General features: G+C 70.8%; 48 protein-coding genes. 30 read left to right on the top strand and 18 right to left on the bottom strand.

Annotated elements, in window-relative coordinates:
- Positions 1-312: 312 nt before the first annotated feature.
- From RNC47_RS24870 to amaP, 5 genes are read left to right on the top strand one after another with little or no spacing between them, the layout of a single operon-like run.
- Entirely contained in the window at positions 313-780 is a 468-nt protein-coding gene (locus RNC47_RS24870) for an Asp23/Gls24 family envelope stress response protein (protein ID WP_311601795.1), read from the top strand.
- Between the two features lie 9 nt (positions 781-789).
- A complete protein-coding gene (locus RNC47_RS24865) occupies positions 790-984 on the top strand; it encodes a hypothetical protein (protein ID WP_132819924.1) in 195 nt (64 codons plus the stop codon).
- A gap of 6 nt (positions 985-990) precedes the next feature.
- Positions 991-1,374, top strand: coding sequence for a hypothetical protein (locus RNC47_RS24860; protein ID WP_311601790.1), 384 nt, complete (start codon positions 991-993; stop codon positions 1,372-1,374).
- Positions 1,374-2,069: a DUF6286 domain-containing protein gene (locus tag RNC47_RS24855; RefSeq protein WP_311601789.1), complete on the top strand. Its 696-nt coding sequence runs from the start codon at positions 1,374-1,376 to the stop codon at positions 2,067-2,069. Before RNC47_RS24860 ends, RNC47_RS24855 begins: the two co-directional genes overlap by 1 nt.
- Positions 2,066-2,650 (top strand): alkaline shock response membrane anchor protein AmaP, encoded by a 585-nt coding sequence (gene amaP / locus RNC47_RS24850; RefSeq protein WP_311601788.1) that lies wholly within the window; start codon positions 2,066-2,068, stop codon positions 2,648-2,650. The genes RNC47_RS24855 and amaP overlap by 4 nt, the downstream gene beginning before the upstream one ends.
- A gap of 87 nt (positions 2,651-2,737) precedes the next feature.
- Here the strand turns inward: amaP and RNC47_RS24845 are convergent, their stop codons facing one another.
- Both RNC47_RS24845 and RNC47_RS24840 read right to left on the bottom strand, forming a co-directional pair.
- Positions 2,738-3,571: an SURF1 family cytochrome oxidase biogenesis protein gene (locus RNC47_RS24845; protein WP_311601787.1), complete on the bottom strand. Its 834-nt coding sequence runs from the start codon at positions 3,569-3,571 to the stop codon at positions 2,738-2,740.
- 25 nt (positions 3,572-3,596) lie between these two features.
- Positions 3,597-4,622, bottom strand: coding sequence for a DEDDh family exonuclease (locus tag RNC47_RS24840; protein ID WP_394814867.1), 1,026 nt, complete (start codon positions 4,620-4,622; stop codon positions 3,597-3,599).
- Between the two features lie 227 nt (positions 4,623-4,849).
- Between RNC47_RS24840 and moaA the strand changes: the two genes are divergently transcribed.
- Positions 4,850-5,842: a GTP 3',8-cyclase MoaA gene (gene moaA / locus RNC47_RS24835; protein WP_311601785.1), complete on the top strand. Its 993-nt coding sequence runs from the start codon at positions 4,850-4,852 to the stop codon at positions 5,840-5,842.
- Here moaA and RNC47_RS24830 read toward each other — a convergent pair.
- The 3 genes from RNC47_RS24830 to tyrS all read right to left on the bottom strand — a co-directional run bounded on the left by RNC47_RS24830 (position 5,825) and on the right by tyrS (position 8,102).
- Positions 5,825-6,064: a hypothetical protein gene (locus RNC47_RS24830; RefSeq protein ID WP_311601784.1), complete on the bottom strand. Its 240-nt coding sequence runs from the start codon at positions 6,062-6,064 to the stop codon at positions 5,825-5,827. The two genes, moaA and RNC47_RS24830, sit on opposite strands and share 18 nt — an antisense overlap.
- 244 nt (positions 6,065-6,308) lie before the next feature.
- Positions 6,309-6,644, bottom strand: coding sequence for a DUF3099 domain-containing protein (locus RNC47_RS24825; protein ID WP_311601783.1), 336 nt, complete (start codon positions 6,642-6,644; stop codon positions 6,309-6,311).
- Between the two features lie 45 nt (positions 6,645-6,689).
- A complete protein-coding gene (gene tyrS, locus RNC47_RS24820; protein WP_311601782.1) occupies positions 6,690-8,102 on the bottom strand; it encodes a tyrosine--tRNA ligase in 1,413 nt (470 codons plus the stop codon).
- A 200-nt stretch (positions 8,103-8,302) separates the two neighbouring features.
- Here tyrS and RNC47_RS24815 point away from each other — a divergent pair, with 200 nt between their 5' ends.
- From RNC47_RS24815 to RNC47_RS24805, 3 genes are read left to right on the top strand one after another with little or no spacing between them, the layout of a single operon-like run.
- Positions 8,303-13,627 carry a DEAD/DEAH box helicase gene (locus tag RNC47_RS24815; protein WP_311601781.1) on the top strand — a complete coding sequence of 1,775 codons (5,325 nt, stop codon included), beginning with the start codon at positions 8,303-8,305 and terminating at the stop codon, positions 13,625-13,627.
- Positions 13,624-16,701 (top strand): helicase-related protein, encoded by a 3,078-nt coding sequence (locus RNC47_RS24810; RefSeq protein WP_311601779.1) that lies wholly within the window; start codon positions 13,624-13,626, stop codon positions 16,699-16,701. The genes RNC47_RS24815 and RNC47_RS24810 overlap by 4 nt, the downstream gene beginning before the upstream one ends.
- Entirely contained in the window at positions 16,698-21,026 is a 4,329-nt protein-coding gene (locus tag RNC47_RS24805; protein ID WP_311601778.1) for an Eco57I restriction-modification methylase domain-containing protein, read from the top strand. The genes RNC47_RS24810 and RNC47_RS24805 overlap by 4 nt, the downstream gene beginning before the upstream one ends.
- A 42-nt stretch (positions 21,027-21,068) precedes the next feature.
- On the opposite strand, the gene RNC47_RS24800 is transcribed toward RNC47_RS24805, so the two are convergent.
- Positions 21,069-21,272, bottom strand: coding sequence for a DUF397 domain-containing protein (locus tag RNC47_RS24800; RefSeq protein WP_311601777.1), 204 nt, complete (start codon positions 21,270-21,272; stop codon positions 21,069-21,071).
- Positions 21,269-22,177: a helix-turn-helix domain-containing protein gene (locus RNC47_RS24795; protein ID WP_311601776.1), complete on the bottom strand. Its 909-nt coding sequence runs from the start codon at positions 22,175-22,177 to the stop codon at positions 21,269-21,271. Before RNC47_RS24795 ends, RNC47_RS24800 begins: the two co-directional genes overlap by 4 nt.
- 163 nt (positions 22,178-22,340) lie before the next feature.
- Here RNC47_RS24795 and RNC47_RS24790 point away from each other — a divergent pair, with 163 nt between their 5' ends.
- Positions 22,341-22,790, top strand: coding sequence for an ATP-binding protein (locus tag RNC47_RS24790; RefSeq protein WP_311601775.1), 450 nt, complete (start codon positions 22,341-22,343; stop codon positions 22,788-22,790).
- A gap of 35 nt (positions 22,791-22,825) precedes the next feature.
- Here the strand turns inward: RNC47_RS24790 and RNC47_RS24785 are convergent, their stop codons facing one another.
- On the bottom strand, positions 22,826-24,979 hold the full coding sequence (locus RNC47_RS24785) for a tetratricopeptide repeat protein (RefSeq protein WP_311601774.1): 2,154 nt from the start codon (positions 24,977-24,979) through the stop codon (positions 22,826-22,828).
- Between the two features lie 364 nt (positions 24,980-25,343).
- On the opposite strand from RNC47_RS24785, the gene RNC47_RS24780 reads away from it, so the two are divergent.
- The 5 genes from RNC47_RS24780 to RNC47_RS24760 all read left to right on the top strand — a co-directional run bounded on the left by RNC47_RS24780 (position 25,344) and on the right by RNC47_RS24760 (position 30,596).
- Positions 25,344-25,619, top strand: coding sequence for a hypothetical protein (locus RNC47_RS24780; protein ID WP_311601773.1), 276 nt, complete (start codon positions 25,344-25,346; stop codon positions 25,617-25,619).
- Complete coding sequence (locus RNC47_RS24775; RefSeq protein ID WP_311601772.1) at positions 25,612-26,247, top strand: DUF6879 family protein; 636 nt, start codon at positions 25,612-25,614, stop codon at positions 26,245-26,247. The genes RNC47_RS24780 and RNC47_RS24775 overlap by 8 nt, the downstream gene beginning before the upstream one ends.
- A gap of 66 nt (positions 26,248-26,313) precedes the next feature.
- Positions 26,314-28,485: an McrB family protein gene (locus RNC47_RS24770; protein ID WP_311601794.1), complete on the top strand. Its 2,172-nt coding sequence runs from the start codon at positions 26,314-26,316 to the stop codon at positions 28,483-28,485.
- Positions 28,482-29,717 (top strand): McrC family protein, encoded by a 1,236-nt coding sequence (locus RNC47_RS24765; protein ID WP_311601771.1) that lies wholly within the window; start codon positions 28,482-28,484, stop codon positions 29,715-29,717. Before RNC47_RS24770 ends, RNC47_RS24765 begins: the two co-directional genes overlap by 4 nt.
- A 105-nt stretch (positions 29,718-29,822) precedes the next feature.
- Positions 29,823-30,596, top strand: coding sequence for an MBL fold metallo-hydrolase (locus RNC47_RS24760; RefSeq protein WP_311601770.1), 774 nt, complete (start codon positions 29,823-29,825; stop codon positions 30,594-30,596).
- Between the two features lie 90 nt (positions 30,597-30,686).
- On the opposite strand, the gene RNC47_RS24755 is transcribed toward RNC47_RS24760, so the two are convergent.
- Genes RNC47_RS24755 through RNC47_RS24745 form a run of 3 tightly spaced genes read right to left on the bottom strand, consistent with a single transcriptional unit; the run spans position 30,687 to position 33,456 of the window.
- Positions 30,687-31,253: a hypothetical protein gene (locus RNC47_RS24755; RefSeq protein ID WP_311601769.1), complete on the bottom strand. Its 567-nt coding sequence runs from the start codon at positions 31,251-31,253 to the stop codon at positions 30,687-30,689.
- Positions 31,250-33,100 carry an alpha/beta hydrolase gene (locus tag RNC47_RS24750; RefSeq protein WP_311601768.1) on the bottom strand — a complete coding sequence of 617 codons (1,851 nt, stop codon included), beginning with the start codon at positions 33,098-33,100 and terminating at the stop codon, positions 31,250-31,252. Before RNC47_RS24750 ends, RNC47_RS24755 begins: the two co-directional genes overlap by 4 nt.
- Positions 33,097-33,456 carry a WXG100 family type VII secretion target gene (locus tag RNC47_RS24745; RefSeq protein ID WP_311601767.1) on the bottom strand — a complete coding sequence of 120 codons (360 nt, stop codon included), beginning with the start codon at positions 33,454-33,456 and terminating at the stop codon, positions 33,097-33,099. The genes RNC47_RS24750 and RNC47_RS24745 overlap by 4 nt, the downstream gene beginning before the upstream one ends.
- Positions 33,457-35,022: 1,566 nt before the next feature.
- Between RNC47_RS24745 and RNC47_RS24740 the strand changes: the two genes are divergently transcribed.
- On the top strand, positions 35,023-36,300 hold the full coding sequence (locus RNC47_RS24740) for a S8 family serine peptidase (RefSeq protein ID WP_311601766.1): 1,278 nt from the start codon (positions 35,023-35,025) through the stop codon (positions 36,298-36,300).
- A gap of 13 nt (positions 36,301-36,313) precedes the next feature.
- Here the strand turns inward: RNC47_RS24740 and RNC47_RS24735 are convergent, their stop codons facing one another.
- Both RNC47_RS24735 and RNC47_RS24730 read right to left on the bottom strand, forming a co-directional pair.
- Positions 36,314-37,714 (bottom strand): metallopeptidase TldD-related protein, encoded by a 1,401-nt coding sequence (locus RNC47_RS24735; protein ID WP_311601764.1) that lies wholly within the window; start codon positions 37,712-37,714, stop codon positions 36,314-36,316.
- Positions 37,711-39,234, bottom strand: a complete 1,524-nt coding sequence (locus RNC47_RS24730) for a TldD/PmbA family protein (RefSeq protein ID WP_311601763.1) — start codon at positions 39,232-39,234, stop codon at positions 37,711-37,713. The genes RNC47_RS24735 and RNC47_RS24730 overlap by 4 nt, the downstream gene beginning before the upstream one ends.
- Positions 39,235-39,503: 269 nt before the next feature.
- Here RNC47_RS24730 and fabG point away from each other — a divergent pair, with 269 nt between their 5' ends.
- Complete coding sequence (fabG, locus tag RNC47_RS24725) at positions 39,504-40,223, top strand: 3-oxoacyl-[acyl-carrier-protein] reductase (protein WP_311601762.1); 720 nt, start codon at positions 39,504-39,506, stop codon at positions 40,221-40,223.
- 1 nt (position 40,224) lies between these two features.
- On the top strand, positions 40,225-41,004 hold the full coding sequence (fabI, locus tag RNC47_RS24720; protein ID WP_311601761.1) for an enoyl-ACP reductase FabI: 780 nt from the start codon (positions 40,225-40,227) through the stop codon (positions 41,002-41,004).
- A 378-nt stretch (positions 41,005-41,382) separates the two neighbouring features.
- Here fabI and RNC47_RS24715 read toward each other — a convergent pair whose 3' ends face one another.
- Positions 41,383-42,057, bottom strand: coding sequence for a FadR/GntR family transcriptional regulator (locus RNC47_RS24715; protein WP_311601760.1), 675 nt, complete (start codon positions 42,055-42,057; stop codon positions 41,383-41,385).
- A gap of 64 nt (positions 42,058-42,121) precedes the next feature.
- Here RNC47_RS24715 and RNC47_RS24710 point away from each other — a divergent pair, with 64 nt between their 5' ends.
- From RNC47_RS24710 to RNC47_RS24695, 4 genes are all read left to right on the top strand, one after another.
- Positions 42,122-43,390: a CynX/NimT family MFS transporter gene (locus RNC47_RS24710; protein WP_394814866.1), complete on the top strand. Its 1,269-nt coding sequence runs from the start codon at positions 42,122-42,124 to the stop codon at positions 43,388-43,390.
- Positions 43,391-43,406: 16 nt separating this feature from the next.
- Complete coding sequence (locus RNC47_RS24705) at positions 43,407-43,523, top strand: SGM_5486 family transporter-associated protein (protein WP_279571455.1); 117 nt, start codon at positions 43,407-43,409, stop codon at positions 43,521-43,523.
- Positions 43,524-43,708: 185 nt separating this feature from the next.
- A complete protein-coding gene (locus tag RNC47_RS24700) occupies positions 43,709-43,891 on the top strand; it encodes a hypothetical protein (protein WP_311601759.1) in 183 nt (60 codons plus the stop codon).
- A 109-nt stretch (positions 43,892-44,000) separates the two neighbouring features.
- Positions 44,001-44,522, top strand: coding sequence for a SixA phosphatase family protein (locus RNC47_RS24695; protein WP_311601758.1), 522 nt, complete (start codon positions 44,001-44,003; stop codon positions 44,520-44,522).
- Positions 44,523-44,581: 59 nt separating this feature from the next.
- Here the strand turns inward: RNC47_RS24695 and serB are convergent, their stop codons facing one another.
- The gene (gene serB, locus RNC47_RS24690) at positions 44,582-45,814 is read right to left on the bottom strand and encodes a phosphoserine phosphatase SerB (RefSeq protein WP_311601792.1); all 1,233 of its coding nucleotides are present in this window, start codon (positions 45,812-45,814) and stop codon (positions 44,582-44,584) included.
- Between the two features lie 232 nt (positions 45,815-46,046).
- Between serB and RNC47_RS24685 the strand changes: the two genes are divergently transcribed.
- The 4 genes from RNC47_RS24685 to RNC47_RS24670 all read left to right on the top strand — a co-directional run bounded on the left by RNC47_RS24685 (position 46,047) and on the right by RNC47_RS24670 (position 50,914).
- Positions 46,047-48,536 (top strand): FHA domain-containing protein, encoded by a 2,490-nt coding sequence (locus tag RNC47_RS24685; protein ID WP_311601757.1) that lies wholly within the window; start codon positions 46,047-46,049, stop codon positions 48,534-48,536.
- Between the two features lie 185 nt (positions 48,537-48,721).
- Positions 48,722-49,870, top strand: coding sequence for a GAF domain-containing sensor histidine kinase (locus tag RNC47_RS24680; protein ID WP_394814865.1), 1,149 nt, complete (start codon positions 48,722-48,724; stop codon positions 49,868-49,870).
- Positions 49,863-50,516: a response regulator transcription factor gene (locus RNC47_RS24675; RefSeq protein ID WP_311601756.1), complete on the top strand. Its 654-nt coding sequence runs from the start codon at positions 49,863-49,865 to the stop codon at positions 50,514-50,516. The genes RNC47_RS24680 and RNC47_RS24675 overlap by 8 nt, the downstream gene beginning before the upstream one ends.
- A 155-nt stretch (positions 50,517-50,671) precedes the next feature.
- Complete coding sequence (locus RNC47_RS24670; RefSeq protein ID WP_311601754.1) at positions 50,672-50,914, top strand: chaplin; 243 nt, start codon at positions 50,672-50,674, stop codon at positions 50,912-50,914.
- 61 nt (positions 50,915-50,975) lie between these two features.
- On the opposite strand, the gene RNC47_RS24665 is transcribed toward RNC47_RS24670, so the two are convergent.
- On the bottom strand, positions 50,976-51,764 hold the full coding sequence (locus tag RNC47_RS24665) for a hypothetical protein (protein WP_311601753.1): 789 nt from the start codon (positions 51,762-51,764) through the stop codon (positions 50,976-50,978).
- A gap of 150 nt (positions 51,765-51,914) precedes the next feature.
- Here RNC47_RS24665 and RNC47_RS24660 point away from each other — a divergent pair, with 150 nt between their 5' ends.
- Genes RNC47_RS24660 through RNC47_RS24650 form a run of 3 tightly spaced genes read left to right on the top strand, consistent with a single transcriptional unit; the run spans position 51,915 to position 54,224 of the window.
- Positions 51,915-52,709 (top strand): ABC transporter ATP-binding protein, encoded by a 795-nt coding sequence (locus RNC47_RS24660; protein ID WP_311601752.1) that lies wholly within the window; start codon positions 51,915-51,917, stop codon positions 52,707-52,709.
- Positions 52,710-52,766: 57 nt separating this feature from the next.
- Entirely contained in the window at positions 52,767-53,189 is a 423-nt protein-coding gene (locus RNC47_RS24655) for an NfeD family protein (protein ID WP_311601751.1), read from the top strand.
- Between the two features lie 60 nt (positions 53,190-53,249).
- A complete protein-coding gene (locus tag RNC47_RS24650; protein WP_311601750.1) occupies positions 53,250-54,224 on the top strand; it encodes an SPFH domain-containing protein in 975 nt (324 codons plus the stop codon).
- 85 nt (positions 54,225-54,309) lie between these two features.
- Here RNC47_RS24650 and RNC47_RS24645 read toward each other — a convergent pair whose 3' ends face one another.
- The gene (locus RNC47_RS24645; protein WP_132935240.1) at positions 54,310-54,819 is read right to left on the bottom strand and encodes an HNH endonuclease; all 510 of its coding nucleotides are present in this window, start codon (positions 54,817-54,819) and stop codon (positions 54,310-54,312) included.
- Positions 54,820-54,960: 141 nt separating this feature from the next.
- On the bottom strand, positions 54,961-55,500 hold the full coding sequence (locus RNC47_RS24640; RefSeq protein WP_311601748.1) for a YbhB/YbcL family Raf kinase inhibitor-like protein: 540 nt from the start codon (positions 55,498-55,500) through the stop codon (positions 54,961-54,963).
- 52 nt (positions 55,501-55,552) lie between these two features.
- Between RNC47_RS24640 and RNC47_RS24635 the strand changes: the two genes are divergently transcribed.
- The gene (locus tag RNC47_RS24635; protein ID WP_311601747.1) at positions 55,553-56,269 is read left to right on the top strand and encodes a DNA-3-methyladenine glycosylase; all 717 of its coding nucleotides are present in this window, start codon (positions 55,553-55,555) and stop codon (positions 56,267-56,269) included.
- Positions 56,270-56,614 lie beyond the last annotated feature (345 nt).

The raw sequence follows: 56,614 nt of genomic DNA, 5'->3' as shown, positions 1-56,614 counted from the left end.
GGGGAAAACCCCGGCGCGGAGCGCCGGGCACCGGTGGCGCAGCCACCGCTAGCCAGCGCCCGAGCCACCACCCGCGCGAAGCGCGAGAAAGGGTGGGCGGGTGGGGGCAACACCGGCGCGGAGCGCCACCGCGCTCGGGCGCAGCGCGGTGCGACCAGCCCCCGCGAAGCGGGAAGAAACCCCGAGTGAGCGCCCAGCGTTGGGAAAGGCATCTCGTATGCTCACCCCCGCCAACCCCACCAGCACAGCGCAGCGTTACCGCACGGCCCCCGAAAGGAGCACAGCCAAGTGACCGACACCGGCCCGGAGGCGATGACCGAGGTCCCCACCAGGACGACGGCACCGACGGCGACGACGACGGCGACCGGGACCCGCCGCGGGACGGGCGATCCCGCCACCCGCGGGCGTACCACCATCTCCGACGGCGTGGTGGCGAAGATCGCCGGCATGGCGGCCCGTGACGTCGTCGGCGTCTACGCCCTGGGAAGTGGAGGCGCCCGCACCCTGGGCGCGGTCCGCGATCGTGTGCCGGGCGGCAGCAGGTCGGCGACGCGCGGCGTCAAGGCGGAGGTCGGCGAGGTGCAGACCGCTCTCGATCTCGAAATCGTTGTGGAATACGGAGTTTCCATCGCCGCGGTATCCCGTACCGTACGGGAGAACGTCATCTCTGCCGTCGAACGGATGACAGGGCTCGAGGTCGTCGAGGTCAACATCAACGTCGGCGACGTGAAGTTGCCCGACGAGGAAGAGGACGACGACGAACGCCCCCCGCTGCAGTAGGAGCGCGAGATGAGCATGGCTGTGATCGGCATGATCGCCGGCATGGCGCTGGGCTTCGCCGGGTACTTCGGCGGCTTCGGGGCCTTCCTGCTGGTGGCGTCCCTGGGCGCGATCGGCTTCGTGGCCGGCCGGTTCGCGGACGGCGACCTCGAACCCGGCGACTTCTTCCGTGTCAGGGACCGCGGCGAAGACCGGCGGCGGTGAGTGGCGATGAGCACGGTGGACACGGCGGCGGGGACGTCGGTCCCGGCCGCGGAGCGCGGCGCGACCCGGATCTCCGAGCGGGTGGTGGCCAAGCTCGCCGCCCAGGCCGCCCGGGAGGCCCTCGGCGACGGCGGCGAGCAGCACGCGACGGCCGTGGTGCGGCGCTCGCCCGACCCGTCGGGGACCGGTGGGCTCGCCAGCGTTCAACTCGCGGTCGAACTCGGGTATCCCTGTGATATCGGCGCCCGGTGCCGCCAGGTCCGCCGTCAGGTGGAGCGGCGCATCAGGGAGTTGGCCGGCATGGAGACGACCGACGTGGTCGTCGCGGTGGAACGGCTGCGTTCCGCGCACCTGACCGCCGACCGCAACGGCTCGGGGAGAGTGCGGTGATGAGCGACTCGGACGAGGACGTGGCCAAACCGGCCACCACCACACTGGAGAAGACGGAGAAGCCGGCCGAGGCCCCGGCGGACGCCGAGCACGGCGCGTTCGCCAAGACGACCTCCGCCGTCCGCTACGCGCCGGGCGCCGCGGAGTCGGAGCCCGCGCCGCGGTTCTGGTCCGTGCGTCGGCTGCCGGCCGGGCTGGCCGCGGCGCTGCTGATCGTGGCGGCCGGCGTGCCGCTGTACGACATCGTCTCGGTGCGCGCCGAGCGGCCGGCCGCCGCCTGGCGGCGCCGGCTCGCCGACGAGCTCGCCGCCACGAACCTGGACGACGCCTGGGTGGTGCTGGGCGCGCTGGCCGCGATGCTGCTCGGGGTCCTGCTCGTCGTCCTCGCCGTGACGCCCGGGCTGCGGGGGCTGCTGCCGATGCGGCGCGGGGACGACGAGTTCCTGCGCGCCGGCATCGAACGCGGGGCCGCCGCCGTGGTGCTGCGCGACCGGGCCCTCGAGGTGTCGGGGGTGCGCTCGGTGCGGGTGTCGGTCGGCCGGCGTCGGGTCAGGGCGTGGGCGCAGGCGCACTTCCGTGACCTGGACGTGGTGCGGGCCGATCTGGACGCGGTGCTCGGCGAGGGCATCAGGGAGCTCGGCCTGGCCCGCCAGCCCGCGCTCGCCGTCCAGGTCCGCCGGCCGGCGAGGAGGTGAGGGACGTGCTGAGCGTCGTCAATCGGGTGCTGCTCGGCCTGCTGGGTCTCGCGCTGTTCGCCGGCGGCCTCGCCGTCACGCTGGCCGCGCTCGACCTCGCGCCGGGCGCCTGGCCCTGGAGCGGGTCGGAGGACGTGCTGCTGAGCGACGCCGAGCGGACGCGGTGGCGGGACGAGAGCTGGTGGTGGACCGCCGTCATCGGCGGCCTCGCGCTCGTCGTGCTGCTGTCCGGGTGGTGGCTCGTCGCCCAGCTGCGGGAGCGGCGGCTCGACGAGGTGCTGGTGGACAGCGGCGACGGGGTGGGCGCGCTGCTGCGCGGCCGGGCGATGGAGGACGTGGTGGCCGCCGAGGCGGAGTCGCTGCCCGGCATCGACGAGGCCAGGGTCACGCTGGTCGGCCGCCGCACCCAGCCGAGGATCCGCGTCGGCCTGCTGCTCGCGCCACATGCCAGGCCGGACGAGGCGGTGCGCCGCCTGCACGGCGAAGCCGTGGAACACGCCCGGGTCTCCGCCGGCCTTGACGTCCTCCCCACCGAGGTCCGCCTCCGCTCGACCAAACACGCCCCGGAACGCCTGAGCTAGCGCCCCCTGGCGGGGGCAGGGCACACCGCGTGCCCCGGGCGGTCCTGACCGGCGGCCGGCCACCCCCGGGGCCGCGCGCCGCGAACGTCACGCCGTGGCGTGGTCCGGCTCAGGCTCCGGCTCTCGGTCCTTCGCCTTCGCTGCGGACGCCGCCTTCGCGGCGGCCCGGCGCCGGTCCTGGATCTCGCGGCGCACCAGGATGACCCAGCCGACCGGCACGCCGGCCGCGAAGATCCACCACTGGAAGGCGTAGGCGAGGTGCGCGCCGATGCCGGTGTGGTCGGGCGCGGGCAGCGGCTGCGGCTGGCCGTCCTGGGCGGCCGGCTCGGGCGTGGTCTCCGTCAGCTCCAGGTAGCCGCCCAGCATCGGCAGGCCGGTGGCGGCCGACCGCTCCTGGCTGCTGATCATCATGACCATGCCGTCCGGCAGCCCCGAGCGGTCCCTGATGCCGGTGGTGTCGGAGGTCTCGTCGGCCATCAGCCGCCCGGTGACCGTGACCTCGCCCGAGGGCGGGGCGGGGATCTCGGGCGTCGTGGTCAGGTCGGAGCCGGCGGAGATCCAGCCCCGGTTCACCAGCACCGCCGTGCCGTCGTCCCCGACCACGGGCGTCAGGACGTGGTAGCCGACGGTGCCGTCGGCGTTGCTGCGGTTGCGGACGACGACCTGGCCGTCCTCGTCGTAGACGCCGGTGGCGGTGACCGCGCGGTAGCGGTCGTCGGGGTCCGGCGCGCCGTCCACCGAGGACAGCTCGCGCATCGGCACCGGCGGCGCCTCCAGGCTGGACGCGATCAGGTCGTTGCGCGCCACCCGCTGCTCGTGTCTGTGCAGCTGCCAGAACCCGAGCCAGATCATCGTCGGGATCAGCAGCAGGGCGACCAGGGTGAGGATCACCCACTGCCGGGACAGCAGAAAGCGGTACACAGCTGACGACCGTACCCGAAGGGGCTCACTCCTCCTGCGCCGGGGCCACGTCGCGCAGCAACTGGGTGAAGGCCGCCTCGTCCAGGATGGGGGTGCCCACGGCGCGGGCCCGCGCCACCTTGCTGGTCGGCGAGTCCGGGTCGTTGGTGACCAGCAGGCTGGTGAACTTCGACACGCTGGACGCGATGTGCAGCCCGGCCTCGAAGGCCTGGTCCTCCAGCAGCTCCCGGTCCGTCGAGGTGTCCCCGGAGAACGCCACCCGCATCCCCTGCACGAGCCGCCCGCCCGCCTGGTACCGCCCGGGGTTGGGGTAGGGGCAGGGGGGCCGCCGCTTGGTCTGCCGCCAGCCGCCGCGCCAGCTCCCGGCGGACGGCCGCGCCGCGTCCCGCCCGGACGCGCCGCCGCCCCCCGCGTCCGACCACTCGGTGATCGGCCGGCAGGCGAGCAGCGGCAGCCGGAGCCCCTGCCGGGCGGCGTGGTGCAGGCTCGGCCGGAACGCCTCGGCCAGCACCCGCGCGTCGTCCAGCGCGTGGTGCGCGCGCCGCTGCTCCACCCCGAAGTACGCCACCAGCGTCTCCAGCTTGTGGTTGACGAGCGGCAGCGCCAGCGCCTTGGACAGCGCGATGGTGCACAGCCGCTGCTCGACGGGCGCGACGCGGCCGGCCCGCGCGTACTCCCTGGCGATCATCGTCCAGTCGAAGACCGCGTTGTGCGCCACCAGCACCCGGCCGGCCAGGCGCTCGGCGAACTCCCCGGCGATGTCCGGGAAGAGCGGCGCGTCCGCCAACACGTCGGCCGTCAACCCGTGGATCCAGGTGGGGCCCGGATCGCGCAGCGGGTTGACGGGCGTGTACCAGTGGTCCTCGACGTCACCCTGGGCGGTGAGCCGGTAGACGGCGGCCGACACTATGCGGTCGTCCCTGGCGAGCCCCGTGGTCTCCACGTCCACCACGGCGTATCCGGCCGGATAGCCCGTGGGCCACGGCCGGACGGCGGACTGCTGGAGGGGAACGCGGGCCGCGGGTGCGTGGTGGTCTTCGAGCATGGTCATTGAGGATACGGGCCGGCACCGACAGCGCCCCTGGCCCGGAGGGGAGTTGACCCACCGTCGAATGCCGCCCGCACGCGAATAGCACGCCCGGCGCACGCCCCTCGCACGGCCCTTCGCACGGCCCTTCGCGCGGCAGCCGGGACCGAGCCCGGGATCCTGTCAGAGGGGTGTCGTACGCTGCGAGACATCTGCTCCACAACGTGCTCCAACACGGCGGAGGCTCGCGCATGCTGCTTGACACCTATGGCCGGATCGCCACCGACCTACGGGTATCCCTCACCGACCGATGCAACCTGCGCTGCACGTACTGCATGCCGGAGGAGGGCCTTTCCTGGCTCGCCAAACCGGAGTTGCTCACCGACGACGAGGTCGTCCGGCTGGTCACGATCGCCGTGACCGAGCTCGGCGTCACCGAGGTCCGCTTCACCGGCGGCGAGCCGCTGCTGCGGCCCGGGCTCGTCTCCATCGTCGAGCGGTGCGCCGCGCTGCGGCCGCGCCCCTCCCTCGCCCTGACCACCAACGGCATAGGCCTGGAGCGCACGGCCGAGGCGCTGCGCGCCGCCGGCCTCGACCGGGTCAACGTCTCGCTCGACACCCTCGACCCCGAGGTGTTCCAGCGGCTCACCCGCCGCCGGCGCCACGAGGACGTGCTGCGCGGCCTCGCCGCGGCCAGGGCCGCCGGCCTCGACCCCATCAAGATCAACTCGGTGCTGATGCCCGGGCTCAACGACCAGGAGGCACCCGAGCTGCTGGCGTGGGCCATCGAGGAGGGCTACGAGATGCGGTTCATCGAGCAGATGCCGCTCGACGCCCAACACGGCTGGGATCGCGCCCGGATGGTCACGGCCGGGGAGATCCTCGAGTCGCTGCGCACCCGCTTCACGCTGACCCCGGAAGGCGGCGAGGAGCGTGGCTCGGCGCCCGCCGAGCGCTGGCTGGTGGACGGCGGCCCGGAGCGGGTCGGCGTCATCGCCTCGGTCACCCGCCCCTTCTGCCGGGCCTGTGACCGCACCCGGCTGACGGCCGACGGTCAGGTGCGCGACTGCCTGTTCGCGCGCCACGAGTCCGACCTGCGCGGGGCGCTGCGCGCGGGCGCCGACGACGCGGAGCTCGCCGAGCGCTGGCGGGCGGCCATGTGGGGCAAGAAGGCCGGCTCTGGCCTCGACGACCCGGGGGCCTTCGTGCAGCCGGCCCGCCCGATGTCAGCGATCGGCGGCTGAGGCCCGCCGGGCCTCCCACTCGGTCAGCTCCACCACGTCCTTGAGGAAACCCCGCACCGAGAGGAACGTGGACAGGTGCTCGCGGTGACCGTCACAGGCCACCCAGGTCTTGCGGCGCTCGGGCTGGTGCAGCTTGGGATTGTTCCAGGCCAGCACCCACACGGCGGCCTCACGGCAGCCCTTCGCCGAGCAGACGACGGTCTCGGGGGCCTGGTCGGACATCACGGGATCCATTCATCTCCCCCACAAACCTCACGGGAAACTCCAGCGGAGCGGACACAAAAGAAGGCGACGCCGGGCAGCCACGGGGGGAGCCGCCCGGCGTCGGTCCGTCGCTCCGACGGGGGATACGGAGCGCTCTTGAAGTATGACATGCAATGCCCCGTTCACCGCAGCCGAACAGCCCAATCATCTGAGGATTTCTTCGGCAGGTCCGGACGGGGCGGGGCCGGGCCGCGCGGAATGATCAGTTCCGATTGTGTGCGTCGCCGGGGCCGGGTGGCAGCGTCGGCGGAGCGTCCCTGGTGATGAAGGTGGAGGGCAGCGAAGTCACGTTCTCCCGCCCGGCGTTGGCCACCACGACCGCCACGTAGGGCAGCACGGCCCCCAGCACCAACGCCACCACCGCGAGCGGCCGGCTCACGTTCCACAGCGCCACCGTCAGCAGCACCGCCACCGTGCGCACCAACATCGAGATGACGTAGCGCCGCTGCCGCGCCAGCACGTCCTCGTGCAACCCGCGCCGGGCCCCTGTGATCCGGAACACCGCCGGATCCGCTTTCCTACCGCTTCGCAAACGCATGCAGATCACCGCCGCGTCCTACGCTACGCCCCGCCTCCGCGCGCGCTACCCCAGGACCCGGGCAAGCTTGCGGCCGGCCTTGAGGTAGACCCCCTCGGGCTTCTCCTCCAGACCCTCGAGACGCTCGCGCACCACCTCGCCCAGCGCCCGCAACGCGTCCGCCTCCGCCAGCACGCCCGCCTCCTGCCGCCCGCCGGCGAACTCCAGCACCAGCCGCAGCCCGTTCTGCTTGGCCAGCCGCCGGGCCGCCGAGGCGCTCGGCGTGAACCCCAGTACCCCGGTCAGCACCGCCGTCACCGCCTCGCCACCGTGCTCGGCGAGCACCAGCTCCGGCAGCGCCGCCACCTCGGTGAAGCTCTTCTTCGAGAACTGCGCCGCGAACCCGGCCCTGGCCGACATGGCCGCCTCGATCCCGTGCAGGGCCGCGACCACCTCGCCGGCCAGCACCCGCTTCAGGGCCATCGGGTGCAGCGTCCCGTCCGCCAGCCGCCCCTTGACCAGCGCGAGCTCCTGGTCCGTCCACTCGGTCCAGGCCAGCAGGTACGGCTCCATCAGCCGGTCGGGGATCGACATGATCTTGCCGAACACGTCGTCCGGGGTCGCGGTCAGCGGGATGTAGTTGCCCTTGGACTTGGACATCTTGGCCCCGGAGCCGTCCGTGCCCTCGATCAGCGGCATGGTGACGATCATCTGCGGGTCGAGACCGTAGATCTCCATCACCCGCCGGCCCATCTGCATGTTCAGCAGCTGGTCGACGCCACCCAGCTCGATCTCCGCGTCGATCTCGGCCGAGTCGATCGCCATCGCCACCGGGTAGATCAGCTCCGACATCGACAGCCCGTGCCCGCCCTCCAGACGGTTGCGGAAGTCGTCCCGCTGCAGCAGCGCGGAGGCCGAGACGTGCGACAGCACGCCGATCAGCTTGGGCAGCGTGATCCCCGCCAGCCACTCGCTGTTGTGCCGGAACCGCACCCGCTCGAAGTCGAAGAACGGCCGCACCTGGTCCCGGTAGCCCGACAGGTTCCGCGCGATGTCCTCGTCGGTCAATGGCGGCCGCTCGTCGGACCGCCCGGTCGGGTCGCCGATCTTGGCGGTGATGTCGCCGATGATCAACGTCGCCTCGTGCCCCATCCGCTGGAAGCGGCTGAGCACGATCATCGGCACCGTGTGCCCCAGGTGCACGTCGGTTGCCGTCGGGTCGATGCCGAACTTCACCCGCAGCCCGCGCCCCGCCTTCCGTACCTCGGCGATGCGCTCCGCGAGCTTCTCCACCCCCGGCAGCACGTCCACCGCGCGCGAGGCGATCAGCGCCGCCTGCTCCTCGGCCGACAGGTCCGACAGGTCCAGATACCGCCGTGACCGGGTCTCCTCCAGCAGCTGCCGCACGGTGGAGTCGGAGGAGAGATCCTGCGCGAACAGCGCGGAAGCGCGCTGCACGGAATCGCCGAGGCGTGTCACGTTTCGGGTCCTGACGGTCGTCGGAGTCGGATGGTCGGTCGGGGGCCATCCTACGAGCCGACCCTCTCCCGGACCGATCAGTTATCGAGCCCTGGGAGCGGGCAGGTCACGGGCCGCTGTCGGCGTGAGAGCAACGAGCAGTGGGCGATGCGAACTAAGCTGTTCCGTTCCGGACTGAGAACGTGCCCAAGGGGGGCGGAATGGACGTTTTCGAGACCCATCGACGACTGATCGAGGACTACACGGCCTTCACCTCGTCACTGGTCTGGGCCCGGGACCCTCATATCCGGCGTCATCTGGAGCGTGAGCGGGACCGAAAGACCCGCTGGCCCGATCCCTTTCTCGCGCTCAATCCCAATTTCCGCCGCGGGGGCACGGTGGAGCAGCTGGTCGCGGACGGTGTGCTCCACCCCGAATGTGATCGCTACTTCCGGATCAAGCGGTCAGCGGAGGACCCGGGCGACCGGTCGTTGCCGCTCCACCAGCACCAGCTGGACGCGGTGCACGCGGCGGACGTCGGCAGGTCCTACGTCCTGACCACGGGAACCGGTTCCGGCAAGAGCGTGGCGTACATGCTGCCCATCATCAACTCGGTGCTGCGCACCCCCAACCCCGACGGCATCTCCGCGATTGTCGTCTACCCGATGAACGCCCTGGCCAACAGCCAGCACGAGGAGCTGCGGCGCTACCTGGAGTGGGGCATTCCGGAGGGCGACCGACGGGTGACGTTCGCCCGGTACACCGGGCAGGAGGGCAAGGACGAGAAGGAGGCCGTCCGTCGCGGCAAACCGGACATCCTGCTCACCAACTACGTGATGCTGGAGTACCTGCTCACCCGCCCCGAGGAGCGGAGCGAGCTGATCGGCGCCGCCCAGGGGCTGCGCTTCCTGACCCTCGACGAGCTTCACACCTATCGCGGTCGGCAGGGCGCCGACGTCGCCCTGCTGGTCCGCCGGCTGCGCGACGCGTGTGGCAACCCCGAGCTCCAGTGCATCGGCACTTCGGCGACGATCGCGCACGCCCGGACCTTCAAAGACACCCAGAAGGAAGTCGCGAAGGTCGCGTCGGAGATCTTCGGCACCCCGATCGAGTGGGAACACGTCATCGGCGAGACGGTGGAGCGTGCCACCGACCCCGGGCGCGCCGGGACGGACGCGGACCCGTCGGCCCTGGCCGATGCCGTCCGCCGAGCCGCCAGCACTCCACCACTGCTTCCGACGATCTACCGCGAGCTGGCTGAGGACTCCTTGGCCGTCTGGATCGAGAGCAACGCGGGACTGGACCGCGACCCGGAAAGCGGCCAGCTGATCCGCCGCCCACCCACCACCATCCCGGAACTCACCGCGGTCTTGAAGGCCGCGTGCGGGGAGCCTGAGGAGACCTGCCACGCCGCCATCATGGCCGGCCTCGAAGCCGGCGCGCGGGTCCGGCACCCGCAGACCGGGCGCCCCCTGTTCGCTTTCCGCCTCCACCAGTTCCTGTCCAAGGGCGACACGGTGTACGCGGGGCTCAGGCCACCCGCCGAGCGCTACCTCACCAGCCACCGGCAGATCAGCGTGCCCGAGGCCCGAGACGAGCCGCTGATCCCACTGGCCTTCTGCCGTGAATGTGGACACGACTACCTCGTGGTGACTCGCGAATCCACCGAGACCGGAGTCCGCTTCACGGCCCGCGCCGACCCGGACGCTCCCGCCCAGGCAGGTGACGGCTTCCTCTACCTCTCCGACACCGAAGAGCTCAACTGGCCCGCCGACTTCACCGAGGCCCAGCGCCGCCTGCCGGACAGCTGGGTGGAGACCGGCGCCGACGGCAACCCACGCCTGGTGGCGGCACGGGCTGGTGACCTCCCCCGCGAGGTCTGGGTCGCTCCCGACGGGACCACCCGCGCTCCGGGCGAAGGTCTGCGGGCCTGGTGGATCGCCGCGCCCTTCCGCTTCTGCCCACGCTGCCGGGTCAGCTACGAGCAGTTGCGCGTCCGCGACTTCGCGAAGCTGGCGACCTTCTCTGCCGAAGGCCGTAGCTCCGCCGTCTCCCTCGTCAGCGCCAGCGTCGTCCGCTCCCTGCGTGAGGCACCCGACCTCAGCGACCGAGCCCGCAAGTTGCTCACCTTCGTCGACAACCGCCAGGACGCCAGCCTCCAGGCGGGGCACTTCAACGACTTCGCCCAGGTGACGCAGATCCGAGGGGCGCTCTACCGCGCGGTTCGCCAGGCCCGCGACAGTGGAGGGCTGCGACACGACACCATGCCGGGCGCCCTCGCCGACGCCCTCGCCCTCCCGACGCACGCCTACGCCCAGCACCCCGAGGCGAAGTACGGACAGCTGGAGGACACCCAGGCCGCCCTGCGAGCCGCCCTCAGCTACCGCGTCTACGCCGACCTGGAGCGCGGTTGGCGCCTCACCATGCCCAACCTGGCACAGACCGGCCTGCTGCGCATCGACTACCGCTCGCTGCGCGAGATTGCCGCCGATCCGGAGTGTTGGGCGGACACCCACGAGGCGCTCGCCCTGGACGCCCCGGAACACCGCGAAGAGGTGGCTCGCTGCCTCCTCGACGAGCTCCGTCGCTCGCTGGCCATCGACGAGCCGCTGCTGACCCAGCAGGGCTTCGAGCGACTGCTCAGCGCCAGCCGCCACTATCTCGACGGCATCTGGGCGATCCCGCCCTTCGAACCGCGCACCGTCGCCAGGGAGGCATACGCCGGCAGCTCCCCCAAGGAAGGGGCGCCGCAGCACGCCGTCTACTTCGGTGGCCGCGGCGGCTTCGGCCGCTACCTGCGCCGCCCCGGCGCCTTCGAGGCCCTCCCCGGCCTGAAGGGCCGACGGCTGCCCACCGACGACGCCGACCGCGTGATCCGTGACCTCTTCCGGGTCCTGGAGCGCACCGGGCTGCTCAAGGCCGTGCGCGAGGCCGACGACGGCCGCGTCGGCTACCAGCTGAAGGCGTCCACGCTGGTGTGGCTCCCCGGCGACGGCGAGAGCGCCGAGCCGGACCCGGTGCGCAAGGTCCTCCACCCCGGGCACACCGGCCGCGTCAACCCCTTCTTCCGCGACCTGTACCGCGAGACGGCCCAGGAGCTGAGCGGCCTCGAAGGGCGCGAGCACACCGCCCAGGTCAACCCCGAGCTGCGGCTGAAGCGCGAGCAGGACTTCCGCGACGGCACCCTGCCCCTGCTCTACTGCTCGCCGACGATGGAACTGGGCGTCGACATCGCCGAACTCAACGCCGTGGCGCTGCGCAACGTCCCACCCACGCCGGCCAACTACGCCCAGCGCTCCGGCCGGGCCGGCCGCTCAGGCCAGCCCGCCCTCGTCACCACCTACTGCTCCACGGGCAGCGCCCACGACCAGTACTACTTCCGCCGCCCCCGGCTGATGGTCTCCGGCAGCGTCGTCCCACCCCGCCTCGACCTCACCAACGAGGACCTGCTCCGCTCCCATGTCCAAGCGATCTGGCTGGCCGAGGCCGAGGCCCCCCTCGGTAACCGGATGACCGAGATCATCGACATGGAGGCCACCGCCGGCCCCGGCGAACCACTCCCGCTACCCCTTGCCGCGCACCTGCGCCGCCAACTCGACAGCAACACCATCCGCCAGCGCGCCACCGCCCGGGCCACCGAGGTGCTGGCCCCCCTCAACGACCGGCTCGCGGACACCACCTGGTGGTACCCCGGGTGGGTGGCTGACACCGTGCTTGGCGCCCTCACGGCTCTCGACGAGGCGTGCGACCGCTGGCGCCGCCTGTACCGCTCCGCCCTCGGCGAGCGTAACGAACAGCATCGCCTCGTCGACGACCGATCCCTGCGCCCGGCCGAGCGACGCCGTGCCCAGGAACGCCGCTTCCAGGCGGAAAACCAGATCCGGCTGCTGTGCAACGAGGGCACCGAGGACGGCCTCACCGACTTCTACACCTACCGCTATCTCGCCTCAGAAGGCTTCCTGCCCGGCTACTCCTTTCCCCGCCTGCCGTTGGCCGCCTACATCCCCGGCCGGCGCGGTGAACCCGACGACATCCACCCCGGCGAGCGGCGCCGCCGCCGCGACGGCGCCTACATCCAGCGACCGCGGTTCATCGCCATCGGCGAGTTCGGGCCCGGAGCTCTCATCTACCACGAGGGCAGCAGATACGCGGTGGAGCGTGTGCAGATGCCCGTCAGCGAGACTCCGGGACAGATCGCCACCACCGAGGCCAAGGTCTGCGAGCAGTGCGGCTACTGGCACGACCGCCGCGACGGCGCCGACCGCTGCAAGAACCCCGGCTGCGGGGCACCGCTGGTGCGGGTCCTCGGCTCACTCATGCAACTCACCACCGTCTACGCCAACCCCCGCCGCCGCATCTCCACCGACGAGGAGGAGCGGCTGCGCTCCGGGTTCGAGCTGCGTACCACCTACCGCTTCAAGGACGGCGGTCGCCGCCCCGGCAAGCTCACCGCCCGACTCCTCCGCACCCCGGAGGAGGGCGATCCCGCCACGCCCCACCAGGTCGCCGAGCTCTCCTACGGCGACTCCGCCGAGGTGCGGGTGCTCAACATGGGTCTTCGGAAACGCCGTTTCCCGACGGACGTCGGCTTCTGGCTCGACCCCACCAGCGGTCGTTGGATCAGCGAGAGCAAGAAGACCAAACAGGACGGCTCCCAGGGCGAGGCCGCGGCCGAGGACGAGAGTTTCGACTCGTTCGACGCGGCCCGCCGCACCCTGAAGGTCCTGCCCTACGTCCAGGACAGTAAGAACATCGCCGTCCTTCGCCTCGCCGACCCGGTGGACGACGTCACCGCCACCACCCTGCGCTATGCCCTGGAACGCGGCATGGAGGCCCACTTCCAGCTCGAGGACGCCGAGCTGAACAGCGAGCCGCTGCCCGACGCCGAAGGCCGCGCCCGCATGTTCTTCGTCGAAGGCGCGGAGGGAGGGGCCGGCGTCCTCCGCCTGCTGCACGACAACCCCGAGGCCATGGCCGACGTGGCCCGCACCGCCCTGGACATCCTCCACTTCGACGAGCGCGGCAAGGACCTCGACCGCGCCGAGGGCGCCGCTGAGCGCTGCGAACTCGGCTGCTACGACTGCCTGCTGTCCTACAACAACCAGCGCCACCACTCCTTCATCGACCGCCACACGGCACTGCCCCACCTCCTGGCCCTCCTCGAATCCCGGGCCCACCCCGAGCGGCCCGTCGCGACCGACCCGGCCAGCCGGGCCGAGGAACTGCTGGCGAGGGCGGACAGCGAGACCGGCGGCGCCTTCGTAGAGTGGCTGCGGGACCGTGGCCACCGGCTGCCCGACGCCAGCGGCGAGGACGTGCCGGCGGCCCGCGCCCGGCCCGACCTGATCTACCGGCTCTCCGACGCCGACGTCGCCGTGTTCCTCGACACCCAGGGGCATGTGCCCGCCGACCTCAACGACGAGGCCGCCGAGGACCGGCTGACCGACCTCGGTTGGCTGGTGATCAGGATGACGAACCAAGCGGAGTGGGAGGACACCGTGCGCGCGTACCCGAGCGTCTTCGGCCCGGGGGAGGCTCAGCGGTGAGCCCGCTGTTCACCCCCGGCGACCTGGTGTCGGCGCGCGGCCGTGACTGGGTCGTCCTGCCCGGTACCACAGAGCACGGCATCCTGGCCCGCCCGCTCGACGGCGACGCCGAGTACGACACCCTGATCCTGCCCGCCGAGCGGCCCCGCCCCTCCGGCTTCGCCGCCCCCCGCCTGCCCGAGCGCCACAGCACCACGACGCCCCAGGGAACCGACGCTATCGGCGACTTCGCCTCAGCCCAGCTGCTGCGCACCGCGCTCCGCGTCACCGCCACCTCCAGCGCCGGCCCGTTCCGCAGCCTCTCCGGCATCGCCGTCCAGCCCCGCCAGTACCAACTCGTGCCGCTGATGCTTGCCCTGCGCATGGAGACCGTCCGGCTCCTCATCGGCGACGACGTCGGCATCGGCAAGACCGTCGAGGCCGCCCTGATCGCCAAGGAACTGCTGGAACAGGGCACCGTGACCCGGCTCTCCGTGCTGTGCTCACCAGCCCTGGCCGAGCAGTGGCAGCGCGAGCTGCGCGACAAGTTCGGCCTGGACGCCCAGCTCGTGCTGCCCTCCACCGCCGAGCGCCTGCAACGCGGCATCGAGGACGACGTGTCCCTCTTCACCCGCTACCCCTACACCGTCGTCTCCACCGACTTCATCAAGCAGAGCACCCGCCGGGGCGTCTTCCTGCGCACCTGCCCGGAGCTCCTCATCGTCGACGAGGCCCACGGCTGTGTCGGCACCGGCCCGGGACACCAGCAGCGCTACGAGCTGCTCAAGGCCCTCGCCGAGGACCCCACCCGGCACCTCATCCTCGTCACCGCCACCCCGCACAGCGGCGAGCGCACCGCCTTCGCCAAGCTCACCGGCCTCCTCAACCCCGAGCTCGCCACCCTCGACCCCACCATCCCTGGGCACCGCGACCGCCTCGCCCGCCACCTGGTGCAACGACGCCGCCGCGATGTCCGGTCCTTCCTCGGCGAGGACACGCCCTTCCCCGAGGACCGCGAGCTGCGCGAGGTGGAGTACCGCCTCGACGAGCCCTACCGACGTTTCGTCGCCGACGTCATCACCTTCGCCCGCACCCAGGTCCGGCACTCCAACGGCGAGCTGAGACAACGGATGAGTTGGTGGTCCGCGCTCGCGCTGCTCCGCTGCGTCCTCTCCTCGCCCGAAGCGGGCCACGCCACCCTGACCACCCGCGCCGCCGTGGCCGACGCGCACACCACCGAGGAGGCCGACCGGCTCGGCCGCGAGGAGATCTACGAACTCGCCGACGACGAAAGCCTGGAAGGCGTCGACGCCATCCCCGGCACCGCCCTCGACGACGACACGGCGCCGGAGACCGCGACCCGCGCGGACGCGGCCCACCGCGCCGCCCTGCGCGCCTTCGCCCGCCGGGCCAAGGACCTCGCGGACCCGGCCCACGACGCCAAGCTGCGCCTCCTCATCGAGGAGGTCAGGGCCCTGCTCGTCGACGGCTACGACCCCATCGTGTTCTGCCGCTACATCCCCACCGCCACCTACGTCCAACGCCACCTGGCCAAGGCCCTGGAGCGCCGGGCCCAGGTGACAGCCGTCACCGGCCTGATGCCGCCCGAGGCCCGCGAGGACGTCATCGCGGAGCTCGCCACCAGGCCCGGCCGCCAGGTCCTCGTCGCCACCGACTGCCTCTCCGAGGGCGTCAACCTCCAGGAACGGTTCGGCGCCGTGCTCCACTACGACCTGTCCTGGAACCCCACCCGGCACGAACAGCGCGAAGGCCGTGTCGACCGCTTCGGCCAGCGCCGCCGCCGCGTGCGCGCCGTCACCCTCTACACCCCCGACACCGGCATCGACGGCACCGTGCTCAGCGTCCTCATCCGCAAGCACCGCGCGATCGCCGACCAGACCGGCGTCGCGCTCCCCGTCCCCAAGGAAACCGCCGAGGGCGTGGTGCGCGCGCTCACCGAGAGCCTGCTGCTCCACGGCCACCAGGCCCCCGACCAACTCTCCTTCGACTTCGGCTCCGACGCCGCGCTGGGCGCCGCGCGCGACCAGCTGCACCGCGAATGGGAGAGCGCCGCCGCCCGCGAGTCCAAGGTGCCCACCAAGTTCGCGCACTCCGCACTCGACCCCGAACAGGTGCGACGCGAACTGGACGCGGTCCGCCAGGCGCTCGGCGAGCCCGGCGACATCGCCCACTTCACCCAGGAGGCACTCACCGCCGTCGGCGCTGCCGTCCGCCCGGGCACCAGTGGCTTCACCATCCAGCCCCGCACCCTGCCGCCTGGGCTCCGGCACAGCCTCGGCTACTTCGAGACCGACGACCAGGCCGCCGCCGCTGCCACCACCGGCCGGCGCGCCCCCACCCAGGCCACGACCAGGGGCGGCAGGAGCAAGGGGGGCAAGACCAGGAGCAAGACGCCCGCCGGCACCCCCGACGAACTCGCCTTCCGCCCCGACCTCCCCGTCGCCCCCGGCGAGGCCGCCCTGGTCCGCACCGACCCGGCCGTCCGCGCCATCGCCCGCTACGTCCTCGACTCGGCCCTCGACCCCACCGTCCCCGACCGCGACCGCCCCGCCCGCCGCCTCGGCGTGCTGCGCACCAGCGCCGTCCCCCGCCGCACCGTGCTGCTCCTGGTCCGCTTCCGCTTCCGGCTCACCATCCCCGGCAAGTCAACGGCCAGCGCCAAGGAGATGGTCGCCGAGGACCCCAGGGTCCTGGCCTGGCGCCGCGAGGAAACCGGGGAACTCCACTGGCTCGACGACGAGGCCACCGCCCGCCTGCTGGCCGCCGTCCCCGACAGCAACACCAACCCGCACCTGCGCGAGAGCCAGATGCGACGCGCCCTCGACGAACTCGACCGCCCCGAGGTGCGCGACCACCTCACCGCGACCAGCGGGCAGTTGGCCGAGCAGCTGACCACCGCCCACCAGCGGGTCCGGCAGGCCGCCGGCGAACGAGGCCGTAACCTGGGCGCCGCGGCGGCCCGCAGGATCACCGTGACGCCCTCCGGCGACCCCGACCTGTTGGGCGTCTACGTCTACCTGCCGCACGCCGCCGCCTCGCTCGACCACACCGCCGACAGGGGAGCCACCCGGTGACCGTACTCGCCGCCGACCAACTCGCCGCCTCGACCGCCGTCCGCCTCGAAGGCAGGCTCCTCACCCCCGACGTGCTGGCCAAGCTCACCACAGGAGACCGTGAGCTCCCGGGCTGCGCCCCCACCGACTACGGCCTCGCCCGCACCGAACGCCTCGGAGACGCCGCCGGCCGCGCCTGGCAGGCCCTGCGCGCCGCCTACCGGGCATTCCGCGACGACCTGGCCAGCCTCCCCGACGACAAGCCGGCCACCAGCCTGACCCGCAACGCCTGGCTGCGCCGCCTCTTCACCGAACTCGGCTACGGCCCGCTGACCCACGTCGGCTCACTCACCGTCCGGGTAGGCGACCAGGACAAGAAGTACGCCGTCAGCCACCGCTGGCAGGACCACCTCCCCCTGCACCTGCTGGCCTGGGGAACCGACCTCGACCGGCGCGTCGGAGCCGCCCCCTCGCCCCAGTCGCTGATGCAGGAGCTGCTGAACACGTCGAGCAAGTACCTGTGGGGCATCCTCACCAACGGCAAGAAGCTGCGGCTGCTGCGCGACTCCACCACCCTGGTCCGCTCCTCGTACGTGGAGTTCGACCTGGAGACGATCTTCGAGACCAAGCAGTACTCGGACTTCGTCCTGCTCTACGCGCTCCTGCACGCCTCCCGCTTCGAACTCGTCGCCAAGCCGGCCAAGAAGCGGCGCCGCGTGGCGGCGGAGGACGCGGAGGCCGAGGGCGCTGAGGTCACTGAGGAAGCCGGCACCGAGTCCGAAGCTGAGGTCGAGGCCGCCGACCTCCCGGCCGCCCTCACCCCCGCCGACTGCCGTATCGAATGGCTGCGCGCCCACGCCCAGGAGACCGGCACCCGCGCCCGCGACCGGCTGCGCGACCAGGTCGAACAGGCCATCAACGTCCTCGGTACCGGCTTCCTGACCGGCAACCCCGAGCTGCGGGACGCCCTCGCCCGGGGCGGCCACCAGGCGCTTGAGGAGTACCACCACGAACTGCTGCGCCTCGCCTATCAGTTGATCTTCCTCTTCGTCGCCGAGGACCGAAACGTCCTCCTCGACCCGAGCGAGGATCCACGGACGGAGGCAGCCCGCGACGCCTACACCCGCTACTTCTCGACCCGCCGCCTCCGCCGCATCGCCGCTCGCCGGCACGGCGACGGCAACACTGACCTGTGGCAGTCCCTGGTGCTGGTGCTCGACGCCCTGGGGACGGATGGTGGCGCCCCCGAACTGGCCCTGCCCGAGCTCGGCGGTCTTTATCTGCGGGCGGAGGAGGGCCTGTCCACGGCGGCCACCCTGCTCGGCTCGGCGGAGCCACTCCGGCGGGCACAGCTGCGCAACGACCACCTGCTGGCGGCCGTCCGGTTGCTTTCGCGGGTCCCGGACGCGCGGGGGCGGATGCAGCGGGTCGACTACCGGCACCTGGGCGCGGACGAGTTGGGCAGCGTCTACGAGTCGCTGCTTGAGCTGGTCCCACGGCGGGACGCCGCCAACGGTGGCTTCTACCTGCACAACCTGCCGGGCAACAAGCGCAAGACGACCGGCGCGTACTACACGCCGACGGTGTTGATCGAGAAGCTGTTGGACAACGCCCTCGACCCGGTGATCGCCCGGTTCGAGAAGGCGGGCAACGGCAACCCGCGCGAGCTGCTGAAGATCAACCTGGTGGATCCGGCGTGCGGCTCGGGACACGTGCTGGTGGCGGCGGCCCGCCGCATCGCCCTGCGGTTCGCTCAACTGGAAACGGACGATGTCGAGCCACCGGCCGAGCGGGTCCGCGAGGCCATGAGCCTGGTCGTCCGGAACTGCGTACACGGCGTCGACATCAACCCGCTGGCGGTCGAGATCGCCAAGGTCTCGCTGTGGCTTGAGTCCCTGGACCCGGGACAGCCGCTGGCCTTCCTGGACGATCGACTGAAGGTCGGCAACGCGCTGCTGGGAGTGACGCCGAAGCTGCTGGCCAAGGGCCTGCCGAACGGCGCGTTCACCGCGCTCAAGGGAGACGACAAGGCACTGGTCAACGATCTGCGCAAGCAGAACCGCATCGAGAACTCGGGTGGGACAGGACACCAGCAGACGGCCGTGTTCGAGAAGCCGATGGTCCGCATCGGCACGGCGGAGTTGCGGGTCGCGGCCGAGCAGGTGGGGAAGATCAGGCCGCGGGGCTTGCAGGACATTCGCGAACAGGCGAGGCGGCACCGGGAGTTCGAGCGGTCGCTCGACGCGATCGCCGCGAAACGGGTCGCGGACGCCTGGTGCGCGGCCTTCCTCTGGCCGAAGAACGCGGAAGCCCCGCCGGCCATCACCAGCGCCACGCTGCAACATGTTGAGCGAATGGGCATGCTGCCGGGCGTGGAGGGAGACGCCAGCGCGGGCGAGCGAGTCTTCCGCGACATCGTGGACCGCAACCGGTTCTTCCACTGGCACTTGGAGTTTCCAAGGGTTTTCCGGGTGGAGGGGGAGGAGGCACCGGACCACAACCCGGACACGGGCTGGCAGGGCGGCTTTGATTGTGTTGTGGGTAATCCGCCTTGGGAACAAGTCAAGCTATGGGAGAAGGAGTGGTTCGCTACTCGAGATGAGCGGATCTCAGACGCATTGAATGCCTCCGTGCGCAAGAGGCTGATTGCCCAACTTGAGGCGAGCGAAAGTCCGGGAGACCAAGAAACGTATGCTAGCTTTCAAGCTGCAGTACGTGAATCTTCCGGCATGACAAAGGTTCTTCGGGGCTCGGGCATTTTTCCGCTCACTGGATTCGGAGATGTCAATACCTATGCAGTTTTCTCGGAAAAGAGCAGAATGCTGCTGGGGCCACAAGGGATGTCTGGGCTCGTGGTGCCTACAGGGATTGCGACAGACAAGACCACTTCCGCGTTCTTCGGTGATCTGATCGCTCGCCGGCAAGTCGTAGCAGTCCTGGACTTTGAAAATGAGGAGAGGCTGTTTGCGGATGTGCATAATCAATATCGCTTCTGTTTCTTCGTCACCTGTGGTCCTGGGTTGCGCTATGAGCGTGTTCGACTCGCATTCCGGGCCCGTCGCCCCGATCAGCTTGAGGAACTTACCTTCTTTTTGTCGGGTGAGGACTTTGAAAGGGTGAATCCGAACACCCGTACTGCACCCGTCTGTGATGGGAGTGATTATTTGGGTATTCTGCTGAAACTTCATCGGCATCCAGTGCTCTGGCGAAAGCTAGACGATGGGCGTGATGTCAACCCTTGGCAGCTTCGATTCGAGGCCATGTTTCACATGGCTGCGGACTCCGGTCTCTTTCAGACAGCGGCGCAACTTGCTGCTGATGGGTGGAGCCTGAATGGTGCGGTTTTCGAGCGCTCCGGTGAGAGAGCGCTTCCTCTCTTTGAGGGGAAAATGGTGCATCACTATGACTCGCGTTTTGCCACCTACGAAAATGCCACGGAAGCGCAGTTGAACAAGGGAACTCTGCCTCGTCTAGGTGTAAGCGATCACGCCAATCCCGGTCGTACATCGCTGCCGCGCTACTGGGTGCGTGAGGAGCATGTCGAGAAGCGGCTCGGTGGCGCACAGGGAAAAGGGCGAGCGGAGTGGGTTCACGGGTGGATGCTCGGGAGAAGAAATGTTTGTCGTGCCTCTGATGAGCGGACCCTGATTCTGTCGGTTCTCCCGCGTGCGGCTGCTGGGGATAAGCTGCCTTTGATCCTTCCGGGTAGGCGGCCAGACTTGCTCCTTGCCTGTCTGAGCTCGCGAATTCTCGATTTTGCTGTCAGACAGAAGCATGCGGGCATCTCGCTGTCTTATTTTGTTGTCGAACAACTTCCAGTACTCACGCCGGAATTTTATCGTCAACCTGTTTCGTGGCTTGCTTCTCTCGCTCCAGACCTATGGATCAGAGATCGAGTCCTGGAGCTCACCTATACTTCATACGACTTGAGCTCTTGGGCGCGTGATCTGGGGGATGATGGGGCGCCGTTCATCTGGGATGAAGAACGACGTTTCATTATGCAAGCCGAGTTGGACGCCGCTTACGCTCATTTCTATGAGCTATCTGAAGAAGAAGTTGCGCTTATCTTGGATAGCTTCCGCGCTTTTCGCAACACCAAGCCCGAGCTATTTGAGCGAACGAGGGAAGAGATCCTGCTCATTTATGGTGCCATGCGTCAAGCAGCCCGGGCAGGGGCAGCTTATGTGCACCCCAAATTGGATCCGGCGCCCGCTCATGGTGTGCGTCATCCGCCGGGCAGTAGCTCCCTCACCCTATCTCGCTCGGGGGGCGGCACCCCTGAAGATAACGGCTTGTTCAAAATGTCGGAAATAGGTGCCGACGAACAGCTTGGGCTATGGGCATGACCGCTGGGCCCGTCCGTGTGCGCCGGACGGGCCCGTGTTGAATCACTCGTGGAGTTGGCCGATGAAAGTCGCCCAGGAAGCAGGTGTGAGGGCGAGCTGTGGGCCGAACATGCTCTTGGAATCGCGAATGTGCACCCTGTCGGGGCCAGCGGCAACCTCGACGCAGTCGCCGCCCTGGCTGCTGCTGTAGCTGCTCTTGAACCAGGTGAGATCCGAAGTTTCGTCACGGGACCGTGCGTTGATCATTGTTCTCCCAGCAGCTTCTCGATGTAGCGCATCGACTCCCGGGGGTTGAGAGCCTGCGCCCGGATAGTCTCATACTGCTGGCTGATGTTGCGCACAACGTCAGGCTGGGTGCGCAATGCGCTGATGTCCTGCGCCTCGACATAGACGGCCATCGGTTCATTCTCGGCGCGCAGCAGGATCAGAGGGCCGGCGTCACCGGCGTGTTCCTCTCGGTCGGTCGGCATGATCTGGATGTCCATGTTGCGCTGCTGCCCCACCTGCAGCAGGCGTCGCCTCTGGCCGTCCAGAATGGCTCGTCCGCCATACGGCCGGTGCAGGACCACCTCCTCGATCACGAAGCTCATTGTCGGCGCCGGCTTCCGCGTCAGGATGTCCTGCCTGATCTTCCTCGCCGCTACGTGCTCCTCGATGCTCTCGTCGTCCAGCGCGGGCCGCCGCATCCGGTAGAGCGCCCGGGCGTAATCCTCCGTCTGAAGCAACCCAGGAACCACCTGGTTCTGGTACGAGTGATACTCGACCGCCGTCTCCTCCAGCTTGGCGACGCCCCGGAAGAACGCGGGGAGGCGGGCCTTCGCCACCTCCTTCTTGGCTCCCTTCAACAGGCCACCCGCGCGCAGCACGGTGTCCGCCTGGTCCAGGAAGTCCGGCCCGGGGGGCCGTCGTCGGCCCTGTTCGACGGAGGCGATGGTGTGTGCGCTGTAGCCCATGCGCGCGCCGAAGGTCTCGCGGTCCATCTCCGCGCTCTGCCGCAGGGACTTCAGCAGCGCACCAACCAGCTTGAAGACGTTGGGGCCTGGATCGCCTGTGTCCAACTGCTCCTCGGACTCCTCCTCCTGCTCTTCCTCCGGTTCCCGCTCTCGCTCCAACTCCGGGTCCAGACGCTGTCCGTCCTCGTCTGCCGTCATGGTCGGCCTGCCTTTCCTCGCCCGCGCATGGTGGGTCGTCATCTCACTGGCGCGGCGTCCTACCCACCCAACGAGTACGTCTCACCAAGCGTGCGCGTACAACAACGCGTTGTACGCGCGAAGTCGTGGAAATCGCAATTCGAACGTCGCGAAGCTGTCCTCCATGCACGCAACACGGCGGAACCCGAACAACTCCGAACAACCCCTCTGCTCGGCCGAGTTCGCCATACTCTTCTCCTCCACCCCGCGCGGCGCCCGGCTCGCCAGGCTGCTGACCGTTGAGCGCCTGAACGCCTGGGGCATCCCGTACGGCTGCACCCACTCCGACACCCTCGCCGTCCTGGTCGCCGAACTGGCCACCAACGCCGTCTGCCACGGAAAGGTTCACGGCCGTGACTTCCGGCTCCGGATGGTCCTGGGCGGCGGCCTGGTGCGCGTCGAGGTGTCCGATGCCAGAGGCGAGGCGCGTCCCGTCCCTCATGAGCCGGATCCCGAGAGCGGATCGGGCCGCGGGCTGCTCCTGGTGGAGGCGCTGGCCGCACGCTGGGGCGTGACGGATCGCCCGCCCGGCAAGACGGTCTGGTGCGAGTACGAGCTGACCAGCCGACGTTGAGCGTTCACGTCCCTCACGGGCCGACGCCGAACGCGTCAGCCAGGCGGCTCCGGCGGACGCCACCGGCCGCTCCGCAGCTCGTCCAACAGGTCGCGGCTCGCCCGCGTGAACGGGTGGTCGGTGCCCAACCCGACCTCCCGTCTGCGCACGACGTCGGCCATCAGGTCGACGCCGGCCTCAAGCCGGCCGAGCGCGGCCTGGGTGCGTGCCCGCAGCTGTTGGGCCGACAGCGCGACGGGGTAGTCGGGGCCGAAGCGGCGTCGGTACTCCTCGAGGACCGACGCGATGCCGGCGTCGGCCGTCTCGTAGCGGCCCAGCAGGTACGTGGCCCACGCGTGGTTGTGCCGGGCGCCCAGCGTCACGATGTGGTCGGGCCCCAGGTGCCGCGCGCAGTCCTGGGGCAACGTCAGCACCGCCGCGTTGGCTGGCGCGGCGAGTTCGGCGGCGGACAGGAGGACCAGCAGGCTGCTGCGGGACCGGAGGGTGAGGGCATGGCCGGGGCCGAGCGTCGCCTCCCGGCCGGCCACGGTGCGCCGCAGCAGCGCCAGGGCCTCCTCACGCCGGCCGAGGTTGCCGAGCACCAGTTGAAGGCCGTGCGCGCTGTCCAGGGTGTCCGGGTCGTCGGGGCCGAAGAGCCGCTTCTGGCTGGTGTGCACCCGGTCCAACAGCTCATGCGCCTCGGCGTAGCGGCCCAGTCGGAAGAGGGCCCGGCCAGCGCGGGAGCGCGCGGCCAGCACGAGACGATGGTCCGCGCCGAGCGTTAGCTCGGCCTGGTCGCCGGCGGTCTGGGCCGTCTCCCAGGCGGACAGGTAGTCGCCGGTGCGGTAGAGCGCCGTGGCGAGCCGCGTGGCGAGGGCCAACAGATCGGCGGCGATCGCCTCATCCCGGACGTGCCGGAGCATGCCGAGAACGTGCGGGGCGAGCAGCCGAAGCCGTGGATTGTATGGACCGGCGTCGGGGATGTCCGGCACGGCGGCGTCGAGCAGCGCGGCCGCTGTCGTGTCGAGCGCGGAGACGCGCTCGGGCGGCGTGGTCGCGGCGACGCTGTCGAGCAGGACGGCGTGACCCTGGACGCACCGCACGTCCGCCTCGGCGTCGACCAACTCGGCGAGGGAGTGGTCGAGCAGCACCCGCAGCGCCGTCTCAACCCGGGCGCGGGGCAGAGCCCCGTCGATCTCCCGGTGGTTGAGCAGAGAGAGCGGCAGCGGTTGGGGGGCCAGCCGGGCCAGCAGCCGCAACAGGGCCGTCGCCTCCGGGAGTCCGCGGCTCTCGAAGGAGTCGAGGGCGAACTGCCAGGTCTGACCGACCAGATGCCGGGGATCCTCATCGGCCAAAGGGTCGGCTCCCTGGTCTATCAGCTCGACGGGACTCTCCTCGTCGAGGCGGCGCCCGTAGACGTCCAACGTCCACGGGACGATGATCTGATGGGCCAGGAAGCCACCGGCCAGGGTGAGCGCGAGTGGCAGGCGCCCGAGGCGGTCCGCGACCTCCGCCGCCTGCTCCAACGTCCCACTCTCCGGAGCCAGGTCGCACAGCACACGCGCGGCGTCCTCACGGGGCAGCACACCGATGTGCTGCAACTCGGCCCCCGGCCACCAGCGGGCCGCCGACCTCCGGGTGGTGACCACGACGGTGCCGCGGGGGCTGGTACGCAGCCACTGGCCGTCACGGAAGATCGTCGGATCGTCGGCGTTGTCCAGCACGAGCAGCCACGGTTCGGCGGATCGGTCGAGGTGATCCCACACCAGGTCGGCGGCGGGGCGGAAACCGTTGCGAGCGGCGAGGAGTTCACCTTCGCCCGCCCCACGGTCAGCGGCCACGGCGAGCATGCCGGCTCGCAGACTGGCCCGGTTCGCGGCGTTGACCCACAGCCCCACCCGGCCGGCCTCCGCGGTGGCGTACTGGAAGAACGCCCAGGCGACGGCCGTCTTCCCGCAGCCGCCCATGCCGTGCAGGACGTGCACCTCACCACCGGGGCGCGACTCGACGCTCTCCCGCAGCCTGCCCAGCACCTCGGCTCGGTCCCGCAGGATCACGGGAGCCCTGCTGACCAGGGGGCGGCGCACGGAGTCGGGGCCGGCGGAGTCCTCGGCCGCGCCAGCGTGATGATGGTGGTGATGGTGTTCGCTGATGTGCTGATCGCCCTGGGACTGGTAAACGCGGCCCTCGTCCTCGGCTCGGCCGTCCATGGGGCCCTTCATCCCTGGCTGCTGGTGAATAACGGTGCTCCAGTGCCGCCTGCGAACTGAGTGAGCGTTGGATTCACTGTTTCCCCCGAATGGTATTGCCCAGCTTGTCAATGATAGATCAGATAAGTCATACGATGTCGCTCGTGGCTTTGGTCGCGGCTCACGGCGAGGCATTGATACCCGGTTGATCGCCGAGTGGCAAGGCAGTTCGCTCGCAGGGCCCGAAAATCGGCCACGATGGGAGTGTGTTGTGCGCCCTGACGTGCTTCCTCGCGCCGGGTCGCGGCGTCGACACATGGGGTGGCGAGTGCTATGGTCGCGCCGTTGTGACGCATTCGGAGAGGCGTCAGAGGAGGCGGGGATCGTGAACAAGCCCAGGCCATGGGAAGCCGACCCGGAGACGAGCTTCGCGAAGCGGCTCGGCAAGTCAGCGAAAGAATTAGGGCACACCACGGACACCCCGGACTGCCCTGATATCTGGGAACTCTCCAACGGAGACATCGCCGTGATTGGTCGGGATCTCACGGACTCCCTCGGCGGGCGGCTCCCCTCCGGCGTTTCTATCGGAGACGACGAGCGGCTCGTCGTGATTCCCCGGAGCATGCTGATCGCGGCAAGGCCGGATATCCCCCATGTTTGACTCGTTCCCGAGCGGCCCGGTCACCAGACTCGACCGCCAGAAGTACCATGCGGACTTCTACCGAATCCAGAGCAGCGGCATCCGCCAGCTTCGGAAGCTCGAGCGCGGCCAGCATTTCGCCGAACGCGGATTCGCCAGCTGGGAGGCGTTTCAGCGAGGAGAATGGGAAGAAGCGCTCTCGCTGATCGAGGAAAGGCGACACATCTACGCCCAGCAGATCAGAGAGAACGCCGAGCGCGGAATCAGACAGCGCCGCCTCCGCGTCGTCGAGTTCCCCGTCACCCCCTACGTGCAGTGGGAGCTGCACGTGCTGCGCGTGCGCGTTGAGGTGGGGGACGATATCAGGGCCATTGACGCCCGGGACATCGCGAGCGTCGAACGGGACCGCCCGGTTCCCGAAATGGTGATTCTCGGGGACACGGTCCTGTACGAGGTGATCTACGACGACCAGGGCAACGCCGACGGGGCCAACCGCTTCACCGACCGCGCGCTCATCGAGGAGGCCGCCGCCGGTTTCGACGCGCTCTTCGCGCGCGGCGAGGCGCTCCCCGACTTCGTCGACCGCAAGATCGCCCCTCTTCCCCCGCCCTCCGTGGACGTCACGGCGGGCCGCGCACCGGGCTCCTGACCTCCAGAGCGCGATCCCCGGGAGCCAACCGCACTGTCAGTCCCCGGGGATACGCTTCCGGCTGTGATGTCTGTGACAGTGCGCGATGTCCGAGCCCGGGCGGCATATCAGGCCCTCCGGGTCCTCGCCGAGCAGCCTGACGGCCAGGGCCTGCCCTTCCGTCAGCTCTGGCCGCGAGTGCGCGCCGCCGATCCAGAGCTGGAGCGGGACTGGGAGCTGGCCGCCCCCGCCGACGCCCAACCCCTCCCCGTGCGTCTCCGGTACGACAGCATCAACTTCGGCTCGGGCTGGCTCCGCAAGGAGGCCGGCAAATGGTGGATCACCGGCGCCGGACGCCTGGCCCTCAGGGCGTTTCCCGAGCCAGGCCCGTTCTTCTCGGAAGCGATGGCCCGCTACGGCTACTGGCGCGAGCACCAGCAGGCGTTCAGCGAGGCGGCCCTCCTGCTCAAAGAGCTCGATGGGCAGTGGGTCGCCCTGCCAGACCTGGCGACCCACTGCGGCCTCGACGAGGGAGCCCTCGCCGAGTGGCTCCAGGGACAGCGCCCCCAGGGGTGGCATCTCGCGCTCACAGCCAGGGGAGAGGTGCCGCGTGACGTCGGCCTGTGGCCGGCGGACAAGGACGCCTGGCGAAGGCGGCTGAGCGAGGCCGGGCTGTTTGACGAGTCGGCCTCCAGCGTGGACGTGATCCGGGTGCTCTCTGACCGACGCCTGCCACGGGAGGAGGTGGCGGCGGCCGTCGAGGGGATGGCGGATCTCGCGACCGAGGCCCGCCCGCGCCGCGCCTGGCTGATCAGGGGCGAGGAGGACGGCCGGCGGCTCATCCGCTCCCGCTGGGCCGAGGAGAGCATCTGCTCCCTGTCGGCCTCCCGGCTGCCGCACCTGTCCGCCGGAGCCAGCCTGGAGACCGTGCAGGAGGTCGTCAACGAGGCGTACTCGGCGCGCAGCGGCGCCGACCGGGCGGGAATCGCCGCCGAGTTCCACACCTTCCTCTCCCGGATGCGGGAGGGCGACATCGTGGTCGCCACCGACCGGACCAAGGTCTACGTGGGCACCGTCCGGGGGCCGGCGCGGCAGCGGCAGGACCCGCACGGCAGGCCAGAGCTCCAGCGGCCCATCACCTGGCGCAACCTGGAGGCCCCCCTGGACTTCTTCGAGGAGCTGCCCGCCGGCCTGACGACCCTCCTGTCCGACCCCGACGCCAACCTGGTCGACCTCTCCGACTACCTCGGCGACCTCGAGTCCCGGCTCGGTGAGGCGCCCGAGCAGCCGACCACCCCCACGGGCCCGCCCGAACTACCGGACGCCACACCGGAGCTCGCCCGCAGGCTGTGCATGCCGGAAGACTCCGACTGGCTCCAGCAGTGCGTGGAACTGCTGCGCGACAAGCCGCAGTTGATCTTCAGCGGCCCGCCAGGCACCGGCAAGACGTACACGGCCCTCGCGCTCGCCGAGCACCTGACCGGAGGAAACCCGGAGAACACCACGCTCGTGCAGTTCCACCCGGCCTACTCCTACGAGGACTTCTTCGAGGGATTCCGCCCCCGAACCGCCGCGGCCTCGCAGCGCTCGGGCGCCGCCGACAAGGCAGAAAGGGCGGGCCTCGCCTTCGACCTCGTGCCCGGGCCGTTCAAGCGGCTCGCCAAGGCGGCCCAGGATCACCCCGCTCAGACCTATGTGCTGGTCATCGACGAGATCAACAGGGGCAACCTGGCCAAGATCTTCGGCGAGCTGTACTTCCTCCTGGAATACCGAGACCGGTCCGTGCGGCTGCTCTACGGATCCGACGGCGACCGAGGCTTCTACCTCCCGCGCAACCTCTACATCCTCGCCACCATGAACAGCGCCGACCGCTCCATCGCCCTCATGGACCAGGCGATGCGCCGCCGCTTCTCGTTCCGGGAGCTGCACCCGAACCACCCACCGGTCGATACGGCGCTGCGGATCTGGCTGGAACAGCAAGGGCTTCCCCAGCACGCGTTCACGCTGCTCAACCAGCTGAACGAGCTGATCAGCCAAACACCAGCCGGCGACGAGGACTTCCGGATAGGGCCGTCGTACTTCATGCGGCGGGAGGCACACGCGTCATCGCGCGCCCTGCGCCGCGTGTGGGAGGCCCAGATCCTGCCCGCCCTCACCGAATACCACTGGGGAGACACCACCGATGTCGCCGAGCGATACGCGCTGGACGCGGTGGCGGCACAGGCCAAGGTCACCCTCGCCGAGCTGGACCAGACGTGACCAGGGCCCACGCCCGCGTCCTTCCGCTCCGCGAGGGAAAGAAGGCGACCGAACACACCCTCACCAACGGCCAGGCCAAACTCCTGGGCGACTCCCGGCTCGTTGACATCAGCCCGGCCGCCGGCGACAACCGGTGGCAGGTCCGGGCGCGAACCAACAGCCCCAAGGTGGGCGCCGTCCGCCTGGGACGGGGAGCCGACGCGATCGAGCTGCGCATCGCTCCCAAGATCGCCGTCGACCGAGTGATGTTCCTGCTCGGCTACGCCAGCGAACACGCCGACTGGCAGGCCGAGCCCGTCCAGGCAGCCGTCCGTGACGATCTCCTCCCGATCGTCGCCGACGCCTTCCTGCGCGGCGCGGAGCGCGCACTGCGGCCCGGAGTGCTCTTCGGCTACCGCCAGACCGAAGCGACCCTGCCCATGCTGCGCGGCCGGCTGCGCGCCGCCGACCAGCTGCGGCGCCACCCCGGGCTGCCACTCCCGCTCGAAGTGACCTATGACGAGCACACTCCCGACATCCCGGAGAACCAGCTGCTGCTCGGGGCGGCCAGAAGGCTGCTGCGGCTGCCCGGGCTCAGCGCCGCCACCCGCACCGGGCTGCGGAGGCTCGTGGCCGGCCTGCACGGCGTCACGCCGCCCGCGCCCGGCGTGCCACCCCCGGCCTGGACCGCCAGTCGGCTCAACGACCGCTATGGACCAGCACTCGGCCTCGCCGAACTCGTTCTGCGCGGCGGCTCCTACGAGCTGGACGACGGCCGCCGCGTTCAGGTCGACGGGCTCTTACTGGACATGGCCAAGATCTTCGAAACCTTTCTCTGCCGGACCCTGGCCGAAGCCCTGCGCGAACGCACCGGCGGCGTGACCAAGCTCGACCACCGCAAGAATCCCCGACACCACCTCGACACCGGCAAGCGCCACGCGCTGTGGCCGGACCTGGTGCACTATCTCCCCGGCGATGGTCCGGATTTGCGCCCGGTCCTGGTGGTCGACGCCAAGTACAAGGACAAGACGGCATCCGACGACCTATACCAGATGCTGGCCTACTGCCTCCGCCTCGGCGTTGACACCGGCCACCTCGTCCGGGTTGCCGGGGCGCCAGACACCATCACCATCCCGCTCGGCACCGACGAGATCCGCGTGCGGCAGCATGTCCTGGACCTGGACGCACCGCCCCACCGGCTGCGGCAGTTCGTCGCCGCCCTCGCGGACGAGTTGTCGCAGACGAAGACGTGACAGGACGGCGGCCCGGGCACGGCCCAATCCGGCGGTTGCCCGGCTGGCGACCTTCCCTCGGTCGCCTGGCGCGTCGGCCGCGTTACACGCCCTTAGACTCCGCGAATGACCAGCCAAACCTTCCAACTCACTGTCCTGGGTTCCGCGACGCCGTACGCGAGAGTGGACAACCCGTGCTCCGGCTATCTCGTCTCCAGCGGCGACACCCGGATCTGGGTGGACGCGGGCAGCGGCACACTGGCCCAGCTGCAATGGCACACCCGGCTGGAAGACCTGGACGCCATCTGGATCTCGCACCTGCACGCCGACCACAGCGCGGACCTGCTCACCGCCTACTACGCCTTCCTCTTCGCAGACGTGCGACTCACCGCACCCATACCCCTCTACGGCCCGCCGGGCATCGCCGACCGGCTGGCCCACTACCTGACCAACACGTCGACCCGCAGCCCGGTCGAATCCGCCTTCGACATCCACGAGCTGTACGACGGCCGTCAGGTCCAGGTCGGCGAACTGACCCTGACCAGCCGGGAGGTGGCGCACGGCATCCCCGCGTTTGCCCTGCGCGCCGAGGCCGGAGACCGGTCGCTGGTCTACTCAGGGGACACCGCCCCGTGCGTCGGCCTCACCGAACTGGCCGAAGGCTGCGACGTGCTGTTGTGCGAGGCCGAGAGCGCCGGGGCGCCGACCGGCGGAGAGCCTCAGGTCCACCACACCCCGGAAGACACCGGCGAAACCGCCCGCGCGGCACGCGCGGCCCGGCTGATCGTCACTCACGTCGGCCCCACCCTCACCACCCAACAGGCGGTGGCCCGCGCGTCGAGCCGCTACGACGGCCCTGTCGACTACGCCACCTCCGGAGCCGTCTTCACGATCGGTTAGCCACAGTGATGGCCGGCCGTCCGTGCCCCGACCGCGAGGCCGGCTACCTGGCAGGACAGCCTGCTGCGAGCACCGGCTGTAGCCAGGGTGTCAGAACTCCCCGCGTGGGCTTTCGCCTTCGGGGGTGCTGAAGCAGGCGGAGACGAGAGTGACGACCAGGAGAGGAGCGTCGCTGTGCTGGCCTTCGAGTTGGATGTTCGCGGCATATTCGACGTCCGCGTTCTCAAAAAGGACGCGGGGTGAACGCTCAGCGTTGTTGAGCTCGCCGTCCTCGATAATTGTCCAGCCTTCTTGGGGGAGTTCCATCCGAAGGCGGTCCATCCCTGCGGCGAGCGACTCACCGGACGTCTCAGAGATGGACCAGGAATGTCGGATCTTGTACAGGCGTTCCTTCTCTGGATCCTCCTCGCATGTGGTGACGCGAGGCCCGGGCTCGGACACCCTGCCTTGGACGCCCGAGAGGTCCAGAATGGTGCTGGAAAGGTCGCGTGCGCCAGCTCGGGCATCCTCGACCGACCGTACCGTGGGGGAAGGAGTTGCTCCTCCGCTCTGCGGGTCATCCACGCTGGCACACCCCACGGAGGCGGCGGACAACACGAGTGGAACGGCGATGAACGCCCTCGCCCTTGCGTGCCATGTTGACATGCCCTTCGTCATTCCAGTTCCACCCGGTCGTATTGCCCCAAAGCTACGCGCGCTTGATTCTGCAGGCTGACGGAAGATTCGCCGTTCTCGTCGACGTCCCAGTACGCGCCGTGGCCATCGGAGTCCGTGGTCATGATGTTTGCACCGAAGCTCTCCATCGAGGGCACCTGTGGGAGGACCTCCACGTCGAGGTAGGGCAGGCCGATTCTGCTCATCTCAACGTCCATGTCGATGGCGTCACCGCCCAGGAAAGACGCTCCAAATAAAGGTACGTAATCGTCCCTTGTGCTGGCCGCCATGGACCAAGTGTGTCCCTTTCCGACGCCGAGTTCTTGTGCACTGTTGACGAGCATGCCGGGGCTCCCCGCAACGATGATGTCGTCGGCGCGGAAGGCGTCGTGCTGGGAGGCAGCACCGATGACGGTACTTCCGTAGCTGTGCCCGATCACGGTGGTGTGCGCGATTTCCTGTCTCTGATGTGATGCGTGAATACCGTCCATGAAGTTCGCCAGAGCCGGAGCAGCTTCATAGGCGTAGGAGGGAGACGAGGCGTCCGGCAGGAGTCCGTCGCCCTCGCCGAAAGGGATCGCATTGTTGGGTGCGTCGTAACCGAGCCAGGTGATAGTGGATACGCTCTGCCCGCCTGCACGGAGTTCCATCTCCTGCCACAGGTCAGTCATCCGCGTGATGTCGCCCTCGATCCCAGGCAGGTCGGCGCTGGTTCCCGGCACGTAGACCGCTGTGTAGTCCGCAGTGTCAGGGTTGCCGTTGGCGATGATGGCGCGGCCGTCGGCTTCGGTGCTGAGGCCGAGGAGGTAGGCCTCGGGTAGGCCTTCGACCCCGGTTTGGTCGAGGCGGGCCTGGATACTGTTGAGGCCGCCCAACACGGCTTCGAGGCGTTCTCGCTCCGCGTTCCACGCGGGCCACTCGGGGGAGCGGATCTCGCCGTCCGTGAACACGCCTCTTCGGTGGACGCCTGCCTCGTCGACCGTCAGTGGTTCGTTTGCCAGGTGCTGGGCCAACTGGTCACTGATCCGTGCGTACTCCATTTCCAGCAGGCCGCGGTTCGCCATGTCGCGGACTTCGGCGGGGAGGCCGTCCAAGGCACCGATGCGCTCCGGGAAGAGGGCGAGGAGTGCGTCGCGTTCCCGTTGCTCCAGGCCGGCCCACCAGTCGCGGTTCTCGGTCGGCGTCTGGCCCTCGGGGATGCGGGAGGCGTCCAGTACGTCGTCCATCGCCCCGGTGACGGCCGCCGTGTCGGCGGCGGCGTCGGCCCACATGGCGCGGGTGACATCCAAGCGGTCAGTGGTCTCCAGTTCGGCCAGTGTGCGGGCGTACTCCGCGTCCACCGCGTTGGCTTCGGTCAGGATGTCGGCGATGCGGCTGGCGAGGCGTTGCGCCTCCGTCTGGTGTGGGTTGGCGTAGGCGTCGAGGGACGGGTGCGCGAGTGTGGTGGCGGTCGCTGTGCCGCCGGAGGCGGTGCCAGTGTCACGTTCGACCGCCGGATAGGTGACGCTACCGTCGTCGCCGACCTGGTAGCCGTATTCGGCGGCCTCGTCCAGGACGGCGCGGAGGCGGCGCTGTGCCTCGCCGAGCTCATGGGTGAGCCCGTTGAGCGCCGTTTCGACCAGGCCGCACTCGACGCGGGTGTATTCGAAGTTGTCGGCGAGCTGGGTGAGTTGCGTGACGACCTCGGTGGCTGCCTCGCCCTCTTGGGCATTGGCGCGGACGGCCGCCAGCATCTGGCGGTCGACCAGCTCCCAGGCGTCGCGGGCCGTGCGGCTGGCGAGACCCCAGTGGCTGGCCTGGACCGGTAGTCGTGCGAGGTGGAGGTCGCGTAGCAGCGGGAGGGTGATCACCGGGCCCCCTCCTGCTGGGGCTGGGTCCAGTCGGGGAGCTGGGTGGCGCGTTCCATGGACTGCCGGGCGTCCTCCTCCGTGGCGTCGAAGTCGGCGGCGGCGCTGGTGAGGCCGGCTGCCAGGCCGTCGCAACGTTGCTGTACCGTCGTTAGCCGTTCTGCCCAGCTGTCCCGCACCCGCCGCAGCGCGGTGGCGGAGGCGAGTCCGTCAAGCGCGCGCAGCGGGTCGTCGGCTTCGGCGCGGAGGGTGCGCTGGGTGGTGTCCAGCCGGTCGACGAGTGTGGTGGCTTGGACGGCGAGTTCTCGTAGCAGCGCTGGATCGACGCGGAGATCGGCGCCGGTCTCACTGGGTCCCAATGGATGTTCCTCCCCCTCCCAGAGCTGAACCGACGATGACGGTAGCAGCAGCGGTGGTGGTGTCGCCTGAGTACGAATACTCAGGTGTGAGACGCGGTTGCCTGGTGTAGTTGGGGATTAACTAGGCTGGGTGGGCTTGTGCCTGACGTTGTGGAGGGGGCGGTGGCGTGGCGGACTTCGAGGGCTACACGCACGAGCAGCTGGCACGGCTGTTGGCGGGGGCGGATCCTGAGCAGCTGACCACGCGGGCGGACGTGCTGCTCGCGATGGCGACGGCGCTGAACGGTGCCGACAAAGAGATCTTCGTCCGGATGAGCAAGGTCGAGTGGCAGGGCGAGGGTGCCGAGGCGTTTCGTGCCTGGGGTCGGCATCTGGTGCAGGAGTCGGTGGTGCTGGCCGACTACGCGCGGACGGTCGGCAACGCGATGCAGGACGCTGGCCAGGCGCTGATCGAGGCGCGGGCCGCGATGCCGCCGGTGCCGGAGCGGCTGGTGCCGCTGACCGACCAGGCGCTGCCGACCCTCGCCGAGGAGATGGAGCGGCAGGAAGCCCTCCGAGTGCTGGAGCGGCTGTCGGGCAGCTACCACGCGGCGGCCGACGACATGGCGGCGGCCGAGGAGCCGCGGTTCCGTCCGATAGACGGATACTCCGAAGTCGGGGGGAGCGGGGGGCAGTCCGGGGGTTCGGAAGCTTATGGGCTCGCACGACCGGAGGTGTCGGTAGGACAGCGCTCCAGCTACGAGACGGTGTCGGTGCCAGGGGAACGGAGCGGCATAGGTGGCCTCTCAACGGCGCCAGCACAGCGTGAGGGTCCAGCCATCGACGATTGGCCGGCGGGGGCGGGTTCGCCCTCACCAGTTGTGACCGAGAGCCAAATCGGCACCTCGCTGGACTCGATGGGACCCGTCGCGGAACGGCCGCTCCCCGCGGCTGAGCCCGCGCCGGCCCCCGGAGAAGGTCGGCTGGTGGGCGGTGGGGGTGTCGTCGCGCCCGACCGGGTGCCGCCGCCCTCGACGATGGGGCCGCTTCAGCGGCCCGGGCTTCCCCACACGCCACAGCCCGCCCCTTCGGGCCGAGCGCGCACCGGAGGCGGCGGACCGGGGCAAGGGGTAACGCCTCGCCCGCCTCTGACGCCCGCCCCGGATGGGTATACGGCAGGGCGTCCAGGCGGAAGCGGAGGTGAGCAGGGGCCGGTCGCTGGCCGTCCACCGCTGTCCGGTAACGCGGGCCCATGGGGGAACGCCGTTGTCCGTGAACCGCAGGTAGCGAACGGGATCATCGGGGGTACGCCTCGGCCACCGCAGAGCGCCGGGCGGGGCCTCCCCCCTAGCACGGCAGTGGGAGCAGGGACCTCGTTCGCCTATCGCGACCTGGCCACTGGGCTGGTCCGTGGCCCCGGTGGCGTTCCCGTCATGAAGCGCCCGGGGGAGCCGAGCAACCCGTCAACGGTGCCCCCAGGCAGTGAGGCGCGGTACTCAGGTGGCCGGTCGACCCGGTCGAGACGACGCCGCCGGAGGGAGCCGGACGATAGGCGTGGTGAAGCACAGGGTAAGGACGGCTGAACAGATGTCGCAGATCAACGGTTCCCCCATGCGACGGCGTCCGCGACTGTGCGTCGCGATGCTTGCTGCGAGCCTGTGCTGTCTGGGGGGCGTAGCCCCGCAGGCGAGGGCCGACGAGGAGATGAGTTCCTGGCACCTGGGTACCCTGCGGGCCGAGGAGATGTGGCAGCATGCTCAGGGTGAGGGCATCACCGTCGCGGTCATCGACGGTGGTGTGGATGACTCGGTTCCCGGGCTGCGCGGCCAAGTCCTGGAAGGCACTGACCTCAACCTCAACCCCCAAGGTGCTCACGTCGATGAGAGCGGTCACGGCACGGCCATGGCGTCGCTCATCGCCGGCACTGGTGCGGAGGGCAGCACTCGCGGTCTCGCCCCGGAGGCCACCATCCTCCCCGTCCGGTTCATGGAAGGGGGTATGGCTGGCGAGTTCGACTTCGGCGCTGAGGAACGGTTGGCGGAGGCCATCGAATACGCGGTCGAGGCTGGCGCACAGATCATCAACTTGTCAGTTAGCAAGCCGGAGTTGGGGTTCGAGTTCGACGCCCTGGACGAGGCCTTCGCGGAGGCTGCGCGGCAGGGTGTGCTGATTTTCGCTGGTACTGGTAACGATGGTGAGGAGGGAAAACCTGTCGGACATCCCGCCACCCGCGAGGGGGTGGTGGCGGTTGCGGCGGTCGATCCGGATGGAGATCGCGCCGCGTACTCGTCCGCCGGCCCGCAGGTGGCGCTCGCCGCGCCGGGCACCGATATCCCCCTGCCGTGTGAGATCGGCAGCACGGAGAGATGCCCGTGGAATGGCACCAGCAACGCCACCGCCATCGCCTCCGCCTCCGCCGCGCTTATCTGGTCGGCGAATCCGGACTGGACCAAGAACCAGGTCCTTCGCGCCATGATCGAGACCGCCGGCGGGAACGGGCAGCGGGACGAGTACGTGGGGTACGGGGTGATCGATCCGGCTCGCGTGATCGTGGATGGGGAGGGCGATCCGGGGGACCCGGACGTGAACCCGTTGTTCGAGGACTATGAGGCGTCGCTCAGCCCGCCCGTGTCGCCGGAGCCGCAGGTGGAGGAGCCGGAGGTTCCGCCGGACGCGGCTGAGGCCGAGGAACAGCCGGGCGTGGCCGCTGAAGAGGGCGACGGCGGCGGCTGGCTGGCCGTCGCCGGTGGCGGCCTGGCCGCGGTCGTGGCGGGTGTCGTCGCGTGGGTCGTATGGCGGAGCCGGCGGCGGCAGCGGTTGGGGACGGTGTATGCCGGGGCCGCGCCGCCGCCGGACCAGAGGTGATCAGAGGTGGGGGTCAGACGCCGGGGCTGACGGAGCTCATGTTGAAGTCCGGGATCCGCAGCGCCGGCATCGCCGTGCGGGGGAAGTACTCGCCCCACTCGCGTGAGCGGCACACCTCCGTCGCGCCGGCCGCCGTGGCGCGGGCCAGCACGTCCACGGGGGACTCGTTGAAGCGGAAGTTGGTGACCACGCCCGTCACCTCGCCGTTCTCGACGAGGTAGACGCCGTCCCGCGTGAGCCCGGTCAGCAGCAGCGTCTTGGGATCGACGGTGCGGATGTACCAGAGCGAGGTGATCAACAGGGCGCGCTCGGTCGACGCGACCAGGTCGTCGATCGAGCCGGTGCCGCCCGCGTCCAGCAGCAGGTTGTCGACCAGCGGGGCCACCGGCAGGTCGGTGAGTCCCGCGGTGAAGCGGCTGGTCGGGAGCTGGGTGAGGACGCCGTCCCGCATCCAGTCGGTGCGGGTGAGCGGCAGGCCGTTGTCGAAGACGGAGGTGGCGGGGGAGAAGCCGCCGCCCGAGGAGTGGGCGATGGCGAAGGGGGCGGTCTCCAGGCCGGGGGCCGTCGGGTCGCTGTAGAGGGTGACCGGCAGTTGGGCGAGTCGTTCGCCGACGCGCGTGCCGCCGCCCGCCTTGCTGAAGACGGTGCGGCCCTCGTGCGCGTCGCGGGCGTCCGACATCCAGTGCTGGTAGATCAGCAGGTCGGCGACCGAACTCGGCGGCAGCAGCGTCTCGTAGCGGCCGGCCGGCAGTTCCACGCGGCGCTCGGCCCAGGCCAGGCGGCGGGCGAGGCCGGCGTCGAGGGCCGCCGGGTCCACGTCGGTGAAGTCGTGGGTGGGGACCGTGACGAAGGACGAGCGGGAGCCGTCGGCCGACTTGGCGTTGAGTTCGGCGGAGCCGGCCGGCTGGTCGTGGCGCAGCCGGAGGCCGGTGGAGGTGCCCAGGTAGCTGGAGACGACCTCGTGCTGGGCGAAGCCGAAGAGCCGGCGGCCCTCCGCGGCGGCCCGCGCGAACGTCTCGCCGAGCGCGGGCGCGAACGCGGCGAACACCTCGGGCGAGGTCTCGGCCGGCGGCTCGGTGAAGCCGGACGACGCGGGCACGTCCGCGACCAGCGGCTGCGCGTCCTCCGCCGACGGCGACTGGCGGGCGGCCTCCTCGGCGGCCCGCACCAGCGGCTCCAACTCGTCGTCGGTCACGGCGGTGCGGGACACCACGCCGGACGAGGTGCCCTGCGCGCCGTCGACCGTCGCGATCACGGTCAGCCGGCGGCCGCGGGTCACGCCGTTGGTGGTCAGCGCGTTGCCCGCCCAGCGCAGGTTGGCGGACGACGCCTCGTCGGCGATCACCACGGTGCCGTCGGCCCGCGAGAGTTCCAGGGCGCGCTCGACGATCTCGTGCGGTCTGCTGGTGCTCATCGGCCGGACTCCTGGGTGGTGTTGAGGATGTTGATCTGTCGGAAGAGGGCGGAAGGGCAGCCGTGTGAGACGGCCGCGGCCTGGCCGGGCTGGGCCTTGCCGCACATGAACGTGCCGCCGAGCACGTACGTCTGCGGGCCGCCGACGGCCGTCATCGAACCCCAGAAGTCGGTGGTGGTGGCCTGGTAGGCGACGTCCCGCAGCTGGCCGGCCAGGCGACCGTTCTCGATCCGGTAGAAACGCTGGCCGGTGAACTGGAAGTTGTAGCGCTGCATGTCGATCGACCAGGAGCCGTCGCCGACGACGTAGATGCCGCGTTCGACGTCGGAGATGAGCCCGGCCGTGTCGGGCCCGTCAGGCGCCGGCTGGAGCGAGACGTTGGCCATCCGCTGCAGCGGCACGTGCGAGGGGGAGTCGGCGAACGCGCAGCCGTTGGAGCGCTCGAACCCCTGCAACCTGGCGATCCTGCGGTCCATCTGGTAGCCGACGAGCGTGCCGTCCTTCACGATGTCCCAGGACTGGGTCTGCACGCCGTCGTCGTCGTAGCCGGTGGTGGCCAGGCCGTGCTCGACGGTGCGGTCGCCCGTCACGTTCATGATCGGCGAGCCGTACTTCAACGTGCCGAGCTTGTCGAAGGTGGCGAAGGAGGTGCCCGCGTAGGCCGCCTCGTAGCCCAACGCCCGGTCGAGCTCGGTGGCGTGGCCGATCGACTCGTGGATGGTGAGGAACAGGTTCGACGGGTCGATGACGAGGTCGTACGCGCCGGGCTCGACCGAGGGCGCGGCCATCTTCTCGGCCAACAGGCTCGGGATCTCGGCGAGTTCGCTGTCCCAGTCCCAGCCGGTGCCGGTCAGGTACTCCCAGCCGCGGCCCGCCGGCGGGGCCAGCGTCCGCATGGTGTCGAACCGGCCGCTACCCGCGTCAACCGACGTCGCGGTCAGCTCGGGCAGCACCCGCACCCGCTGCTGGGTGGTGACGGTGCCGGCGGTGTCCGCGTAGAACTTGTTCTCCTGAACGGCCCACAGCCGGGCGTCCACGTGGGTCACGCCCTCGCCCGCCAGCAGCCGCTCGCTCCACTCGGCGAGCAGCCCGGTCTTCTCGGCGTCCGGGATGTCGAAGGGGTTGACCTCGTAGGACGAGACCCACGTCCGCTCGCCGTGCGAGGGCTCGGGCGCCAGCTCGACGCGCTCGTCCGAGCCGGCCGCCGCGATGATCTTGGCGGAGAGCCTGGCCATCTCCACCGCCTGCGCGGCGACCCGGGCGGCGCCGTCCATCGTCAGGTCGACGCCGGAGGCGAAGCCCCAACTCCCGCCGTGCACCACGCGCACCGCGTACCCGGTGTCGATGGTGTCCTCGGAGCCGGCCGGCCTGGCGTTCCGCAGCAGCCAGTTGGCGCTGCGCACGCGCTCGAAGCGGAAGTCGGCGTGCTCGGCCCCCAACGCCCGCGCCCTGGCCAGTGCCGCGTCGGCCAACTGGCGCAGGGGAAGCGCGAGGAAGGATTCGTCGATGGATCTTGGCACGATCTCTCCTGTTCGTCGGCTCACCGGCCGCCAGGTGCCGCCGCCGCGGCCGGTGTGGCGGGGGTGTCGCCCCCCGGGCACCGATCATGCCTGGTGGTGGGCCCGGTGCCCAGGGGGTGTCGGCCTGGTCGAGGGGCGTTTCCGGGCCGAAAACGGCTGTAGACATCCCACAGCGCGGCGGCGAGGTGCCTGTCGCGGCCCGCTCCTCGCGCCCGCCGGGTGGGGCACTAGGTTTGTACAGAGCACACGACTGAGAAAGAGGTGGTCCCTTGAGCCGCTCGGTACTGGTCACCGGAGGCAACCGCGGGATTGGCCTGGCCATCGCCCACGCGTTCGCCGAGGCCGGCGACAAGGTCGCCATCACGTACCGCTCCGGGGAGCCCCCGCAGGAGCTCGTCGAGCTCGGATGCCTGCCGGTCAGGTGTGACATCACCGAGTCCGAACAGGTGGAGCAGGCATACAAAGAGATCGAGGAGAAGCACGGCAAGGTCGAGGTGCTGGTCGCCAACGCCGGCATCACCCGTGACCAGTTGCTGCTGCGGATGTCCGACGAGGACTTCGCCGCCGTCCTCGACACCAACCTGACGGGCACCTTCCGGGTCGCCAAGCGCGCCGCCCGCGGCATGCTGCGCGCCAAGGCGGGGCGGATCGTGCTGATCTCCTCGGTGGTCGGCATGATGGGGGCGGCCGGCCAGGCCAACTACGCCGCCTCCAAGGCGGGGCTGGTCGGATTCGCCCGCTCCCTGGCGCGCGAGCTCGGCTCCCGTGGCATCACCTGCAACGTCGTCTCGCCCGGATGGGTGGACACCGACATGGCGAGGGCGGTGAGCGAGGAGCGGCGGGCCGAGGTGATGGCCAACGTGCCGCTCGGCCGCTACGCGCAGCCGGAGGAAGTGGCCGGCGTCGTCCGCTTCCTGACCTCGGACGCCGCCGCGTACATCACTGGAGCCGTCATCCCGGTTGACGGCGGATTGGGCATGGGTCACTGACATGAGCGGACTTCTCGCGGGCAAGCGGGTGCTGGTCACCGGTGTTCTCACCGAGTCGTCGATCGCCTTCCACGCCGCGAAGCTGGCGCAGGAGGAGGGCGCCGAGGTGGTGCTCACCGGCTTCGGACGGCTGAGCCTGGTGGAGCGGATCGCCAAGCGGCTGCCCAAGCCGGCGCCGGTGATCGAGCTCGACGTGCAGAACCGCGAGCACCTGGCCGGTCTGGCCGACGCGGTCGCCGAGCACCTGGGCGAGGGCATCGGCCTGGACGGCGTGGTGCACTCCATCGCGTTCGCGCCGCAGGACGCGCTGGGCGGCAACTTCCTCAACACCGAGTGGGAGTCGGTCGCCACGGCGGTCGAGGTGTCCGCGTACTCGCTGAAGTCCCTGACCATGGCGCTGCTTCCGCTGCTCGAGCAGCGGGGCGGCTCGGTGGTCGGCATGGACTTCGACGCGCAGGTGGCCTGGCCGAAGTACGACTGGATGGGCGTCTCGAAGGCGGCGCTGGAGGCGACGTCGCGGTACCTGGCGCGGGACCTGGGCGGGAAGAACGTCCGCGTCAACCTGGTCTCGGCGGGTCCGATCAAGTCGATGGCGGCGAAGTCGATCCCGGGCTTCGAGGAACTGGCCGACGTGTGGAACAACCGGGCGCCGATCGGGTGGGACCTGTCCGACCCGGAGCCGGCGGCGCGGGGCGTGGTGGCGCTGCTGTCCGACTGGTTCCCGAAGACGACGGGCGAGATCGTGCACGTGGACGGCGGCGTCCACATGATGGGTGCGTGATCGCTACGCGCTCGGCGTAGGCCACCGGCCCGCAGGGCCCGGCTCGGCGGCTTCGCCGCCACGAGCCGAGCCCTGCGGCCGTGCTGGCCTGCGGCCGTGCCGCGCCCACCCACCCGCCCTTGGCGGGTGGCCTCGCGCGGCACGGGCCGCGTGGCGCCCGGCGGCGCAGCCGCCGCGGGCCCGGCCCGCACACCGCGCGGAGCGCGGTGGCGGCGCAGCCACCCGCCACCCACTCCGCGCGAAGCGCGGAAAAGGGCGGGCGGGCGGGGAAAAACCCGGCGCGGAGCGCCGGGGTGTCGGGCTGGCCGTCAGGTCAGGGCGCGCCGGGGTGTCGGGCCGGCCGTCAGGCCAGGGCGCGCCGGGGTGTCGGGCCGGCCGTCAGGCCAGGGCGCGGCACGTCAGCGCGTAGGAGCCCGCCTCGGTCGCCGCCGTCGTCGCGTCCGCCGCGCGGATCGCGTCGACGACGGGGGAGTGGTCGGCCAGGGTGTCGGCCCGCATCTCCAGGCGTCCCACGTCATCCCGCAGGAACGCCCGCACCACGCCGCCCAGGTCCGCGTAGAGCGCGATCAGGACCTCGTTGTGCGAGGCGCCGACCACCGCCGTGTGGAAGGTGGCGTCCGCCTCCACGAAGCGTTCCAGGTCGCCGCTGGTCCACGCCTCCGCGCGGCGCACCAGCAGCGCGTCGAGCTGCCGCAGGTCGCGTTCGGTGCGGCGCCGCGCGGCGAGCGCGGCGGCCTGGGCCTCCAGCGCGCTCCGCACCTCGGCGACGTCCCGCCGCGGGGCGTCCGCGAAGCGACGCTGCATGACGCCGGCGAGTTCGCTGGTCGCGATCACATAGGTGCCGGAGCCCTGCCTGATGTCCAGCAGGCCGTTGTGGGCGAGGGCCCGGATCGCCTCGCGGACGGTGTTCCTGGCCACTCCGAGACGGGCGACCAGCTCGGGCTCGGTGGGGATGCGGGAGCCCACCGGCCACTCGCCCGAGGTGATCTGCTGGCGGAGTTGGCTGATGACCTGGTCCGCGAGGGCGGAACGGCGGGGCGCGCTCAGTGACATGGCTCTCCCGGGAATCCGCGAATCCCGTCATCGGGATTCATCCCATGATTCTATGATGCTATCCATGGAGTCGACGAAGGACGACCGTACCCTCCACACCCGCTCACCAGAACCGCCCCCCATAGCCCGCGCCGCCGCGCCGCTGCTGTTCGTCGTCGGCCTGGCGCTCGCGGCGTTCAACCTCCGGCCGGCCCTGGCCAGCATCGGGCCGCTGCTGCCCGAGATACGCGACGGGCTCGCCATGAACGGCGCCGTCGCCGGCCTGCTCACCTCCGTGCCCGCGCTCTGCTTCGCCGTCTTCGGCGTCGCCGCACCCCGGCTCGCCCGCCGCCACGGCCTGCCCACCGTGCTGGTCGCTGGCCTCGCCGCCCTCGCGGCCGGCCTCGCGCTCCGCGCCCTCGCCGGCTCGACCCCGGTCTTCCTCGTCACCAGCACCCTCGCGCTGGCCGGCGTCGCCATCGGCAACGTGCTCATGCCGGTGCTGGTCAAGGAGTACTTCCCGGACCGCATGGGCACCATGACCGGCCTCTACTCCATGTCGCTGTCCTTCGGCGCCGCCTGCGCCGCCGGACTCAGCGTCCCCCTGGCCAGCGCCCTGGGTGACGACTGGCGCCCCGGGCTGGGCTTCTGGGCGCTGCCCGCCGCGGTCGCCGTCCTGCCCTGGCTCGCCGCGCTGCCCCGCGCCCGCCGCTCGCGCCGCACCGGCCCGGCGGCGACCCGGGGCGGGCCGGCCGGCGGCCCCGCCGTCGCCGCGCCCCGGCTGGCCCGTTCCGGCACCGCCTGGGCCCTCGCCGTCTTCTTCGGCCTCCAGGCCACCGCCGCCTACGTCACCCTCGGCTGGAGCCCTCAGATCTACCAGGACGCCGGCGTGTCGGCCGGCACCGCGGGAGCGCTCGCCGCCGTGATCATCGGCCTCGGCGCCCCGATCGGCTTCGTCCTGCCGCCGATCGCCGCCCGCATGCGCCACCAGGGGCCGCTGGTCGCCGTACTCGGCGCGTGCGGCCTCGCCGGCTACGCCGGTCTCTGGCTGGCGCCGGCCGGCGGCGCCTGGCTGTGGGCGATCCTCCTCGGCCTCGCCAACTGCTCGTTCCCCGTCGTCCTCACCATGATCGGGATGCGCTCGCGGACCCCGGGGGGCGTCGCCAGGCTCTCCGCCTTCGCACAGAGCATCGGCTACCTCATCAGCGTCCCCGGACCGCTGCTCGTCGGCACCCTCAACGAGGCCACCGGAGCCTGGCACGCCCCGCTGGGACTCATGGTCACCCTGATGCTGGTCCAGATCCTCGTCGGCTTCCGGGCCGGCCGGGACCGGTGCGTCGAGGACGACGGCTGAGTGCGACACTTGAGCCATGCCAGCGCTCGATCCCAACCCCACCGGCGGCCAGCGAAAGCTGCTGCTCATCCTCGGCGCCATGCTGGGCATCAGCGTCGTCATCGCGGTGATCGCCACCATCGCCTCCCCCTGACCGGAGGCCGCCCGGCCGGGCCGCGGGGCCATGGTGGTGCCAGCACCACCATCCCCTAGGGGGCCAGGTTCAGGGGCGACTGGGTGGCTCACCGGATGGGCCGGGGCCGGCCGCTTCCCTAGGTTTGGTGACACGATCCGAGAGACATCGGATCCGACCTTCGACGCATGGAGGCGACGAGCGTCATGTCCGCCCGAGTAGACCGTTCCGGCATGGAGATCCGCCTGCGCTGGTGGGCCCTGGTGCTTCCGGCGGCCGCCTTCGGGGCACTGTTGCTGTTGCTGGTGGCCGGGCCCCAGGCGGACGCCGCCGAGCAGCCGATGCCGGTGACCCAGCTGATCGACCACGTGCAGGCGTGGCTCCCCTGACCCCGTCCGGGCGGATCGTGCGCGGGGGGAGCGATCCGCGGGTCGCCCGCCCGGGTGGGTATCCCAACCCCCCGCGACCCACTGCGCGTTTCATGCGAAGCTGGGGCACATGAGCGTCGATGTTCCGCGCAGGATCGTTCTCCTCCGACACGCCAAGGCCGACTGGCCGCAGGTGTCCGATCACGACCGTCCCCTCGCCGACCGCGGCCGGAAGGACGCGCCCGTCGCAGGGCGCTGGCTCGCCGGGGCCGGCATCAGCCCCGAACTGACCCTCTGCTCCACCGCCGTCCGCACCAGGGAGACCTGGAAGCTGGTCGCCCCCGAGCTGCCGCGGCGGCCCAGGACCGTCTACGAGGAGCGGCTCTACGAGGCCAGCCTCGGCGAGCTGATCGCCCTGGTCAACGAGGTCGACGACGAGATCAGGAACCTGATGCTCGTCGGCCACAACCCCGGCGTCCACGCCCTCGCGGACGCCCTGGCCGGTGACGCGGAGGGCGACAGCCTCGCCCGGATGAACCGCTCCGGCTACCCGACCTCGTCCATCGCCGTGCTGAGCCTCACCGGCGACTGGAAGTCCGTGGAACACGGCGTGGCCACCCTCGCCGCGTTCTGGTCACCCCACGAGGCGTAACACGAAGGCGGCCGGACCAGGCGGCTTCGCCGCCGTCCGGCCCGGCGCCGCCCGTCCGCTCAGCCCGAGCGGCCAGCGTCAGCGCTCTCCGCGTCCGCCGCCTCGACCTCTTCGCGGGTGATCCCCAGCAGATAGAGCACGGTGTCCAGGAACGGGACCGTCACCGCCGTGTCGGCGGCCTCCCGCACCAGCGGCTTGGCGTTGAAGGCGACCCCGAAGCCCGCCGCGTTGAGCATGTCCAGGTCGTTGGCGCCGTCGCCGATCGCGACGGTGCGCGACAGCGGCACCCCGGCCTCGGCGGCGAAGGTCCGCAGCAGCCGGGCCTTGCCCGCCCGGTCCACGATCTCGCCGGTCACCCGGCCGGTGAGCTTGCCGTCGACGATCTCCAGCGTGTTGGCCGCCGCGAAGTCCAGCCCGAGGTGGTCCTGGAGCGCGTCCGTGACCTGGGTGAAGCCGCCCGAGACCACGCCCACCTGGCAGCCGAGGCGCTTGAGGGTACGGATCAGGGTGCGCGCGCCAGGCGTCAGCCGCACCTCGGCCCGCACCTTGTCCACCACCGACTCGTCGAGGCCGGCCAGCAGCGCCACCCGGGCGTGCAGCGACTGCTCGAAGTCGAGCTCGCCCCGCATCGCCGCCGCCGTGACCGCCGCGACCTCCTCCTCGCAGCCGGCGTGCGCCGCGAACAGCTCGATGACCTCGTCCTGGATGAGCGTCGAGTCCACGTCCATCACGACCAGGCGCGGCGCCCGGCGGGCCAGCCCCGAGTCGACCACCGCCACGTCCACCGCCAGCGCCGCCGCCTCGGTGGCCAGCGCGGTGCGCAGCCGGGCCGTGTCCACCCCGGAGACGTCGAACTCGACGGCCGTGACCGGGTACTTGGCGAGCCGGAAGATCCGGTCGATGTTGCCGCCGGCGCCCGTTATCCGGGCCGCGATGGCCCCGGTGACCTCGGCCGTCAGCGGGTTGCCGAGCACCGTCACGTGCGACCGCCCGACGCCGCGCGCCGGGTTGTCGCCGGTGCCGGAGATGATCTCCGCCTGCAACCGCATCGACTCGGCCCAGCCGTGCACGGTGGCTCGCAGCCCGCCCTCGGTGCCCGAGCCCGCCGACGGCGCCGTCACCAGCGCGCACAGCGTGATCCGGCCGCGGGTGACGACCTGCTCGATGTCGACGACGTCCACCCCGAAGCCGGCCAGGGTCCGGAACAGGCCGGCGGTCAGCCCCGGACGGTCCTTGCCGAAGATCTTGACCAGGAGGGTGGGCACGTCCTGGGTGATCGGTTGCGCAGACATCATGGTGTCGACCACGGTAGTCGCCCCTGGTGACAGCCTCATGTCGGGTCCGCCACCTGGACGGGACGGAGAGATGAAGGTCACAGCCCCGCAGGCGCTCTGCACCAGCTTGGTGACAGCCGGGGGGCGACTGGCCCTTCCGGGCCCGAGCCTGGAATAGTTCCCCCACGATGTTCGACCATCCCTAGACCTCCGCTCGGAGGTTGCTCGGGGGACAACTTTTGGGGCTGGAGTGCCGGAACTCGTACTCGAACTGAACGGCCAGACATGGACCTTGGATCCGACCAGGTCATACACCCTGGGCAGAGACCCCCAAGGTGATGTGGTCCTGCAGGACTCCCGGGTCTCCTGGCGACACGCCGTGGTGCGCTGGGGGGGCCAGAGCTGGGTCCTGGAGGACCAGGGCAGCACGAACGGAAGCTACGTGCAGGGGCAGCGCGTGCAGCAGGTGCCGCTCGGCCCCGGCACCGTGATCCACCTGGGCAACGCGGCCGACGGCCCGCGCCTCACCTTCTCCGGCGCCGGGCAGCAGATACCCCAGCAGAGCTACGACGCGCAGTTCGCGGGGATGGGCGGCCAGCCGCCGGCGCACGCCCCGGCCGCACGGCCCGCCGGGATGCCGCCGCAGCAGCCGGCCGTGCCGCCCCAGCAGGCGTACGACCCGTCGGGGCGCGGGGGCCAGGGGGGCCACGGCGGCGGCGGTTTCGACGGCGGCGCGACCAGCCTGCACATGCTCACCGTCGGCAAGGTCACGCGCATCGGCCGTGCCCTGGAGAACGAGCTGGTCGTCAGCGACCTCCAGGTCTCCCGGCTGCACGCCGAGTTCCTCGCGCACCCCGACGGGCGCTTCGAGATCCGCGACATGGGCAGCCACAACGGCACCTATGTCAACGGCCAGCAGCTGCCCAAGAACGGCCGCCGCTACCTGGGCCAGAACGACACGGTCGGCATCGGCCACTCCACCTTCCGGCTGGTCGGCAACCAGCTCCAGGAGTTCGTCGACACCGGCGAGGTCTCCTTCTCCGCCCGCCACCTGACCGTCCAGGTCAACAACGGGCAGACCACGATCCTCAACGACGTCTCCTTCGGCGTCCCCGAGAAGTCGCTGGTCGGCGTCATCGGCCCCTCGGGCTCCGGCAAGTCCACGCTGCTGCGGGCCCTCACCGGCTACCGCCCGGCGACCTACGGCGAGGTCCTGTACGACCAGCGGAACCTCTACACCCACTTCGCCGAGCTGCGGAACCGCATCGGCCTCGTCCCGCAGGACGACATCCTGCACACCGCGCTGCCCATCAGGCAGGCGCTCCGGCTGGCCGCCAAGCTCCGCTTCCCCGGCGACGTCGGCGAGGCCGAGCGCAACGCCCGCGTCGAGGAGGTGCTGGCCGAGCTCAAGCTCAGCCCGCACGCCACCAAGCGGATCTCCTCGCTCTCCGGCGGTCAGCGCAAGCGCGTCTCGGTCGCCCTCGAGCTGCTGACCAAGCCGTCGCTGATCTTCCTGGACGAGCCCACCTCGGGTCTCGACCCGGGTATGGACCGCGACGTGATGCAGCTGCTGCGCAGCCTCGCCGACGACGGCCGCACCGTGCTGGTGGTCACCCACTCGGTGGCCGAGCTCGGGCTCTGCGACCGGGTGCTGGTGATGGCCCCCGGCGGCGGCGTCGCCTACTTCGGCCCGCCGGACGAGGCGCTGAACTTCTTCGGCTACGACAACTGGGCGGACGTGTTCTCGGCCTTCGAGAACTACCGCGACTTCGACTGGATGGGCCGCTGGCGCGGCTCGCAGCACTTCCAGATGTACGCCGCCGACGTGGACGCGGCGCAGCCGCAGGCCGCGCAGCACATCCAGCCGATGGCGGCCAGCCAGCAGAAGCGGCAGACCTGGGGCTCCCAGGTGTGGACGCTGATGCGCCGCTACGCCGCCGTCATCGTGGCCGACAAGGGCTTCCTCGGCCTCACGGTGGCACTGCCCATCGTGCTGGGCGCGGTCTCGGCGGTCATACCCGCGGACTTCGGTCTCGGCTACGGCTCGCCGGAACGCGGCCTCCGCAACGGCGACGCCAGCATCATCCTGCTGGTGCTGGTCGTCGGCATGTGCTTCTCCGGCGCCGCCAACGCCGTCCGCGAGCTGATCAAGGAACGGGTGATCTACGAGCGGGAACGCGCCGTCGGCCTCTCCCGCTCCGCGTACCTGATGTCGAAGGTGTTCGTGCTCGGCATCGTCACCGTGCTCCAGGCGCTGATCCTCAGCATCATCGGCTTCCTGCCCCGGGACATGCCCGCCGAGGGCGTCATCTTCGCCGACTCGCCCGCCGTCGAGATGACCCTGGTCCTGATGGCGCTGGGCTGCACCTCCATGATGATCGGCCTGGTGATCTCCGCGCTGGTGCGCACCTCCGAGATGACCATGCCGCTGCTGGTGATGATCTCCGTCGTCCAGCTGGTCTTCACCGGCGCCCTCTTCAAGGTGCACGGCACCCTGGGCGTGGAGCAGGTGGCCTGGCTGATGCCCTCCCGCTGGGCGCTGGCCGGCGTGGGCACCACGGCCGACCTCAACACCCTGACGGCCTCGGCGACCGAGGAGCCGGACCCCGACCCGCTGTGGAAGCACGAGGCCGGCTGGTGGCTGCTCGACGTGGCCATGCTCGGAGTCCTCGCCGTCATCTGCGGCTACCTGGTCATGAAGTTCCTGCGGCGCCACGAGCCCGAGGTCATGCGCAACTGACCGGCCCCCCGGCACCACACGCCAGGGCGGCGGGCGCCCCTCGCAAGGGGGCGCCCGCCGTCTTCGTGTGCGCTGAGGAGTGCGCGCCGGGGCGCCCATCAGACCCGGGACCTAGGCCACGCGCCCCAGCGATCACCGGCGGCGGCCCGATCCACCACCCCACCAGCAGGCGTTACGGTCTGACCATGGCCCCCAGAACCGGGCTTGCGGCGGTGAGCGCCGCGCTGCTCGCCATGAACCGCACCCTCGAGGTCCGCGACGTGCTGCAGACCATCGTGCGCAGCGCCCGCGAGCTCCTCGACGCCCGCTACGCCGCCCTCGGCCTCCCCGACGGCAACGGCGGCTTCGCCCAGTTCCTCGTGGACGGCGTCAGCGACCGCCAGTGGAAGGCCATCGGCCCCCTGCCCCGGCAGCACGGCATCCTCGCCGCCATGCTCAGCGGCGGCGCCCCCGTCCGCCTCGCCGACGTCCGCCAGGACCCGCGCTTCGAGGGCTGGCCCGCCGCCCACCCCGAGATGAGCGACTTCCTCGGCATGCCCATCGCGGACGGCGAGAGCGTCCTCGGCGCGCTCTTCCTCGCCAACAAGCGCTGCCCCCCGGGCCGCCGCCCACCCACCGGCTGCGCCTTCACCGCGGAGGACGAGGAACTCCTGCACCTCCTCGCCGAGCACGCCGCCATCGCCCTCACCAACGCCAGGCTGTACGAGCGCAGCCGCGAGCTCACCATCGCCGACGAGCGGGCCCGTCTCGCCCACGAGCTGCACGACGCCGTCGCCCAGAAGCTGTTCTCGCTCCGCCTCACCGCCCAGGCCGCGACCACCCTCATCGACCGCGACCCGGCCCGCGCCAGGAGCGAGCTGCGGCAGGTCACCGCCCTCGCCGCCGAGGCCGCCGACGAGCTGCGCGCCGCCGTCATCGAGCTGCGCCCCGCCGCCCTCGACGAGGACGGGCTCGTCGCCACCCTGCGCGCCCAGATCCAGGTCCTCGACCGCGCCCATCCCGCCGGCGTCACCTTCGACTGCCGGGACCAGCGCGCCCTCCCCGCCCAGCAGGAGGAGGCCGTGTTGCGCGTCGCCCAGGAGGCTCTGCACAACGCCCTGCGGCACGGCACGCCCACCCGGGTGCGGGTGACGCTCTTCCGCCGGGGCACCGCGACGGTGCTCCGGGTGACCGACGACGGCACCGGGTTCGACCCCGAGGCCGTGCGCACCGCCGGCCGCCACCTCGGCCTGGTCTCCATGCGGGACCGGGCGGCGGCGGTGGGCGGATCGCTGACCGTGCAGTCGGCGCCCGGCCAGGGCACCGCGATCGAGATGGAGGTTCCCGGTGGCTGACGTCATCCGCGTGCTGATCGTCGACGACCACCAGGTCGTCCGCCGCGGGCTGCGCACGTTCCTCGAGGTGCAGGACGACATCGAGGTGGTCGGCGAGGCCGCCGACGGCGCCGCCGGCGTCGACCGGGCCGAGGAGCTGCGCCCCGACGTCATCCTCATGGACGTCAAGATGCCGGGCACCGACGGCGTCGAGGCGCTCGGCCGGCTCAGCGAGCTCGGCAACCCCGCCCGGGTGCTCGTCGTCACCAGCTTCACCGAGCGCCGCACCGTCATCCCCGCGCTGCGCGCCGGCGCAGCCGGCTACGTCCACAAGGACATCGACCCCGAGGCGCTGGCCGGCGCCATCCGCGCCGTCCACGCCGGCCACGTGCTGCTCCAGCCGGAGGTGGCCGGCGCGCTGCTCGCCCAGGACTCGTCGGGCGGCGGCGCGGGCCGGGGCGGCTCGCTCACCGACCGGGAGCGCCAGGTGCTGGCCCTGATCGCCCGCGGCCGCTCCAACCGCGAGATCGCCCGCGCCCTGGTGCTCTCCGAGAAGACGGTGAAGACCCACGTGTCGAACATCCTGATGAAGCTGGACCTCGCCGACCGCACCCAGGCCGCGCTCTGGGCCGTCCGGCACGGCGTCTCGGACGAGAACCGCCCCTGAACCACGGGCCGCCGGCGTCAACTTCTCGCACTCCACTACGCCGAAAGTGCGTAACGCGGCGCCAGACCGTGCCGCCCGTCGCGACCGGCCGTTGTGCAGCGCGCGACCTCACGCCCAGGAAGTCGCGCAGAGCAACGTCCAGGAGGAACGAACCCATGATCACTGCCAGGAAGGCCGCCCTCGTGCTCGCCGCCACCGGGGTCACCCTCGGGGCCGCCGCCAGCTCCGCCTTCGCCGCCGACTCCGACGCGGCCGGCTTCGCGGCGGGGTCCCCCGGCGTCGTCTCGGGCAACAACATCCAGGTCCCGATCAACCTGCCGATCCAGCTGGACGGCAACACGATCAACATCGTCGGGCTCCTGAACCCCGCCTTCGGCAACGTCGGCATCATCCGCTGACCCATCGGGGTACGCACCGCGCCGGTCCCCGGAGCCACCAGGCCCCGGGGACCGGCCGCGTTCAGCCCCGCTGCCGCTCCAACTCCTCGGCGTACGCGTTGTACGCCGCCACCCGCGCCCGGCGCGCAGCTCGCTCCACCGGGCGCAACACCCCCTCGCGCAGCACCATCTGCCCCGCGCTCACCGCCGCCCCAGGCTCCGTCTCGGCCGCGATCTCCACCAGCGCCCCCACCCGCTGCGCCAGCTCCAACACCCGCACCGCGCGCGGCGGATAGCCGGGCGCCAGCACCTGCCGCCCCCGCTCCATCCGCGCCCGGTACGCCTCCAGCCTGGCCAGCGCCATCGGCCCGGCCCCCGCCACGTCGAGCCGCGTCAACTCCTCCGTGGCGTCCCGCAACACCTCGGCCAACTCCCGCTCCGCCTCCCCGAGCGTCGGCACGTCCGCCGGCGGCGCCTGCCGCACCGCCAGGCAACGCCACACCACCTCCGTCAACACGTCCCCGGCGGGACCCGCCTCGCGCACCTCGGGCACGAGCCCCACCCCCGCGCCCGAGGCCAGCACCGCCTCCTCGGCGTCCAGCGCCGCCGCGTTGAACTCCGGCGGCCCGCACAGGCCCAACGGGTGCCCGGGCCGCGGCAGCGCGATCCGCAGCCCCACGGCACCCAGCGCCCGCAGCCGGCCGAACGCCAACGTCAGCCCCACCGGGCCCGACTCGCCGGGCAGATCCACCACGCGGTGCACCGAGTCGGCGCCGACCGCACGCGTCGCGGCGTCGTCCGGCGCCACCAGACCGGCGAAGAGAGCGTTACCCCAGGCGGCGAGCCGCCCCGCACGTGGTTCATCGAGCATGCCCCTACCTTAGGGAAGGAAGGCCAACAAGCCTCCTGACGACAGACTCCGGGAAGCGGTGGCGTAGGTTTTGTCCGTGAGGACGTGCCCACCGGCACCGACGCCACCGAACACCGAGCAACGGCGACCGCAAGGGGAGAGACCGCGCGCATGAGCGATGTACTGGAGCTGGTGGACGTATCCGTGGTCCGCGATGGCCGGGCTCTGGTGGACAAGGTCTCCTGGTCGGTCGCCGAAGGCGAGCGCTGGGTGATCCTCGGCCCCAACGGCGCCGGCAAGACGACCCTGCTGAACGTCGCCTCCAGCTATCTCTTCCCGACCACCGGCACCGCCCAGATCCTCGGCGAGAAGCTCGGCTCCGTCGACGTGTTCGACCTCCGCCCCCGCATCGGCATGGCCAGCAGCGCGCTCGCCGCCAAGCTCTCCCCACGCCAGACCGTCCTCACCACCGTCCTCACCGCCGCCTACGGCATGACCGCCGGCTGGCAGGAGCGCTACGACGAGGTCGACGAGCAGCGCGCCCGCGCCTTCCTCGACCGCCTCGGCATGACCGAGTACCTGGATCGCAGATTCGGCACCCTCTCGGAGGGAGAGCGCAAGCGCACCCAGATCGCGCGCGCCCTGATGTCCGACCCCGAACTCCTGCTGCTCGACGAGCCGGCGGCCGGCCTCGACCTCGGCGGCCGCGAGGACCTGGTACGCCGCCTCGGCCGCCTCGCCCGCGACCCGTACGCACCCTCCATGCTGATGGTCACCCACCACGTCGAGGAGATCGCGCCCGGCTTCACCCACGTGCTGCTCATCCGCCAGGGCAGGGTCCAGGCCGCCGGCCCCATCGACACCACCCTCACCTCCTCCAACCTCTCCCACTGCTTCGGCCTCCCCCTCGTCGTCGAGCGTCGCGAGGACCGCTGGACCGCGCACGGCCTGCCGCTCACCGGCTGAGCCGGCAATCTCCACGAACCCTGTCCGCGGCACCGCGCCCCGACCTACCATGGGCGCGTGGACTTCTGGGTGTGGTGGCTCATCGCCGCCGGTGGATTCGCGATCGCTCTCGTCCTCACCACCATGCCGGAGCTCGGCATGCTCGCGGCCGGCGCCGTCGCGGCGGCCGTCGCCGGCGGCCTGACCGACAGTCTGGTCATCCAGGTCGTCGTGTTCGCCGTCGTGTCCACCGCCCTCATCGTCGCCGTCCAACCCATCGCGCGGCGCTCCCGCACGGGACCACCCGCGCTCAGTACCGGAGTTGACGCCCTGATGGGCAGAACGGCCATCGTGCTGGAGCGAGTTGACGGACACGGCGGGCGGATCAAGCTCGCCGGCGAGGAGTGGTCGGCCCGTTCCCTGAGCGAGGACGACACCTACGAACCCGGTAGTCAGGTCAGCGTCGTCGAGATCGACGGCGCGACCGCGGTCGTGATGTGATGGGCGAGTCACTTCATCGACAATCGTTCCAACTCTTCTAGCCGCAGGGGGAGATACACGATGGACGCCATCATCATCGTGCTGGTCATCCTGGTGGTGCTGGTCGTCATCGCGCTCGTCCAGACGATCCAGGTGATCCAACAGGCAAGCGCCGCCATCGTCGAGCGATTCGGCCGCTACACCCGGACGCTGAACGCGGGCCTCAACATCGTCGTCCCGTTCATCGACCGCATCCGCAACCGCATCGACCTGCGCGAGCAGGTCGTGCCCTTCCCGCCGCAGCCCGTGATCACCCAGGACAACCTGGTGGTGAACATCGACACGGTGATCTACTACCAGGTCACCGACGCCCGCGCGGCGACCTACGAGGTCTCCAACTACATCCAGGCCATCGAGCAGCTCACGGTCACCACGCTGCGGAACATCATCGGAGGCATGGACCTGGAGCGCACCCTCACCTCCCGCGAGGAGATCAACGCGGCCCTGCGCGGCGTCCTCGACGAGGCCACCGGCAAGTGGGGCATCCGCGTCAACCGCGTCGAGCTCAAGGCCATCGAGCCCCCCACCTCCATCCAGGACTCGATGGAGAAGCAGATGCGGGCCGACCGGGACAAGCGCGCCGCGATCCTCCAGGCCGAGGGCATCAGGCAGTCCGAGATCCTCCAGGCCGAGGGCGCCAAGCAGTCCGAGATCCTGCGCGCCGAGGGCGACGCCCGCGCCAAGGCCCTCCGCGCAGAGGGCGAGGCCCAGGCCATCCGCACCGTCTTCGAGGCCATCCACGCCGGCGACGCCGACCAGAAGCTGCTCTCCTACCAGTACGTCCAGATGCTCCCGAAGATCGCCGAGGGCGACGCCAACAAGCTCTGGATCGTGCCCAGCGAGATCGGCGACGCCCTCAAGGGCCTCGGCGGCAACCTCGGCCGCTTCACCGGCGGCGGCAACGGAAACGGCAACGGCGGTGGCGGCGCCCCCCAGGACGGCGGCGTCCCCTCCTTCGACAAGCCCCCGGCCCGCGAGCAGCCCCGCATCGAGTGACGCGGCCCCCGTCGGCGAGAACGACGTGGCCCGTCCCCGGCACCCAGGCGCCGGGGACGGGCCACCTCACGTCACACCGCTCGGATCAGGCCGCGCGCGGCAACGGCAGCCACTCGGGGAGCGCGTCCTCCGCGAGGGCCCCGACCGCCAGCAGCAGCGCGTCCGCCGGCGTCGGCTCGAAGGGCTCGGACAGCAACCGCATCCCCGCCTCGGCGGGCGTACGGTCCGCCTTCCGGTGATTGTCCTCCGCACATGCCGCCACCGTGTTCAACCACGTGTCCCGCCCACCCTGCGAACGCGGCAGCACATGATCGATCGTGGTCGCCCGGCGCCCGCAGTACGCGCACCGATGCCGGTCACGCACCAGCACGCCGCGCCGCGACCACGGGGCCCGTTGTCGGAACGGCACCTTCACATACCGCCGGAGCCGGATCACCTGCGGCACCGGCAGATCCACCGCCGCGGCCCGCACCCGCAGCCCCGGGTGTTCGTGCTCGACCACCGCCTTGTGCTGGATCACCAGGACCACCGCCCGCCGCAGCGAAACCGTCGACAACGGCTCGTAGCTCGCGTTGAGCACAAGGGTCTGCCGCATCCCGCCCACCTCCCGGTCCCTCCCCGCCCCCGTGGCGGGCTGGCTCCAACTGTGCCCCCGGCCCGCCGGGCGGACAATGGAATTTTGCGCGGAGAAGACGCGAAAAAACATGGGCGGGACAACCAACGGAAGATGACGCCGTCAGCCCTGTGCGGGCACCTCGTACTCGCCGATCAGCTGCGCCCGGCCGATGGTGTGGAAGCGCAGGTTGAAGCCGACGAAGGCGGGCGTGGCGTCCGCGTCGGGGCCGAGCTTCTCGCTGTCCACCGCGTACACCGTGAACACGTAGCGGTGCGGGCCGTCACCCGGCGGCGGCGCGGCGCCGCCGAAGTCCCGGGTGCCGTAGTCGTTGCGCGCCTGCACCGCCCCCTCGGGCAGCCCGGCACCGTCCGCGGTCCCGACACCGGCCGGCAGTTCGGTCACCGACGCGGGGATGTCGAAGAGCACCCAGTGCCAGAACCCGCTGCCGGTCGGCGCGTCCGGGTCGTAGCAGGTGACCGCGAAGCTCCTGGTGGACTCGGGGAACCCCGACCACCTGAGGTGCGGCGACCGGTTGCCGGCGGCGTGGACCTGGTCGTCCTTGAGCCGCTCGCCCTCCCGCACGTCGTCGCTCACGACGGTGAACGACGCGACCGGCGGGTGGAAGTCGTGCGGCAGCGGACGCCGTCCGGGTCCGGACATGGCGGAACCTCCTCATCAGGGGAAAACTCGCGGAGGCTAGCCTAGAGAAGCGATGACCGAGAAGCCCGAGAAGAGCCGGCGGAAGAAGCCGTTCGACGCACCGGAGGACACCGCCGCCCGACCGCTTCCCCGCGAGTTCTTCGACCGGCCCGTGCTGGAGGTCGCCCCCGACCTGCTGGGCCGCACCCTGGTCAGGACGACGGAGGACGGCGTCATCACCCTGCGGCTCACCGAGGTCGAGGCGTACGCCGGCGAGCTGGACCCCGGATCCCACGCCTACCGCGGCCGCACGGCGCGCAACGCCACCATGTACGGACCGCCCGGCCACGCCTACGTCTACTTCACCTATGGGATGTGGCACTGCCTGAACCTGGTGTGCGGCCCCGAGGACCACGCCAGCGGGGTGCTGCTGCGCGCCGGCGAGGTGCTCACCGGCGCCGACCTGGCCAGGCGCCGGCGCCCCAAGGCCCGCGGCGACGCCGAGCTGGCCAGGGGCCCGGCCCGGTTGGCCACCGCTCTCGGCGTGGACCGCGCGCTGGACGGCACCGACGTGTGCGGCCCCGACCCGCGCGCGCCGATGCGCGTCCTGCACGGCAGCCCGGTGGGTCTGGAGCGCGTGAGCGCGGGCCCGCGCACGGGCGTCTCGGGGCCCGGCGGCGTCCACCCCTGGCGCTTCTGGATCACCGACGACCGCTCGGTCAGCCCCTATCGACCCCACCAGCCCAGGCGCCGACCCGCTCGACTTGACGAGCCCGGAGCGGGGTCGTAACGTTGGTCGAGTCGCCTGGAGCGGGGCATGAACATCACAGCGGTCGCGAGACCAGCGGATGAGCCCCGTAGGCGGCCATCTACTCTCAGCAACAACCTCCCTCACGCGGGAGCACTTTTCGCACGCCGAAAAGCAGCCCGGGGGAGAGCGGATTAGGAAATGATCCGGAGGTTGGCTAACATGGGTGGAAGAACGAAGGGAAGCCCGGAGGGCCCCGAGAGGGGTCTGAAGTAAGCGTCCGTTCCTTGAGAACTCAACAGTGTGCCAAGAAGTCAATGCCAGATTTTTGATTGATCAATGCGAGAATCAAATTGTTCTCGTGGATGATCTTCTTTGAAGCATTCA

Source organism: Streptomyces millisiae, from assembly GCF_031845425.1.
GTDB classification, from domain to species: Bacteria; Actinomycetota; Actinomycetes; order Streptomycetales; family Streptomycetaceae; genus Streptomyces; species Streptomyces millisiae.
Note: the sequence above shows the minus strand (reverse complement) of the source record. Positions and strands in the feature narration are given on the sequence as shown.

Bases quoted from the DNA above. Each gene is read 5' to 3' on its own strand.
- RNC47_RS24785 (WP_311601774.1), bottom strand. From the start codon at position 24,979: ATGGACGGCCGAGCCGAGGACGAGGGCCGCGTTTACCAGTCCCAGGGC.
- RNC47_RS24775 (WP_311601772.1), top strand. From the start codon at position 25,612: ATGTTTGACTCGTTCCCGAGCGGCCCGGTCACCAGACTCGACCGCCAG.
- RNC47_RS24640 (WP_311601748.1), bottom strand. From the start codon at position 55,500: ATGTCCGGACCCGGACGGCGTCCGCTGCCGCACGACTTCCACCCGCCG.
- moaA (WP_311601785.1), top strand. From the start codon at position 4,850: ATGCTGCTTGACACCTATGGCCGGATCGCCACCGACCTACGGGTATCC.
- RNC47_RS24650 (WP_311601750.1), top strand. From the start codon at position 53,250: ATGGACGCCATCATCATCGTGCTGGTCATCCTGGTGGTGCTGGTCGTC.
- RNC47_RS24635 (WP_311601747.1), top strand. From the start codon at position 55,553: ATGACCGAGAAGCCCGAGAAGAGCCGGCGGAAGAAGCCGTTCGACGCA.
- RNC47_RS24710 (WP_394814866.1), top strand. From the start codon at position 42,122: ATGGAGTCGACGAAGGACGACCGTACCCTCCACACCCGCTCACCAGAA.
- RNC47_RS24740 (WP_311601766.1), top strand. From the start codon at position 35,023: ATGTCGCAGATCAACGGTTCCCCCATGCGACGGCGTCCGCGACTGTGC.
- RNC47_RS24735 (WP_311601764.1), bottom strand. From the start codon at position 37,714: ATGAGCACCAGCAGACCGCACGAGATCGTCGAGCGCGCCCTGGAACTC.
- RNC47_RS24795 (WP_311601776.1), bottom strand. From the start codon at position 22,177: ATGACGGCAGACGAGGACGGACAGCGTCTGGACCCGGAGTTGGAGCGA.
- RNC47_RS24855 (WP_311601789.1), top strand. From the start codon at position 1,374: ATGAGCGACTCGGACGAGGACGTGGCCAAACCGGCCACCACCACACTG.
- RNC47_RS24645 (WP_132935240.1), bottom strand. From the start codon at position 54,819: ATGCGGCAGACCCTTGTGCTCAACGCGAGCTACGAGCCGTTGTCGACG.
- RNC47_RS24760 (WP_311601770.1), top strand. From the start codon at position 29,823: ATGACCAGCCAAACCTTCCAACTCACTGTCCTGGGTTCCGCGACGCCG.
- RNC47_RS24680 (WP_394814865.1), top strand. From the start codon at position 48,722: ATGGCCCCCAGAACCGGGCTTGCGGCGGTGAGCGCCGCGCTGCTCGCC.
- RNC47_RS24870 (WP_311601795.1), top strand. From the start codon at position 313: ATGACCGAGGTCCCCACCAGGACGACGGCACCGACGGCGACGACGACG.
- RNC47_RS24860 (WP_311601790.1), top strand. From the start codon at position 991: ATGAGCACGGTGGACACGGCGGCGGGGACGTCGGTCCCGGCCGCGGAG.
- RNC47_RS24660 (WP_311601752.1), top strand. From the start codon at position 51,915: ATGAGCGATGTACTGGAGCTGGTGGACGTATCCGTGGTCCGCGATGGC.
- RNC47_RS24790 (WP_311601775.1), top strand. From the start codon at position 22,341: ATGCACGCAACACGGCGGAACCCGAACAACTCCGAACAACCCCTCTGC.
- RNC47_RS24825 (WP_311601783.1), bottom strand. From the start codon at position 6,644: ATGCGTTTGCGAAGCGGTAGGAAAGCGGATCCGGCGGTGTTCCGGATC.
- fabI (WP_311601761.1), top strand. From the start codon at position 40,225: ATGAGCGGACTTCTCGCGGGCAAGCGGGTGCTGGTCACCGGTGTTCTC.
- RNC47_RS24695 (WP_311601758.1), top strand. From the start codon at position 44,001: ATGAGCGTCGATGTTCCGCGCAGGATCGTTCTCCTCCGACACGCCAAG.
- RNC47_RS24840 (WP_394814867.1), bottom strand. From the start codon at position 4,622: ATGACCATGCTCGAAGACCACCACGCACCCGCGGCCCGCGTTCCCCTC.
- RNC47_RS24815 (WP_311601781.1), top strand. From the start codon at position 8,303: ATGGACGTTTTCGAGACCCATCGACGACTGATCGAGGACTACACGGCC.
- RNC47_RS24700 (WP_311601759.1), top strand. From the start codon at position 43,709: ATGTCCGCCCGAGTAGACCGTTCCGGCATGGAGATCCGCCTGCGCTGG.
- RNC47_RS24865 (WP_132819924.1), top strand. From the start codon at position 790: ATGAGCATGGCTGTGATCGGCATGATCGCCGGCATGGCGCTGGGCTTC.
- RNC47_RS24770 (WP_311601794.1), top strand. From the start codon at position 26,314: ATGTCTGTGACAGTGCGCGATGTCCGAGCCCGGGCGGCATATCAGGCC.
- RNC47_RS24830 (WP_311601784.1), bottom strand. From the start codon at position 6,064: ATGTCCGACCAGGCCCCCGAGACCGTCGTCTGCTCGGCGAAGGGCTGC.
- RNC47_RS24670 (WP_311601754.1), top strand. From the start codon at position 50,672: ATGATCACTGCCAGGAAGGCCGCCCTCGTGCTCGCCGCCACCGGGGTC.
- RNC47_RS24715 (WP_311601760.1), bottom strand. From the start codon at position 42,057: ATGTCACTGAGCGCGCCCCGCCGTTCCGCCCTCGCGGACCAGGTCATC.
- RNC47_RS24800 (WP_311601777.1), bottom strand. From the start codon at position 21,272: ATGATCAACGCACGGTCCCGTGACGAAACTTCGGATCTCACCTGGTTC.
- RNC47_RS24705 (WP_279571455.1), top strand. From the start codon at position 43,407: ATGCCAGCGCTCGATCCCAACCCCACCGGCGGCCAGCGAAAGCTGCTG.
- serB (WP_311601792.1), bottom strand. From the start codon at position 45,814: ATGTCTGCGCAACCGATCACCCAGGACGTGCCCACCCTCCTGGTCAAG.
- RNC47_RS24755 (WP_311601769.1), bottom strand. From the start codon at position 31,253: ATGACGAAGGGCATGTCAACATGGCACGCAAGGGCGAGGGCGTTCATC.
- RNC47_RS24665 (WP_311601753.1), bottom strand. From the start codon at position 51,764: ATGCTCGATGAACCACGTGCGGGGCGGCTCGCCGCCTGGGGTAACGCT.